Here is a 57,671-nt window from a genome sequence, read left to right as displayed (position 1 = left end):
CCTGAAGGGCATGCTGCTCACCGAGCGGGCCGAACAGCTGCTGCCGGACTGGGCGTTCTTCGTGCGCTGCGTGCTGGACACCGACAGCCTGCGGCCGACCGCCTCGCGCGAGTCGCTGTACGAGGACGAGACCCTCGCCGCCGTGCGGGACGCGCTCGGCGAGCGGATCCGGTCCTGGCTGACCGGGCTCGCGGCGGGTGATCCGGAGCGGCTCGCGGCCTTCCTCGCCGTGCACCACCTGGGGGTGAAGTCCCTCGCCCGGCACGACACCGACATGCTGCGCACGATGCTGCCGTGGCTGCCGTTCGAGACGACCGACGGACAGCTGTCCCTGGAGGAGTTCGCGCAACGGCACCCGGTGGTGCACTTCACGCGGACCGTCGAGGAGTACCGGCAGGTCGCGCCGATCGCCTCCGCGCAGGGCGTCGGGGTCGTCAACGGCGGCTACACCTACGACAGCGATCTGGTCGAGGCGCTGCCGCGGGTGCGTCCGGGGACGGTCGTCGCCGAGCTGGACGCGGACACCGTGACCGCGCACCTGGACGCCGTGGACCCGGCCGCGGAACTGGCCCTGTCGGGTTTCCTGGCCGCCGCGCGCGCGAAGCTCGATCCGCTGGGCTGCGACGTCGTCCTGCGCGCCTTCCACCCGCTGTCCGTGCCCGCGCTGCACCTGGACGACCGGACGGCGCGGCACGAGCAGGCGCGGGCGGAGGCCGAGGAGCGGGCCGACGACCTGTGGGCCGGCATCCTGGGCTCGCTGCGCGGCGGCGCCCCGCGCGCGCGTCTGGTGCTGAACCACCTCAACCCGCTGGTCCGGCGGATCAGTTCGATCAAGGACCCGGAGCTGATCGGCACCGCCACCGAGTCGCTGTACGGGCAGGCGCTGCTGATGGCGCAGCGTCCGCTGCGGCCGGCCGACTCGGCGCTGCTCAACCGGGCGTTCATCGGCCTGCTGGAGTGGGCCACGCACGGGGAGAGCGACCGCTGATGGGTGAGATCGCGGACTTCGACGCACTGCGCCGGGCACTGGCGGAGAACTCCGAGCAGCCGGAGGGCCCGGCCCGCAACGCGCGCGCGGAGCTGCTGCTGGCGGAGGCGGAGCGGCTGGAGGTGCCGCTCGCCGTGATCGAGGCGCTCGGACACCAGCTGAAGGTCTACAACTACAGCTCCGAGAAGGACAAGATGTTCGTCCCGTTCGCGCGGCTGCTGCGGATGTGGGACGAACGGCCGGAGGACTTCGACGCGTACGAGGCGCACTCGCTGCACTGGGTGTTCAAGTGGATGTCGGCGGGCATGCTGGACCAGCCGCACGTCCCGCTCGCGTCGGTCGAGAAGTGGCTCGGCGAGATGGAGCACCGCTACCGGCTCGCCGGGCACTCCGAACGGGCCGTGCGCAGCGCCGAGTTCAGTGTGGCCGCGCACGTCGGGGACCTGGCTCGGGCGGAGCGGGCGTACACCGCGTGGCTGGCCGCGGACCGCGACGCGATGGCCGACTGCCACGCGTGCGAGCTGCACGGACAGGGTGTCTGGCAGGCGGAGTCCGGCCGGGACGCGGAGGCCCTCGGCCTGTGGCGGCCGGTGCTGGAGGGCGAGTACAGCTGCGCGCACGAGCCGCACACGGTCCTGGCCTCGTCGCTGAAGCCCCTGCTGCGGCTCGGCCGGGTGGAGGAGGCCCGGGCGAACCATCTGCGGGGCTTCCGGCTGGTGCGCCCGATGGAGAGCATGCGCGGCGCCTACGCGGACCACGTGGAGTTCTGCGCGCTGACCGGCAACGAGGCACGCGGTCTCGAACTGCTCGCCGAGCGCCCGGCGTACTTCACGGACACCGGTCATCCGCGCAGCCGGCTGGACTTCATGGCCGTGGTGGCGCTGCTCGCGGACCGGCTGGCCGAGCTGGGGCTGGGCGCGCAGCGGGTGCCGGGGCCCGCCGGACGGACCTGGACGGCGCGGGAGCTGGCCGTGCACGCGCGCGCGGAGGCGACGGAGCTGGCCGAGCGGTTCGACCGCAGGAACGGCACCTCGTACGTCGGCGACCGGGCACGCGCGCGCATGGCGCAGCGCCCGCTGGTGGAGCGGCTCCCGCTGGGTGTGCGTACGGTGCGCCCGGCGCCGGCGCCGGAGGCGGCGGCCCCGGCGCCCGGGAACGCGGATAGTCCGGCCGGGCTGAGCGTGCTGCTCGCCGAGGCGCGGCGGATGTCGGACACCCTGCGGCCGCACGCGCTGAGGGCCTGGGCCGCGGTGGCGGAAGCGGCGCGGGACGCGGAGCTGGAGCCGCGGGACCGCGCGGAGATCGCCGACCACGAGGCGATGGCGGGCGGGCCCGAGGCCGTCGAGCTGTTCGAGCGGGCGGCCGCGCTGTACGCGGAGGCGGGCGATCCCGGCGAGGCGCTGGCGGCACGCGCGCGCGGGGCGTACGTCCGGGCGCTGCACGGCGAGGTCGACGCGGCCCTGGCGGTCGTGGCGGGCCTGTACGACGAGGTGCTCGCGCTGTACGCCGACGGGGCCACCGGGGTGCGGCAGACGGCCGCGGTGGTGATGAGCCGGGCCCGGATCCTGATGCGCCGGATGCACGAGGACCCCGCGGGTCCGGCCGCCGGGACGGCGCTCGCGGCCGCCGAGCGGGCGGTGCGCGAGGTGCTGGCGCTGGTCGACGGGCGGGACGGGGACGAGGTGCGGCTCGCGGCGCGGGCCGCCGAGGCCCGGGCGATGCTCGCCGAGCTGGCCGGGCACGCCGGAGACGCCGGCCGGGCGGCCGAGCTGTTCCGACGGGCCGTCGACGCGTACGTGGCCGCGGGGCTGCCCTGGTTCGCGGTCGAGTACGAGGTGCAGGTCGCCGCCCTGGCCCACCAGGCCGGTGACATGGCCGGGGCCGAGCGGGCCCTGCGCGGCGCCCTGGAGCACGGCGGGCCGTACGTGGAGCCGGTCGGGCGGGCGCAGCTGCACCTGCAGCTCGCGGAGGTGATCGGCGGCGGGGGTGAGGCCGTGGAGGCCGCGGAGCACGCCTTGGAGGCCGCGCACTGGGCCGACGAGGCGGGCGAGAGCGGCACGCTCGGCGCCTGGGCGCGGCAGCAGCTGGGCGGCTTCCTGCTGCGCCAGGGGCGGTACGCGGAGGCCGCCGAGGTGCTGGAGTCCGCGCTGGTCGACCTGGACCCGGGGACGCACGGGGACGGGGTGGTCGTGCAGGCCCGCTGGTGGCTCGGGGACTGCCTGGGCGAGCTGGGCGAGCACCGGGAGGCCGCCGAGCACCGGCTGCGGGCCGCCGACATCGCCCGGCACTGGCCCGAGCAGCAGGACCACGCCACCCTCGCGCACCTGGCCGCCGAGTCCCTGGGCAGCGCCGGACTGCTGGACGAGGCGGACGAGGCCTACACGCGCGCGGGCGAGCTGTGGCGCGCTCTGGACAACCCGTACTTCCTGGTGCGGTCGCTGCGCGCCCGCGGCTGGCTGGCGCTGCGCGGTGCGTCCGGCGCCGAGGGCGCGCGGGAGCTGATGGCGGAGGCGGTACGCGAGTGCGAGGAGGCGCTGGCGGCCGCCGCCGACCCGGTGGCCCGGGAGCAGCTGACGGACGAACTCGGTCACACCCACCGTCAGTTCGGTGACCTGCTGGCCCGCTGGGCGGCCGAGCGGGCCGAGGGCGAGGCGGCCGAGGGCGAGGCGGCCGAGGGCGAGGTGGGGGACGACGAGGTGGGGGACGACGAGGTCCGGGCCGCGCTGGAGGCGGCGCTGGCACGGACGGAGGAGGCGGTCGTGGTGTTCGGCACGCTCGGCGCGGGCGGGCTGCACGGCCGTACCGGGGCGGAACTCGCCGCGGGGCGGCTGGAGGCCGACCTGGGCCGGCCCGATGCGGCGGCGGCACGCGCGCGTGGTGTGCTCGCGGCCTACGAGGGCGCCGGTGACGAGGACGGGACGGTCCTGGCCCGGCGGGCGGAGGCGGACCGGATACTCCGGGCGGCGCGGGCCGGGGCGTGAGCGGGGCGCGGCCGGAGCGGGCCGCTCACTCCACGCCGATGAGCAGCAGCGCGCCCTGCCGGCCGCCCGGATACACGACGGTGTCCACGGCTAGGTAGGACTCGCGCACCCGTGTCTCCAGGCGGCCCGCGACGGTCGCCGGGGCCTCGTCGCCGACGACGAGGGTGACGAGTTCGCCGCCGGCCTGGAGCATGCGGTCCAGGAGGGTCTCGGCGGTGGCGGTGACGTCCGGTCCGATCACCGCCACGTCGCCGTCGATCAGGCCGAGGACGTCTCCGGCCTGGCAGATCCCGGCCGTCGTCCAGGACTGGCGTTCGGCGACGACGACCTCGGCGTAGCGGGTGGCGCCCGCCGCCGAGGTCATCTGGACGACGTCCTCGTCGAACCGGCGCTCGGGCTCGTGCACGGCGAGCGCGGCGATGCCCTGGACCGCGGACCGGGTGGGGATCAGGGCCACCCGGATGCCCTCGGTGCGGGCCTGCTCGGCCGCGGCGGCGGCCGTGTGGCGCAGTTCGGCGTCGTTGGGCAGCAGCACCACCTCGCGCGCGTGGGCGCGCCGCAGTGCCTGCACCAGCTCCCCGCTGGCGGGCGGTTCCCCGGGGCGGGCGAGGACCGTGGTCGCGCCGGCCTCGGCGTACAGCCCGGCCAGGCCCTCGCCCGGTACGACGGCGACGACGGCCCGCTGGACGCGCTCGCGCGGCGGCCGTTCCCCGCCGGTGTGGACGTCGCCGAGCCCGAAGTGCGTGATCCGGATCCGGTACGGCCGCCCGGCCTCGACGCCCGCCTCCACCGCGGCGCCGGCGTCGTCGACGTGCACATGCACGTTCCACAGTCCGTCGCCGCCGACGACGACCAGGGAGTCGCCGAGGGCGTCGAGCCGCGCGCGCAGCCGGGCCACGGCCGCGTCGTCGGCCTCCAGCAGGTAGATCACCTCGAAGGCGGGACCGCCCGGCTCGGCGCCGTCGGCGCAGGCCACGGGTCCGGCGACGGCCGCGCGGGCCCGCGTGCCCTCCCCCGGCACCTCGCAGGCGGCGCGGGCGGTGTCGGAGGCGGCCGCCTCCGCACGCGTCCACGGTCCGGCCGCGGCGCCCCCGGGCACACCCGTCACGCGCGCGTGCGCGTCCGAGGCGGCCTGGGCGGCGTGCAGGGTCTCGCGGACCGCCTCCCCGGTGAACGCCTCCACCAGCGCCCCCAGCACGGTCACCAGACCGCGTCCGCCCGCGTCGACGACCCCGGCCCGGCGCAGCACGGCCAGCTGGCCGGGGGTGGCGGCCAGGGCCGCCCGCGCGCCCTCGTACGCGGCCCGCGCGACGGTTCCGCAGTCGCCCTCGGTGCCCTCGGCGGCGTCGGCCGCGGCGGCGGCGACCGTCAGCACGGTGCCCTCGACCGGATGGGCCACGGCCTCCCGGGCGGAGTCGGCGGCCCGCCGCAGGGCCAGCCGGAGCCCCGTGCCGTCGGGGCGGGCGGATTCGGGCCGGGCGTCGTCGGCGAGCACCTGGGCCATGCCCCGCAGCAGCTGCGCGAGGATCGTCCCGGAGTTGCCGCGGGCCCCGATGAGCGCCCCGTGGGCCATCGCGCGCACCGCGTCCGCGAGGGACGGCTCCCCGGCGCCCGTCCCGTGACCGGCGAACACGGCCTCCACGGCGGTCGTCGCGGACTCCAGGGTCAGATAGAGGTTGGTCCCGGTGTCGCCGTCCGCCACGGGATAGACGTTGATCGCGTCGATCTCCTCGCGGGCCCGCCCGAGTGCCCGGAGCGCCAGACCGCACCAGGTGCGCACCGCGAGAGCATCGAAGAATGTCTGCGGCACCTGCGCCACCTGCGCCTCCCTGAGCCGGCCTTACGTGGGACGCAGCGTAGACCCCGGGCCGGTCCTCACCGGAAGAGGGCCGGGGGCGGGGCCCTGAGCTGCCATGGTAGTTTCGTTGTACGGACGCAGTCGTTGTATGCTGCTCCGGTTGCCCGATCCGATCGGGCCATTCCCCCTGGCAACGCCATTCAAGGTCTCAAGTCTGATGATCTCGATCCCGGCATGCCGGGATCAACCGTAAGTGCATCTGAAGTCTTTGGAGTGACCCGTGGCTGCCAACTGCGACGTCTGCGGCAAGGGGCCGGGCTTCGGCAACAACATCTCGCACTCGCACCGCCGTACGCCTCGCCGCTGGAACCCGAACATCCAGCGTGTGCGTACCGTGGTCGGCGGGACGCCGAAGCGCGTGAACGCTTGCACCTCGTGCATCAAGGCCGGCAAGGTCTCGCGCTGACGCTACAGCTGAGCGCGCGGCCACTGCTTGGTTCGCTGCACGAAGCCGGTCCACCTGCGGGTGGGCCGGCTTTTTGCCGTTCTCTTTGATGCCACCGGGAGGCTCTCGCCTCCATGGACCGGTTCCCGGCCGCCGGTAGGGGCCGGGAACGCCTCACGCGCGAAAGCGCCAGCCGTGGTCCACCGGTCCGATGCCCGCCCCGAGGGCGAACCCCGCGGCGATCGCCCCGGTGACGTACGCCTTGGCCGCGTGGGCGGCCTCCGGGACCGGCAGTCCCTTCGCCAGGCCGGACGCGATCGCGGAGGCGAGCGTGCAGCCCGTGCCGTGCGTGTGCCGGTTGTCGTGGCGCGGGGACCGCAGCCAGTGCTCCGCCGAGCCGTCCGTCAGGAGGTCCACGGCGTCCCCGGACAGGTGCCCGCCCTTGATCAGCACCCAGCGCGGCCCGTACTCCAGGACGGCCGCCGCGGCCCGGCGCAGACCGTCCTCCGACTCGACCCGGACCCCGGTGAGTTGGATCACCTCGTCCAGGTTCGGGGTCGCCACGGTCGCCACCGGCAGCAGCTTGGTGCGCACCGAGTCCAGCGCGGAGGCGGCCAGCAGCGAATCGCCGTGCTTGGAGACGCCCACCGGGTCGACCACGGCCGGCGCGTCCGTGCCGGAGATCAACTCGGCGACCGCCTCCACCAGTTCGGCGGAGGCCAGCATGCCGGTCTTCACGGCCTGGACGCCGATGTCGTCGACCACGCTGCGGTACTGGGCCCGTACGGCGGCCACGGGCAGCTCCCAGGCGCCCTGCACGCCCACGGAGTTCTGCGCGGTCACCGCGGTGATCACGCTCATCCCGTGCACGCCGAGCGCCAGCATGGTCTTCAGGTCGGCCTGGATCCCGGCGCCGCCGCCGGAGTCCGAGCCGGCCACCGTGAGAACCCTGGGGATGCTCATGACTCCATGTCTCCGAAGTGGTCCCAGCCGCCCTTGCTGGTCCAGGGCGCCCCGTCGACCGTCACCTGGGGCAGCGCCGAGGGGTTGAGGACCTCGCCGATGACCTTCCAGCGCGCGGGCAGCTTGGCGTCCGAGGGGAAGGTCGCGACGATCGCGTGGTCCTCTCCCCCGGTCAGCACCCACTGCAGCGGGTCCACGCCGACGGCCTGCCCGATGTCGTTCATCTGCGTCGGGATGTCGATCGCGCCGGACCGGACGTCGATACGGACCTTGCTGGCCTCGGCGATGTGCCCGAGGTCGGCGATGAGACCGTCGCTCACGTCGCACATCGCGGTCGCGCCGAGCGCGGCGGCGGCCGGGCCCGCGTGGTACGGCGGTTCGGGGCGCCGGTGGGCCTCCACGAAGGCGCGCGGCGAGCGGAAGCCCCGGGAGAGCACCGCGTAGCCGGCCGCGGACCAGCCCAGCCAGCCCGTGACGGCCACTAGGTCGCCGGGCTGGGCACCGGCGCGGGTCACCGGCTCCTGGTTGCGCAGATCACCGAGCGCGGTGATCGACACCGTGATCGTGTCGCCGCGCACCACGTCCCCGCCCACCACGGAGGCGCCCGCGACCTGGCACTCGTCGCGCAGCCCGTCCATCAGCTCGCTCGGCCAGGTGACCGGCAGTTCGGCCGGGACGACCAGGCCGAGCAGCAGCGCGGTCGGCACGGCGCCCATCGCGGCGATGTCCGCGAGGTTCTGCGCGGCCGCCTTGCGGCCGACGTCGTAGGCCGTGGACCAGTCGCGGCGGAAGTGCCGCCCCTCCAGCAGGATGTCGGTGCTCGCCACGACCCGGCGGTCGGGCGCGGCGACCACCGCGGCGTCGTCGCCGGGGCCGACCCGAACCGCCGGGGTGGTGGTGAGACGGGAGGTGAGCTCCCTGATGAGCCCGAACTCCCCGAGCTCACCAACAGTGCCCTTCATTTCCCTTGGCTCCCCTTCTCTGCCGTGCCGTGCCCGGTCGCGCGTCATCAGTGTCCCCGATACGGTCGAGGTGACCGTCGGCGCGGTCGGAATGGCCGTCGCCGCGGTCGAGGTGACCGTCAACTTCCGTCGTGCCTGCACCCTGGCGCGCAAGCCCGGTTCCCGCAGGTCTCCCCGCGGGGAGCGGCAACGCGATACCGTGGCGTTCCTCTTCCCCACATGATCCTCGTGGCCGCCCTGGAGGTTCCGTGGTACAGGCGTACATCCTGATCCAGACGGAGGTCGGCAAGGCGTCGACCGTCGCCGAGACGATCAGCAAGATCCCTGGAGTGATCCAGGCCGAGGACGTCACCGGGCCCTACGACGTCATCGTGCGCGCGCAGGCCGACACAGTCGACGACCTGGGTCGCATGGTGGTCGCGAAGGTCCAGCAAGTGGACGGCATCACCCGCACCCTGACCTGTCCGGTCGTGCATCTGTAGCCCCCGTCTACCCTTGGCCGGTGAACTTCTTCCGTCACCGGCCTCTCGGCCTGCTCGCGCCGGCTCTGCTGATCGCGGCAGCGGGCTGTTCCACAACGGACGACAGCGCCGCGGTGGCGGTTCCCCGTCCCGACGCGAAGACGGCCGGGGTGTGCCGGGATCTGCACCGCGTGCTGCCGCAGAAGCTCGACGGACGCGGCCGCAACGACCCCGAGCCCCGGTCCGCCTACACGGCGGGCTGGGGAAACCCGGCGATCATACTGCGCTGCGGGGTGGTACGGCCGCCGAAGATGGTCGATCCCAAGGTGGCCGAGGGGGGCGACCCGGACGCGGTCGCCGGCGGGGTGAACGGCGTCGACTGGCTGATGGAGAAGCAAAAAGACGGCACCTGGCGGTTCACCACGGCCGGCCGGACGGCGTATGTGCAGGTGAGCCTGGTCGACGGGATGTCCGCGCAGGACGAGGGGACGTCGGTCCTCACGGAGCTCGCCGCCCCCGTCAGGAAGGCGATCCCCGAGGGGATCGCCTCCATGCGGTGAGGGCGCGGGTCAGCGCAGTCCGGTCGGGCGGTTCAGCGCCGCCTGCACCAGCCGGTCGATCAGCTCGGGGTAGCTCACGCCGGTGGCCTGCCACATCTGCGGGTACATCGAGATCGGCGTGAAGCCGGGCATGGTGTTGATCTCGTTGATGACGAACTCGCCGTCCTCGGTGAGGAAGAAGTCCGCGCGGACCAGACCCTCGCAGGAGGCGGCGTCGAACGCCTCGACCGCGAGCCTGCGCACCTCGGCGGTCTCCTCGTCGGTGAGCGGCGCCGGGACGATGCCGGGCGTGGAGTCGATGTACTTCGCCTCGAAGTCGTAGTACGCGTGCGTGTCCGGCGCCGGGATCTCGGCCGGCACGGAGGCGCGGGGGCCGTCCTCGAACTCCAGGACGCCGCACTCGATCTCGCGGCCGCGTACGGCCGCCTCGATCAGGATCTTCGGGTCGTGCGACTGGGCCTCGGCGATCGCCTCGTCCAGGCCGGACAGGTCGTCGACCTTGGTGATGCCGATCGAGGAACCCGCTCGCGCGGGCTTCACGAACAGCGGCCAGCCGTGCTCCCCGGCGAAGTCGACGATCTTCCTGCGGGCGGCGGACTCGTCCTGGGCCCACTCGCGGGGGCGGATCACCACGTACGGGCCGACCTTGAGCCCGAAGGAGGTGAACACCCGCTTCATGTACTCCTTGTCCTGGCCGACGGCCGAGGCGAGCACACCGGCGCCCACGTAGGGCACCCCGGACAGCTCCAGGAGGCCCTGCAGGGTGCCGTCCTCGCCGTAGGGGCCGTGCAGCACCGGGAAGACCACGTCGACCTCGCCGAGCGCCTTGGGCACGGAGCCGGGCTCGCTGTAGACGACCTCGCGGTTGCCGGGGTCGACGGGCAGCACCACGCCGCCCTCGTGCGACTCCGCCAGGTCCGCGACCTCGGGGGTGCGGCGGTCGGCGATGGCCATGCGTTCCGGCTCGTCGGCCGTCAGCACCCAGCGGCCTTCCCGGGTGATGCCGATCGGCAGGACGTCGTACTTCGACCGGTCGATGGCGCTCAGGACGGCGCCCGCGGTGACCGCGGAGATCCCGTGTTCGGAGCTGCGACCGCCGAACACGACGGCCACGCGCGGCTTGCGCGACGGCTGCTCAGGGCTCTGGGGGAGGTTCTCGGTGCTCATATCGCGTTGAGAGTACCCGTTGGTATCCCCCGAGTCAGCGCCCGCCGTGCCCCCGTGGCCCCGCGTCCCCCGGGCGGTCGCTCAGCGTCGCTCGGGCTTCGCGCTGCGCGACATCAGCTCCTTGAGGGCGACCACCGGAGGCTTGCCCTCGTGCACGATGTCCACGACCGTCTCCGTGATGGGCATCTCCACCCCGTGCCGGCGGGCCAGATCCGCCACCGACTCGCAGGACTTGACGCCCTCGGCGGTCTGCTTGGTGACGGCGATGGTCTCCTGCAGGGTCATGCCCTTGCCGAGGTTGGTGCCGAAGGTGTGGTTGCGGGACAGCGGCGAGGAGCAGGTGGCCACCAGGTCGCCGAGGCCCGCGAGCCCGGAGAAGGTCAGCGGGTCGGCGCCGAGGGCCATGCCGAGCCGGGTGGTCTCGGCGAGCCCGCGGGTGATCAGCGAGCCCTTGGCGTTGTCGCCGAGTCCCATGCCGTCGGCGATGCCGACCGCGAGGCCGATGACGTTCTTCACCGCGCCGCCGAGTTCGCAGCCCACCACGTCGGTGTTGGTGTAGGGCCGGAAGTACGGCGTGTGGCAGGCGGCCTGGAGGCGCCGGGCGACCGTCTCGTCGGTGCAGGCGACCACGGCGGCGGCCGGCATGCGGGCCGCGATCTCCCGGGCCAGGTTGGGTCCGGTGACCACCGCGATGCGGTCGGCGCCGACCTTGGCGACGTCGTCGATCACCTCGCTCATCCGCATGGTGGAACCGAGTTCGACGCCCTTCATCAGGGAGACGAGGACGGTGCCGGGCGCGAGCAGCGGGACCCACTCGGCGAGGTTGGCGCGCAGGGTCTGGGACGGCACGGCGAGAACGGTGAAGTCCGCGCCGCCGAGGGCCTCGGCCGCGTCCGAGGTGGCGCGCAGGTTCCGCGGGAGTTCGACACCGGGCAGGTAGTCGGGGTTGGTCCGCGTGGAGTTGACCGCCTCGGCCAGCTCGGGGCGGCGGGCCCACAGGGTGACCTCGCAGCCCGCGTCGGCCAGGACCATGCCGAAGGCGGTGCCCCATGAGCCGGTGCCCATGACGGCCGCTCGGACAGGCTTGCTCACGAACCGGTCTCCTGTTCCTCGCCGCTCTGCACCTCGGTGCGCTGCCTGCCGGCCTGCGCCTGGGTCCGGCGCCGCTGCTCGATCCGTTCCCGGCGCGGGTCGTAGGGCGTCTCGGGGGCCTTCTCGCCGCGGATCTCCTCCAGCAGGCGGGTGACGGCCGCCATGAGGACCTCGGTCGCCTCCTTCAGCACCTCCGGGGTCATCTCCCGGTCGTAGAAGCGCGACAGGTCGACCGGCGGGCCCGCCAGCACGCGGTGCGTCTTGCGCGGGAAGAGATGCGGCTTCCTGGCGTACGGCGGCAGCAGTTCGTTGGCGCCCCACTGGGCGACGGGAACGACCGGGCACTTGGTCTGCAGCGCCACGCGGGCCGCGCCGGTCTTGCCCGTCATGGGCCAGCCGTTCGGGTCGCGGGTGAGGGTGCCCTCGGGGTAGAAGGCGACGCACTCGCCGCGCTCCACGGCGTCGATCGCGGCCCGGAACGCGCTCAGCGCGTCCGTGCTCTCGCGGTAGACGGGGATCTGCCCGGTGCCCCGCATGGCGGCACCGACGAATCCCTTCTTGAAAAGGCCGCTCTTCGCGAGGAATCGCGGAACCCGTCCGGTGTTGTACTGATAGTGCGCGTACGCGAAGGGGTCCACGTGGGAATTGTGGTTCACCACGGTGATAAATCCGCCCTCGGCCGGAATGTGCTCCATTCCGCGCCAGTCCCGCTTGATCAGAACCACCAGCGGCGGTTTGCAGAGCACCGCGGCGAAGCGGTACCAGAAGCCGATTCTGCGGCGGGGCACAAGGACACCTTCCTCTAGGGCTGCCACCCCGGCTGGGGGCCGCACAAGTGTGGCCCCGGGGCGCCGGTCTGTCGAGAACACCGTACGCCCGACACGCTGGGCGTCCGCTGCCGCGGGTGACAATGAGCGCGACAAGAGAGGGACGGTACGCCGGTGCAGTGGACCTTGGTCATCCCCCTGAAGCCCCTGACGCGGGCCAAGAGCAGGCTCGCGGACACCGCGGCGGACGGGGTTCGCCCGGGACTGGCCCTCGCGTTCGCCCAGGACACCGTGGCCGCGGCGCTGGCCTGCGACGCGGTGGCGGATGTGGCGGTCGTCACGGACGACGAGGTGGCCGGGCGCGCGCTGGCGGCGCTGGGGGCGCGGATCGTCCCGGACGCCCCCGCGGACGGCCTGAACGCCGCTCTGGCGCACGGTGCGGCCGTCGTACGGGACACGCGTCCCCGCACGCCGGTCGCGACCCTCAACGCGGATCTGCCGGCGCTGCGGCCGCCGGAACTGGCGCGGGTGCTCCGGGCCGCGGGGGAATTCCCGCGCGCTTTTCTCGCAGATGCCGCGGCACTCGGCACGACGTTGCTCGCCGCGGCGCCGGGTCTGGAATTGCGGCCGTCGTTCGGCGCGGATTCCCGTGCCCGGCACCGGGCCTCGGGAGCGACGGAAATCGGCCTCGCGGATGTCGACTCGGTACGGCAGGACGTGGACACCGGGGACGACCTGCGAGCGGCACTGGCACTCGGGGTGGGCCCGCACACGGCGGCAATCTCGGCGGGACTCCTCATCCCGCGCACCTGACAGCGCCCCAAAGCGGCGCGGGGAACCACGCGACCAACCACAGCGCACACCGGGCCGGCACGCCCCCAAGGGGCGCGGGGAACCGCGCGAGCAACCACGACGCACCCGCGCCGGACGACCCACAAGCCGGGACGAACGAACCCCCGGCACCCGGCAACTCACAACGGACCGGCGACGGACACGGACCCGGGCGGCGAACCGCAGGAGGCACTACGCTGCTGCCATGCAGGCCACCGCGTACACGTACGACGCCGAGACCCGCAGCGGACAGGTGCTGCTCGACGACGGGACCCCCGTACCCTTCGACGCCCCGGCGTTCGACGCGGGCGGTCTGCGGCTGTTGCGGCCCGGCCAGCGCGTGCGGATCGAGACCGAGGGCGCCGGGGAAGCCCTGCGGATCACCCTCGTGACCCTGCAGACCCTGTAACTGCCCTTGCACACGCCGCGGGCCGGGCTCCCGAGGGGAGCCCGGCCCGGCGCGTGCATGCCCGGTCGGCCCTATGACGTCGCCTTGCGGGCGGAGGCCTTCTTCGCGGTGGTCTTGCGGGCCGTCGACTTCTTGGCCGGGGCCTTCTTCGCGGTGACCTTCTTCGCCGGAGCCTTCTTCGCCGCGGTTTTCTTGGCGGTGGTCTTCGACGCGGTGGTCTTGGCGGTCGCCGTGGTCTTCTTGGCGGGCGCCTTCTTCGCCGTGGTCTTCTTCGCGGTGGCCGTGGTCTTCTTGGCCGTCGTCTTCTTCGCCGTCGCCTTCTTCGCCGCGGCGGCCGTGGTCTTCTTGGCGGCGGCCTTCTTGCCGGCGGCCTTGGCGATGGTGGGGGGCGGGCCGGACAGGCTGCCCTTGGGCGCCTTCTTCACCGAGACCTCGCCACCGCGCGGCAGCTTCTTCGAGCCGCTGACCAGGTCCTTGAAGCCCTGACCGGCGCGGAAGCGCGGCACGGACGTCTTCTTGACCCGAACACGCTCGCCGGTCTGGGGGTTACGGGCGTAGCGGGCGGGACGGTCCACCTTCTCGAAGGACCCGAAGCCGGTGACCGAGACCCGCTCGCCCGCGACGACCGCGCGGACGATGGCGTCCAGGACATGATCGACAGCCTCGGCGGCCTGCTGGCGGCCACCCACCTTGTCGGCAATCGCTTCTACGAGCTGCGCCTTGTTCACGTCTTCCCCTTCGGAGACATCGCCAGAACGAAAGTGTTCAAGCTTTTTCGCACGTTAGGCAGATATATACCGCAAATCAAACACGAAACGGGCTTATCACCCTTGTGCCGCAACGGATTCGGTTGTCTCGAACCGCTCAGACGTCCTCGTCGGGGATCCGTCCCGCGTCGAGGTCCGCGGTGAACCGCTCGAGTCGCCTTGCCGCACCGGCGAGATCGTGCTTGGCCGCGGCCGTAATGACCAGCAGCTTCCGGGTCAGCGCCATCCGTACGCCCTCCGGGACTTGCAGTGCGCGCACTCTTGCGTGCGCTTCCTTGAGTTGGTTCGCGACCGCCGTGTAGAGCTGGAGTTGGCCGTCGTGTTCCATGCACAGATTGTGCCATCTGGGGCGAGTTGTCGCCTGCGCAGGGGGCAACTGCCGCCTCAAATGGCCTTCCAGGCACTTGCGGAGGACGTGAACACAGCACTCACGTACCCGGGCAACAGGCTTCGTAACGTGGGTAGTTGGGCTGACCGGCGCGGACGCGCAGGGCCGTTCGGGTGCAGACATGGCTGTACCCCCAATCGTGGCGATCGGGGGTACAGACGGGGTGTTGCGGTGGCCGAAACCGGCCCGTCGGGGCCGTGTGGATCAGGCCTGCAGCGTCCGCGGCTTGTAGGCGGGCCGCTTGCCCTCGTAGGAGGCGATGTCGCCCTCGTTCCGGAGGGTGATGGAGATGTCGTCCAGGCCGTTCAGCAGCCGCCAGCGGGAGTTCTCGTCCAGCTCGAAGGAGGCGGTGATGCCCTCGGCGCGCACCTCACGCGCCTCCAGGTCCACCGTGACCTCGGCGGTGGGGTCCTGCTCGGTCAGCTCCCACAGCGCGTCGACGACCTTCTGGTCGAGGACCACCGTGAGCAGGCCGTTCTTCAGCGAGTTGCCACGGAAGATGTCCGCGAAGCGGGAGGAGATCACGGCCTTGAAGCCGTAGTTCTGCAGCGCCCAGACGGCGTGCTCGCGGGAGGAGCCGGTGCCGAAGTCGGGGCCGGCGACGAGGACCGTGCCGCCCTGCCGCTCGGGGCGGTTGAGGATGAACTCCGGGTCCTTGCGCCAGGCCTCGAACAGCCCGTCCTCGAAGCCGTCCCGGGTCACCTTCTTGAGCCAGTGAGCAGGGATGATCTGGTCGGTGTCGACGTTGCTGCGGCGCAGCGGGACGGCCCGGCCGGTGTGGGTGGTGAAGGCTTCCATGGCTGATCAGACTCCAGCGGGGACGTCGGACAGGTCGGCGGGCGAGGCGAGGTGGCCCAGGACGGCGGTGGCCGCCGCGACCTGCGGCGACACCAGGTGGGTGCGGCCGCCCTTGCCCTGCCGGCCCTCGAAGTTGCGGTTGGAGGTGGAGGCGGAGCGCTCGCCCGGGGCCAGCTGGTCGGGGTTCATGCCGAGGCACATCGAGCAACCCGCGTGCCGCCATTCGGCGCCGGCCTCCTTGAAGACCACGTCCAGACCCTCGGAGACGGCCTGCAGACCGACCCGCGCGGAGCCCGGGACGACCAGCATCCGTACGCCGTCGGCGACTTTGCGGCCCCGCAGCAGATCCGCGGCGGCCCGCAGGTCCTCGATGCGGCCGTTGGTGCACGAGCCTACGAAGACGGTGTCCACGTCGATGGAGCGCAGCGGCTGGCCGGCCGCCAACCCCATGTACTCCAGGGCCTTTTCGGCGGCCAGGCGCTCCGAAGCGTCTTCGTACGAAGCGGGATCGGGGACGGACGCCGAAAGCGGCGCGCCCTGCCCGGGGTTGGTACCCCAGGTGACGAACGGCGACAGTGCGGCGGCGTCGATGACGACCTCGGCGTCGAAGACCGCGTCCTCGTCCGTGCGCAGGGTCTTCCAGTACGCGACGGCCGCGTCCCAGTCCTCGCCCTCGGGGGCGTGCGGGCGGCCCTGCAGATAGGCGAAGGTCGTCTCGTCCGGGGCGATCATGCCCGCGCGGGCACCGGCCTCGATCGACATGTTGCAGATGGTCATCCGGGCCTCCATCGAGAGCTTCTCGATGGCGGAACCGCGGTACTCCAGGATGTAGCCCTGGCCGCCGCCGGTGCCGATCTTCGCGATGATCGCCAGGATCAGGTCCTTGGCGGTGACGCCGTCGGGCAGCTCGCCGTCGACGGTGATCGCCATGGTCTTCGGGCGGGCCAGCGGCAGCGTCTGGGTGGCCAGCACGTGCTCGACCTGGGAGGTGCCGATGCCGAACGCCAGCGCGCCGAAGGCACCGTGCGTGGAGGTGTGCGAGTCGCCGCAGACGACGGTGGTGCCGGGCTGGGTCAGGCCCAGCTGGGGGCCGACGACGTGCACGACGCCCTGCTCGACGTCGCCCAGCGGGTGCAGGCGCACCCCGAACTCGGCGCAGTTCTTGCGCAGCGTCTCCAGCTGCGCGCGGGAGACCGGGTCGGCGATGGGCTTGTCGATGTCGAGGGTCGGGGTGTTGTGGTCCTCGGTCGCGATGGTGAGGTCGAGGCGACGCACCTGGCGGCCGTTCTTGCGCAGTCCGTCGAAGGCCTGCGGGCTGGTCACCTCGTGCAGCAGGTGCAGATCGATGTAGAGGAGGTCGGGCTCGCCCTCGGCGCGCCGGACGACGTGGTCGTCCCAGACCTTCTCCGCGAGTGTCCTACCCATCGCTTTCCCTCCGGCCGGCGAACGTCCACCGGCCCAACTAGAGATCTTGAGGATGCGACGGCTGCCCCTCCCGGGGCCCCTGAAAGTCGTGATTCCGGGCGTCCGCCGCACGGCCCTCGTGGTTCTTGGGCCGGGTGTGTGATTCCAGGGTGGCGCGTTCCATGGAAAATTGAACTTGCGTTTCACAGAGTGAGACGCGAGTATCGTTGCATGGACAACAGTAGCGGCGTCGGCGTTCTGGACAAGGCGGCCCTCGTCCTGAGCGCTCTGGAGTCCGGTCCGGCCACCCTCGCGGGTCTGGTCGGAGCCACCGGACTGGCACGACCCACGGCCCACCGCCTGGCCGTGGCCCTGGAACACCACCGCATGGTGGCACGCGACATGCAGGGGCGGTTCATCCTCGGACCGCGCCTCGCCGAGCTCGCGGCGGCGGCCGGTGAGGACCGCCTGCTCGCGACGGCAGGCCCCGTGCTCACGCATCTGCGCGATGTCACCGGCGAGAGCGCGCAGCTCTACCGTCGCCAGGGTGACATGCGTATCTGCGTGGCCGCGGCGGAGCGGCTGTCCGGTCTGCGGGACACGGTCCCGGTCGGCTCGACGCTGACCATGAAGGCCGGCTCCTCGGCGCAGATCCTCATGGCCTGGGAGGAGCCGGAGCGGCTGCACCGCGGCCTCCAGGGCGCCCGCTTCACGGCGACGGCGCTGTCGGGTGTGCGCCGGCGCGGCTGGGCCCAGTCCATCGGCGAACGTGAGCCGGGGGTCGCCTCCGTCTCGGCGCCCGTGCGCGGCCCGTCGAACCGTGTGGTGGCGGCCGTGTCCGTCTCCGGCCCCATCGAGCGGCTGACCCGCCACCCGGGCCGCATGCACGCGCAGGCGGTCATCGACGCCGCCGCCCGCCTCTCCGAGGCCTTGCGCCGTTCGGGCTGAGGGCGGCCGACGGGAACAGAGAGCGAGGGCCTGCCTCAACGCCGCGGCAGGCCCTTCTCGCTGCCCCCACCCCCGCGCCCGAGACCGTGCGGGAGCGCCTTTCGGACCCCAGTACGGCCCGAGGTAGTACGTCCGCGGCGAAGCGGTCCGGCGGAGCCCGGCCATGCAGCACCCGCGGGCCTTCGCGGCGGCTGGTGCGACGATCCCCGGGAGACGGAACTGCTCGCGCCGTACGCCGAGTTGATCGTCACGGTACGGCTTCCCGCGGCCGGCGCCGGGCACGACGAAGGCCCTCCGCCGAAGCGAAGGGCCCTCTTCCTGTACCCCCGACCGGATTCGAACCGGCGCTACCGCCTTGAGAGGGCGGCGTGCTAGGCCGCTACACAACGGGGGCCTGGACACTGCGTTTCCGCAGGTCCGAGCTGGTCTACCTGGACTCGAACCAAGACTAACTGAACCAGAATCAGTCGTGCTGCCAATTACACCATAGACCAATGATGGTTTAGACCAGTCAGTACCCCCGACCGGATTCGAACCGGCGCTACCGCCTTGAGAGGGCGGCGTGCTAGGCCGCTACACAACGGGGGCCCTAGCGATCCCGACAAGATCAGGATCAGTACCCCCGACCGGATTCGAACCGGCGCTACTGCCTTGAGAGGGCAGCGTGCTAGGCCGCTACACAACGGGGGCTTTGCAGATGAGCTCTGCGAGCTGGCCTACCTGGACTCGAACCAAGACTAACTGAACCAGAATCAGTCGTGCTGCCAATTACACCATAGGCCACTGGAACTCAAGCCCCTGCGGGGTTCTCGTTCTAGTTTGCTCCTCGGGGCTCCGGCCTTTCGACCTGCTCCCCTCGGCGCAGGAAGAACATTACCCGAAGGTGGACGGGGCTCCAAAACGAGTATCCGAGCGGACCAGCGCGGGGAGTTCGGAGAGGGTCGAGATCCGGTGCGCCACGACCTCCCCGGCGGCCTGCGCGTACGCCGCCCCGCGGTCGATCCACACGGACAGCAACCCGGCCTGGGCCGCCCCGCGTCCGTCGATCTCCGGGTGGTCGCCGACGTACGCCACCTCGTGCGGCGGCAGGTCCAGCGCCTCGCACGCCGCCAGGAAGGCGCCGGCCTCCGGCTTGGAGACGCCGAGCTCCGCGGCGCACAGCACGGTTTCGAAGCGGTCCAGGACACCGAGGGTGCGCAGCTTGTGCTCCTGGACGGTGAGGCTCGAGTTGGACAGCACCGCCTGGCGGTGGCTGGTGGCGAGGGCCTCCAGGACGGGCAGGACGTCCGGGAAGAGACTCCAGGCGGACTCGTAGTGGCCGAGGTAGCGCTGGAACCAGGCGTCGGCCTCGGCGTCGGTCAGCGTGGTGTCGAGGAACACACGGACCCGGTCCCGGCGCTGCCCCTCGAAGGTGTTCCCCCCGGCCGCGTAGAGGGCCCACTGCTGGGCGGTGACCCGCCGCCACCGGGCCACGGCCTCCTCCGCACCGCCGTACCGGGCGAGCAGCCCCTCGGCCGCGAGGTGCGCCCGCATGCCGCGCCGGTCCGCGGCGGTGTAGTCGAACAGGGTGTCGTCCACGTCCCAGACCACGGCTCTGATGCTCATGACCCGACGGTAACCCCGGTGGCCGGGGGCCGTCCGGGGAACGGGGAACGACGGTGCCCGTCGCGGTGCGTGAGGGTCGTCACACGGACCGTGGCCGCGCGGGGGACGGCGAAGGGGCGGCATCCGGCTCCTGGATGCCGCCCCGGCCGTGCCCGGATCAGGCGGCGAGCTTCGCCAGCGCCGCGTCGATCCTGGCCAGCGTCTTCTCCTTGCCCAGGACCTCGAGGGACTCGAAGAGGGGCAGGCCGACCGTGCGGCCGGTGACGGCGACCCGGACGGGGGCCTGGGCCTTGCCGAGCTTGAGGCCGTGGGCCTCGCCGGCGGCCAGGACGGCCTCCTTGAGCGACTCGGCGGAGGTCCAGTCGGCGGCGTCGAGCTTCTCGCGGGCCGTGCGCAGGAGGGCGTCGCTGCCCTCCTTCATGGCCTTGGCCCAGGAGGCCTCGTCGAAGACCGGCTCCGGCAGGAACAGGAAGTCGACGTTCTCGGTGATCTCGGAGAGGACCTTCACACGGGTCTGGGCGTGCGGGGCGATCGCCTGCCACTTGGCCTCGTCGAAGTCCTCCGGCGCCCAGGGGGCGAAGGGGGCCTTCAGCCACGTCCGGCAGCGCTCGGTGAACTCCTTCACCTCCAGCATGCGGATGTGGTCGCCGTTGATCGCCTCGCACTTCTTCAGGTCGAAGCGCGCCGGGTTGGGGTTCACGTCGGCGATGTCGAAGGCGGCGACCATCTCGTCGATCGAGAAGATGTCCTGGTCGGCCGAGAGCGACCAGCCGAGCAGCGAGAGGTAGTTGAGCAGGCCCTCGGGGAGGAAGCCACGCTCCCGATAGAGGTTGAGGGAGGCCTGCGGGTCGCGCTTGGACAGCTTCTTGTTGCCCTCGCCCATCACGTACGGCAGGTGGCCGAAGGCCGGGGTCCGCTTGGCGATGCCCAGCTCGGTGAGCGCCTTGTAGAGGGCGATCTGGCGCGGGGTGGAGGAGAGCAGGTCCTCGCCGCGCAGGACGTGGGTGATGTCCATCAGGGCGTCGTCGACCGGGTTGACCAGCGTGTACAGCGGGGCGCCGTTGGCGCGGACGATGCCGTAGTCCGGCACGTTCTCCGGCGTGAAGGTCAGCTCGCCGCGGACCAGGTCGTCGAACGTGATCGCCTCGTCCGGCATGCGGAAGCGGACGATCGGGGCGCGGCCCTGGGCCTTGTACTCCTCGACCTGCCCGGCGGTCAGGTCGCGGCAGTGACCGTCGTAGCCGGAGGGCTTGCCGGCGGCGCGGGCGGCCTCGCGGCGGCTGTCCAGCTCCTCCTGGGAGCAGTAGCAGTGGTAGGCGTACCCGCCGTCGAGCAGCTTCCGGGCGACGTCGGCGTAGAGGTCCATGCGCTGCGACTGGCGGTACGGCGCGTGCGGGCCGCCGACCTCGGGGCCCTCGTCCCAGTCGAAGCCGAGCCAGCGCATCGCGTCGAGCAGCTGGTTGTACGACTCCTCGGAGTCGCGGGCCGCGTCGGTGTCCTCGATGCGGAAGACCAGGGTGCCCTGGTGGTGCCGGGCGAACGCCCAGTTGAACAGGGCGGTGCGGACCAGGCCCACGTGGGGGTTACCGGTGGGCGAGGGGCAGAAACGGACGCGTACGGGTGAGCCGGGTGCGCTAGCCACGCTTGACAACCTTGTTGGTGAGAGTGCCGATGCCTTCGATGGTGACGGCGACCTCGTCGCCGACGTTGAGGGGGCCGACCCCCGCGGGGGTGCCGGTGAGGATGACGTCGCCCGGAAGCAGGGTCATGGCCTCGGAGATGTTGACGACCAGGTCCTCGATGGAATGGATCATCTGGCTCGTGCGGCCCAGCTGGCGCTGTTCGCCGTTGACCGTGAGCTGGACGGTGAGGTCGTTCGCGCGGTCGAGGTCCAGGTCCGTCTCCACCCAGGGGCCGAGCGGGCAGGAGGTGTCGAAGCCCTTCGCCCGGGCCCACTGCTTCTCGCGCTTCTGCACGTCGCGGGCGGTGACGTCGTTGGCGCAGGTGTAGCCGAGGATCACGTCCTTGACGCGCTCGCGCGGCACCTCGCGGCACATGCGGCCGATGACGACGGCCAGCTCGGCCTCGTGGTGCAGTTCCTCGGAGAACGGCGGGTACTGGATGTCGTCGCCGGGGCCGATCACCGAGGTGGAGGGCTTGAAGAAGGCGAACGGCGCGTCGGGCACCTCGTTGCCAAGCTCGCGCGCGTGCTCGGCGTAGTTCCGGCCGAACGCCACGACCTTGTTGGGGAGGACCGGCGGAAGCAGCCTGACCTTGCTCAGCGGCACCTTCGTGCCGGACAGCTCGTAGTCCGCGAACGGGATGCCCTTGATGATGTCGAGGACGAGTTCGTCCTCCTTGTCGCCCTCGACCGCGCCGAAGGCGACGTTCCCGTCGATGGAGAACCTGGCGATGCGCACGGGATCCTTGCGCCCCTCAACTAGAACCGGCGTACTGACGCCCCAGGTTAACCGGTCGGGCGACCCGGTGTTCGGCCGGTACGGCCGCCGGTCAGGTGTTTTCCGGGTTCTCGGAGCGGTGCGGGGGAATTCCGAATTCCTGAGCCTTCCCCATGATCTCCGGCCGGAATGCCTGGCGCCCCGGCCGTAATCCGGCTTTGCGATCACCCTCCCGAGAGCTTCCGCTCCCCTCCACGGTTCGATCACCGCGATCCGGGCGGCGGCGCCGCGGGCAGGCCCGGGCCGCACAGGAGAGCTTCGGCGCCTCGTGCCGGCCGACGCGGCCGGTCCTGGATTCATGGTGCGGCCGGTGCGGGAGGCCACGGAATTCGGCTGCCGCCGGAGTCGTACGGGGAACACCCGCAAGCCGGCCGGGCGAGCCCGCGGCGGGCTTCGGGAAAAGCGCCGGGAAACGGCGCGGAAAAGCACGGAAAGCCGCAGTTCCGGGCCGGGGTGGCGCCCGGTAGGAGTGCGCCGCACCCGGGGCGGCGCTGGGCCCAGGGCGTGGCGTGCCACTGAACGGCCGCGGCCCGGAGGATCGTCGCGTGTGCGTGATCCTCCGGGCCGCGGTCGGCGGGCCGGTGCCCGTCAGCCGAATGGCGTACCCTCCGGTCGGCTACTCGCCGGCCGCGACCCCCGCGCCGACCGGCACGTCCATCAGGACGGTGCGCCGGGGGTTGGCCGTCTGCGTGGGCAGGTCGACGGAGTGTTCCGGCAGCTCGGGCGTCTGCATGGCGCCGGCGTCGTCGAGGTGCGCCAGGGTCGTGCGTCGCGGGTTGGCTATGTTGCGGAACATCGTCGTCGTCCTCACCGTTGTGGTCCTGTGCCCTCTGATCGAGTCGGTTGTCAGAGTCGTCCCTCTTGTAAAGCGTCAGGCTAAACATCGAATTCCCCGCCCAGGCGAGCAACTGCCCATGATCCGCGTGTGAGTTTGCTCACGACGTCGCGGGCAAATCGGTCAATTCCGACCGGCAACTCGGGCTTGCGAAACGGACATTGGGCACCTGAAGCCATCATTCCGCTCCTGATCATGTCGACTGGGACACGTGACACCGAGCGACGACTCGCAGGGGTACGTCCGGTTCGTACCGAATCACCCTCCACGGCTCGTAGTGCGTCACTCACACGCCGTCACGGAGGTCACAGCTCGGGACACGGCCCTTGTTGGAGATCCTGCACTGTGCTGGAATTCCACGGACCGCCGCGGGATCGAGCCGGCGCACGAGGCGCGACGCAGCGCCGGGTGGCGGTGGGACAGGGGGGAACCAGCGCCGGTCACTCAAGACCACCCGGAGGGCGTATTCAGGGCGCTCTCCACACGCCGACACCGTGTCCCTCCGTTCGCGCGGAGGGGCGCCTGGTCCAGAGGTTGCGACGCTAGTGCAGGGACGTTTCAAGAGGGATGGCAGCGCTTCGGCGGAGCCGGAGCCGCGCGACGGGACTGGCCCCATGAAGGGCAGCGCCTCGCCCCAGCACGCCCAGAACCCGGGTCCGGGTCCGTCCGGAGACGGCGGTGAGCGCTCCGGGCGTCCCGGCGCGTCGTCCGCGTCGGCCTCGGCCAAGCCGGCGGGCCCCGGGAACAACACGCCGAAGGCGAAGCCCGCCCAGGGTCCGACCGGCCCCGGCTCGCGGGTGGCGCTGCGCAACTGGCGCATCTCGACGCGTCTGGTGTCGCTGCTCGCGCTGCCCGTGGTCGCGGCGACCTCGCTGGGCGCGCTGCGCATCAACCAGTCCATGGACGACATCCAGCAGCTCGACAACATGAAGCTGCTGACGGAGATGACCAAGCAGGCCACCGAGCTGGCCATGCAGCTCCAGGACGAGCGCGACCAGTCGGCCGGTCCCCTGGCCCACGGCGGCGCGAACGACTTCACGGTCAAGGGCCTCCAGGAGAAGACCGACCGCGCCCGCGAGAACTTCCTCAACGCGTCCGAGGAGATCGACGCGGCGAGCAAGGACGGCAACCTCCAGGGCGTCCGCGACGCGCTCGTCGGTCTCGCCAACCAGCTGGACGACCTGTCCAAGATCCGCCAGCACGCCTACCAGTCGAAGGACAACGCGACCCAGACGGTCGAGTCCTACCACCGGCTCATCACCCAGCTGATCGGCCTGTCCCAGGACATGGCCGAGGCGTCCAGCAACCCCGAGATGATCTCGCGCACCCGCGCCCTGGCGGCCTTCTCGACCGCCAAGGAGTACGCCTCGATCCAGCGCGCCACGATCGCCGCCGCACTGCCCGCGACGACCGACAGCAAGGGTCACCTCTCCGAGAACGACCGCCTCTACGGCCAGTCGGCCTACGAGAGCGAGGGCTCCGAGCTCCAGATCTTCCGCAAGATCTACTCGGACGAGAACGCCGAGGAACTCCTCAAGCCGATCGACGAGGGCAACCCGACGATCAAGACGGCCGACACCTACGCCAAGCGCTCCTTCGAGTCGCGCGACGGCCTGGAGTCGCTGCCCGCCCGTTCGTACCGCGACTGGGTGGACACCAGCTCGACCAAGATCGAGCAGATGAAGAAGATCGAGCACACCCTGCTCGAGGACATGGAGCAGAAGGCCCGCGAGCTGCGCAACGCCTCCGAGCGCGAGGCGATCATCTCCGGTGCGCTGATCCTCATCGTCCTCGGCGTGTCGCTCGTCGGCGCGTTCGTCGTGGCCCGCTCCATGATCCGCTCGCTGCGCCGTCTGCAGGAGACCGCCACCAAGGTCGCCCAGGACCGTCTGCCCGAGCTGGTCAAGCAGCTCTCCGAGTCCGACCCGCAGGACGTCGACACGTCCGTGGAGTCGGTCGGTGTGCACTCCCGGGACGAGATCGGCCAGGTGGCCGCGGCCTTCGACGACGTGCACCGCGAGGCGGTCCGGCTCGCCGCCGAGCAGGCCCTGCTGCGAGGCAACGTCAACGCGATGTTCACCAACCTCTCGCGCCGCTCCCAGGGCCTCATCCAGCGCCAGCTGTCGCTGATCTCCGAGCTCGAGTCCCGCGAGGCCGACCCGGACCAGCTGTCCTCGCTGTTCAAGCTCGACCACCTCGCGACCCGCATGCGCCGTAACGGTGAGAACCTCCTCGTCCTCGCGGGTGAGGAGCCCGGCCGACGCTGGACCCGCCCGGTCCCGCTGGTCGACGTCCTGCGCGCCGCGGCGTCCGAGGTGGAGCAGTACGAGCGCATCGAACTGGCCGCCGTGCCGACGACCGAGGTCGCCGGCCGCGTGGTCAACGACCTCGTGCACCTGCTCGCCGAGCTGCTGGAGAACGCCACCTCGTTCTCCTCCCCGCAGACCAAGGTCAAGGTCACCGGTCACGCGCTGCCCGACGGCCGCGTGCTGATCGAGATCCACGACACCGGTATCGGCCTCTCCCCCGAGGACCTCGCGGCGATCAACGAGCGGCTCGCCTCGCCGCCCACCGTGGACGTCTCGGTCTCCCGCCGCATGGGTCTGTTCGTGGTCGGCCGTCTGTCGCAGCGCCACGGCATCCGCATCCAGCTGCGTCCGTCGGACTCCGGTGGTACGACCGCGCTGGTCATGCTCCCCGTCGACGTCGCGCAGGGCGGCAAGAAGCCCGCGGGCGGCAAGCCCGGCGCCCCCATCGGCTCCGGTGGCCCCGCCGCGGCGCAGGCCGCCGCCGGTGCGGCCGCGGCCCGACGGCAGAACGGCGGCAACGGCGGTGCCCTCGGCGGCGCCCCGGCCGGTGGCGGTCTGCTCGGTGCCGGCTCCGGTCCGCGCGGCCAGGTCGGCGCGGGCCAGGGTCCCCGGGCCGCGCTGCCCGGCACGGGCCAGGGCGGGCGTCCCGGTGCGCCGGGCGGAGCCCGTGGTCCGCAGGGCGGTCCCGGCGGCCAGCAGCAGGGCGGCCGGCCGGTGCCGGCGGGTTCCGGTGCGGGCGGCTTCGGCGGCCAGGCGCCCGGTGCCCCGCAGGGCCTGCAGTCCACCAACCCCGGCGGATCGCAGCAGGACCTCTTCGGCGGCCGTGGCCAGCAGCGGCCCGGTGCCTCCGACCAGGGCCGCCAGCCCCAGCTGCCGCCGCGCGGCGGCCCGCGGGCCGAACTGCCCGGCGGCGACGCGCAGTCACGCACCCCGGACTGGGGCGGTACCCAGGCCCCGCGGTCCCGCACCCCGCTGGACGCCCCGCGCGGCCACGACGAGCAGGACCCGGCGCAGACCTCGCGCATGCCGCGCGTGGACGACCGGCAGGGCCCGGGCTCGACCTCGGAGCTGCCGCGCATCGACGCGGGTCCGGCCGCCACGGGCGAGTTCCCGCGCCCCGAGCTGAACGGCATGAGCGGCCCCCAGAGCACGGGGCAGTACGCCCGGCCGGAGGACCCGCAGAACACGGGCCGGTACACGCGTCCCGACGCCGACCGGCAGGACCCGTTCGCACCGCGGGCCGCCGACAATCAGGGCTCCGGTTCGTTCGTCCGCCCCGACGTGTTCGGCACGCCGGCGCCCGGACAGCAGCACCACGGCGCCCAGAACAACGGCACGCAGAACACGGGCCAGTACCCGGCCCCGCAGGCCTACGACGGCGGTTACGACAACGGCTCCACCGGGCAGCACGCCCTGCCGGACCGTCAGAACCCGGCGCACACAGGCCAGTTCGAGCGTCCGCAGCCGACCGGCCGGGGCGACTACGCCGCCCCGCGTCCGCCGGCCCAGCAGCGTCCGGTCCGCCACGAGCCGGAGGCCCTGCCCCCGGCCAGCGGTCCGGGTGACGGCCGTACCCCGCTGTACGACACGCTGGAGACCAACTGGTTCCACGGTCAGCAGCAGGGCGGCGCGCCGGCACCGGCGCCGCAGCAGCCGCAGGCACCCGCCCCGGCTCCGCAGCGCCCGGCTCCCAGCACCGGTTCCTGGCGCACCTCGCCGAACGACGAACTCGTCCGGCAGGCAGAGCGCGTCCGGCAGCCCGCCGCGGGCGGGATCACCACCTCCGGTCTGCCGCGCCGGGTCCCCCGGGCCAACCTGGTCCCGGGTACGGCCCAGCAGCAGCAGACCCAAACCGGTCCGCAGGTCTCGCGTGCGCCTGACGACGTGCGCGGACGGCTGACCAATCTTCGTCGGGGCATCGCTCAGGGCCGTCAGGCCGGCAGCGGCCAGACCGGCAGCTTCCCGAGCCCCACTCACCAGCAGGAGCGTTAGTTGAGTCCGATGAGCCAGGCGGCACAGAACCTGAACTGGTTGATCACCAACTTCGTGGACAACACCCCTGGGGTGTCCCACACCGTGGTGGTCTCCGCCGATGGCCTTCTGCTGGCGATGTCCGAAGGTTTCCCGCGGGACCGCGCCGACCAGCTGGCGGCCGTCGCGTCCGGGTTGACCTCCCTGACGGCCGGGGCTTCCCGGATCTTCGAGGGCGGCGACGTGGCACAGACGGTCGTCGAGATGGAACGCGGCTTCCTCTTCCTGATGTCCATCTCGGACGGGTCGTCCCTCGCGGTCCTGGCCCATCCCGAGGCGGACATCGGCCTCGTCGGCTACGAGATGGCACTGCTCGTCGACCGCGCGGGTGCGGTACTCACTCCGGATCTGCGCGCCGAACTCCAGGGAAGTCTGCTTCACTGACCTCCCCCGGCACCACCCACCTCACGAAAACACCGTCCGGCCGCCACAATCCCCCCACCGGCCCCGCTCAGACGGCTTGACTGACCGACTTGCTGTCCCGCCCGGAGGATTCATGACCCCGCCCACCGCCCATCATGATCCGTACGCGGAGTCGTACGGTGACGAGGGCGACCAGCCGCTGGTGAGGCCGTACGCGATGACGGGCGGCCGGACCCGGCCGCGCTACCAGCTCGCGATCGAGGCCCTGATCAGCACCACGGCCGACCCGGCCGCGCTCATGGGCCTGCTCCCGGAGCACCAGCGCATCTGCCACCTGTGCCGGGAGGTCAAGTCGGTCGCGGAGGTCTCCGCGCTGCTGGCGATGCCGCTCGGCGTGGCCCGGATCCTGGTGGCCGACCTCGCCGAGGCCGGCCTGGTCGCCATCCACCAGCCTGGTGGCGACGAGAACAACGGCGGCGCTCCGGATGTGACGCTGCTCGAAAGGGTGCTCAGTGGACTTCGCAAGCTCTGACGCGGGCCGGGCCACCACCTCGGCGAAGATCGTGGTGGCGGGCGGCTTCGGCGTGGGCAAGACCACGTTCGTCGGCGCCGTCTCGGAGATCAACCCGCTGCGCACAGAGGCCGTCATGACGTCCGCGTCCGCCGGTATCGACGACCTCACCCACACCGGGGACAAGACCACCACCACGGTGGCCATGGACTTCGGCCGTATCACCCTCGACCAGGACCTGATCCTGTACCTCTTCGGTACCCCGGGCCAGGACCGCTTCTGGTTCATGTGGGACGACCTGGTCCGCGGCGCCATCGGCGCGGTGGTGCTCGTGGACACCCGGCGCCTGGCCGACTGCTTCCCCGCGGTCGACTACTTCGAGAACAGCGGGCTCCCGTTCGTCGTCGCCCTCAACGGCTTCGACGGCCAGCAGCCCTACCAGCCGGAGGAGGTGCGCGAGGCGCTGCAGATCGGTCCCGACACCCCGATCATCACGACGGACGCCCGCCACCGCTCGGATGCGAAGAGCGCGCTGATCACGCTGGTGGAGCACGCCCTGATGGCGCGCCTGCGCTAGCACTCAAGTACGACGCGCGCTACGGCAGTTGTCGTAATCGATCCGGAGCCGGCTGTGGCCTTTGACACGGTCGGCTCCGGTGTTCATAACAGTTCGGCAGAGGAATCGCCGGGTATCACCACGCGACGCGGTCGACCGGTGCCGCTGTGCTCACAAACGCCCCGCCTTTTGCCGGGGCTCGCTCTTTATGACCGTTTTATCTAGGGCTTACAACCGCGTGCTCCACAGGTTTCCACTGTTTGGAAGTGCGCTGGTCCACGTGCTGGAATGCCTGAACTGCCCAATGGTCAACGACGTACTGCGTGGTCGATGACGAAACGGGCTCTGAGAGACTGCGGCACGACGAAGGTGCCGACCGCCGAGAGGTTGTTGGTCGAGTGAGGCGAAGCAAGAACGGTCCCGAGCCGTCGGCGCGGGGCAACTTCACCCCGCCGCCGCGCGCTGCGGCGCCCACCCCTGGGCCCGGTACGGAGCCGGCGGCCACTCCCGCGTCGAGCGGCGGCCGTCTCTCCCCGCGCAACTGGCGGGTGCCGACCCGTCTGAACGCGATCCTGCTCATACCCGTGGCGGTCGGCCTCGTCATGGGCGGCTTCCAGGTGAAGGCCTCCATCGACACCTGGCAGCAGGCCCGCGACGCCGAGAGCACCGCCCGTCTGGTGCGTGCCTCGCTCGCCTACGCCGACGCCCTCGAGAACGAGCGTGACGTCACCGCGGCTCCCCTGCTGAAGGCCAAGAAGACCGGCACCGACAAGGCGACCATCGACGCGGCCCGCAAGGCCACGGACCAGGCCGCCGACGGTTTCGACCAGGCCGCGCAGAGCATGCCCGACGACTCGGGTCTGCAGCGCAGGCTGAAGCTGTTCCGCGAGGTCGAGCCGAAACTGGCGCAGCTGCGGGCCGCCGCGTACACCTCGAAGATGATCGGTGTCGACACCGAAGAGGGTTACGTCGGGATCAGCCACCCGCTGATGGAGTTCGCCAACGAGCTCGGTCTGGGCACCGGCAACATCACCTCCTACGGCCGTACCGTCTACGCCATCTCGCTGACCAAGGCCGCCCTGTCGCTGGAGCGGTCGATCGGTACGCACCTGCTGGTCAAGCCCGGCCCGGACGCCGGCAACCTGGCCACGCAGCGGACCTCCCTGGCCTCGTACGCCTACCTGGAGCGCATCGCCCGGGAGGAGTACCTCGGCGGTGGTACCGAGGCCGACGCGCAGAAGCTGAGCGACGCCGAGAACAAGGTCAAGTCCGACGCCGCCGACCTGGCCAAGAGGGCCGCGGCGGGCAACGACAGGTACGTTCCGCCGCCGGCCGGCGCGACCGGCATGGTCACCCGTCTCGCCTCGATGCCGGACACCACCACGCTCACCCGTGAGGCGCTGGCGGCCAAGGGCATCACCCTGGACAACTGGTGGGCGGTCAACACGCTCAAGTACAAGGCGTACCGCCAGATCGAGTCGGACATGGCCGACACCGCGGTGAACGAGGCCTCGTCCATCGCCGACGACGCCAAGACCTCGGCGTTCATCACCGGTGCCGTCGTCGTGATCGCCCTGCTGTTCGCCTTCATCCTGGCCGGTCTGGTGGCCCGCCAGATGAGCCGCTCGATGCGCCAGCTGCGCAACGCCGCCTTCGGCATCGCCGAGCAGCGCCTGCCGATGCTGGTCGACCAGCTCTCCCGTACCGACCCCGGCCGGGTCGACACCCGGGTCGCCCCGATCCCGATCCACACCAAGGACGAGATCGGCGAGGTCGCCCGCGCCTTCGACCAGGTCCACCGCGAGGCGGTCCGGCTCGCCTCCGAGCAGGCCCTGCTGCGGGGCAACATCAACGCGATCTTCACCAACCTGTCGCGCCGCAACCAGTCGCTGATCGAGGGCCAGCTGACCCTCATCACCGACCTGGAGAACAACGAGGCCGACCCGGACCAGCTGGAGAACCTCTTCAAGCTGGACCACCTGGCCACCCGTATGCGCCGCAACGGCGAGAACCTCCTGGTCCTCGCCGGCGAGGAGCCCGGCCGCCGCTGGGACCAGCCGGTCCCGCTGGTCGACGTCCTGCGCGCCGCCTCCTCCGAGGTGGAGCAGTACGAGCGCATCGAGCTGTCCGGCGTGCCGGAGGCCGAGATCCACGGCCGCGCGGTCACCGACCTCGTGCACCTGCTCGCCGAGCTGCTGGAGAACGCCACCACGTTCTCCTCCCCGCAGACCAAGGTCCGCGTGACGGCGACCCGTCTCCCCGACGGCCGCGTCATGATCGAGATCCACGACAAGGGCATCGGCCTGACGGCCGAGGACTTCGCGGACATCAACCACAAGCTGGCCAACCCGCCGACCGTGGACGCCGCGATCTCCCAGCGCATGGGCCTGTTCGTGGTCGGCCGGCTGTCCGACCGGCACGGCATCCGGGTGCAGCTGCGCCCCTCGGGCGAGCAGGCCGGCACCACCTCCCTGGTCATGCTGCCGGACGCGATCACGCACGGCGGTGGCGGCGAGACCCTGGAGCGCGAGGAGTTCACGGTCTCGCAGATCATCCCGGAGCAGCAGTTCCAGGCCGAGAACTTCAGCCAGGTGCAGCCGATGCGCACCGCCGCCGAACTCGGCTTCGACGACACGCAGTACACGGACGTCCCCGACGACCTCCGCGATCTGAACCCCGTCGGCCGCTCGCTGATGCGTGAGGAGCGCCGCGCGGCGCTGGAGGCGCAGACGCACGGCATGCCGGGCCAGCCGCAGCAGGAGGCCGGGGAGTCCCGCGCCGAGTACCGCGACGGGTTCCCGGCGCAGCAGCCCTACGACGGCAGCAGCACCGGCTACACGGAGCAGCCGTACCAGGAGCAGCAGCAGGCTTCGTACGAGGAGCAGCAGCACACCGCGTACCAGGAGTCCTACGAGCAGCCGTACGACGAGCAGTACTACGCGCCGAACGGCGGTCTGCCGCAGAACAACGGCTACTCCGCGAACGGCGGTTACCCGGACCCGGCGTACGCCGAGCCCGCTCAGGAGGAGCAGCAGCCCGCGCGCGGCCAGGAGGCCGACGGCTTCGGCTCCTACGAGACCCCGTCCTACCAGGACGACTGGCCCCAGCAGGACGGCTACCGCAACGGCCGGCCGGACCAGTACGCTCCGGAGCCGGAGGCCCCGCGGGCCGGTGACGCCAGTGAGCGGAACCGCGTAGGCTTCGACCGTCCGGGAACGGGCTCTCCCGCCTCCCACGAGCTGACCGACGCCGGGCTGCCGCGCCGCGGTTCCACGGCGAGCGGCTCCAGCGGTTCGGCCGGTGCGAACGGCCAGGCGCGCGTGCGGCAGGAGACGCCGGCTCCCGCGTCGGGCAACGTCCCGGCGACGAACGGCGACAGCGGCTGGCGTTCGGCGAACGACGAGCGGTGGCAGCAGGCTTCGCAGCTCCGCAAGCCCAAGGCGGGCGGGGTCACCGCCTCCGGTCTGCCGCGCCGAGTGCCCAAGGCCAACCTGGTCGAGGGCGCCGCCGAGACCACCCCCCAGGGAGGCCCCCAGGTCTCCCGCGCCCCGGAGGACGTCCGGGGCAGGCTGAGCAACCTGCGCAGGGGCGTCCAGCGCGGACGCAGCGCAGGCAGTGATACGAACGGCCAGGGCTTCGGTCCTGACAGCACCTACAACCAGGAGCGTTAGTGTGAGCCCGATGAGCCAGGCGGCACAGAACCTGAACTGGTTGATCACCAACTTCGTGGACAACACCCCGGGGGTGTCCCACACGGTGGTGGTCTCCGCCGACGGACTCCTTCTGGCGATGTCCGAAGGCTTCCCCCGCGACCGTGCCGACCAGCTCGCGGCCGTCGCCTCCGGTCTGACCTCGCTGACCGCCGGTGCCTCGCGCATCTTCGAGGGCGGCAGCGTGAACCAGACGGTTGTGGAGATGGAGCGGGGATTCCTCTTCATCATGTCCGTTTCCGACGGGTCGTCCCTCGCCGTTCTGGCCCATCCGGAGGCGGACATCGGTCTCATCGGGTACGAGATGGCACTTCTGGTGGACCGCGCGGGCACGGTTCTCACCCCGGATCTCCGCGCGGAGCTCCAGGGAAGCCTTCTCAACTAGTAATCGGACGGTGCGTATTCGTGTCCCGGGGCCGTAAGGTTTCGGGACGCGGCTCCACAGGTTTGGGCGCCCGGCGCAGTCGGAGGAGGAGAAAGTGGCAACACCCCCAGGCGGTTCGTCTTCGGGCAATTGGTCGTACGGCCCTGCCCAGGGCCAGGGCGACGGTTCGGCGAACCGGTACAACTTCCCCTCCGCACCCAGCCACCGGCAGCCGTACGCCCCGCAGGGCCCCGGTCCGTCGCCGTACGACCAGCCGCCGGCGCCGCGGATCCAGCCGGTGCAGCCGCAGCGTCGTCCCGAGCCGGCGCCGGCATCGGCGTCCAACAATCCCCTGGTGCGTCCGTACGCCATGACCGGCGGCCGGACCCGCCCGCGCTACCAGCTCGCCATCGAGGCACTGGTGCACACCACCGCCGCTCCGCACCAGATGCAGGGCCAGCTGCCCGAGCATCAGCGGATCTGCAACCTGTGCCGGGAGATCAAGTCGGTGGCCGAGGTCTCGGCCCTCCTCACGATCCCCCTCGGCGTGGCCAGGATCCTCGTCGCCGACTTGGCGGAAGCGGGCCTGGTCGCCATCCATCAGCCCGGCGGCGACGAGAACGCCGGTGGCCAGCCAGACGTGACACTGCTCGAAAGGGTGCTCAGTGGACTTCGCAAGCTCTAGCGGCGGTCCTTCCCGCTCCACCACCTCCGCGAAGATCGTGGTGGCGGGCGGCTTCGGCGTGGGCAAGACCACGTTCGTCGGCGCCGTCTCGGAGATCAACCCGCTGCGCACAGAGGCCGTCATGACGTCCGCGTCCGCCGGTATCGACGACCTCACCCACACCGGGGACAAGACCACCACCACGGTGGCCATGGACTTCGGCCGTATCACCCTCGACCAGGACCTGATCCTGTACCTCTTCGGTACCCCGGGCCAGGACCGCTTCTGGTTCATGTGGGACGACCTGGTCCGCGGCGCCATCGGCGCGATCGTCCTGGTCGACACCCGGCGCCTGGCCGACTGCTTCCCCGCGGTCGACTACTTCGAGAACTCGGGCCTGCCCTTCGTCATCGCCCTCAACGGCTTCGACGGCAACCAGCCCTACCAGCCGGACGAGGTGCGCGAGGCGCTGCAGATCGGCCCCGACACCCCGATCATCACGACCGACGCCCGCCACCGCGCGGACGCCAAGTCGGCGCTGATCACGCTGGTCGAGCACGCCCTGATGGCCCGCCTGCGCTAGTCCGCCGCGCTTGCCGAAGGGGCCCTTCCCGCTGGGAGGGGCCCCTTTGTCGTACCCCGCTGCCACACTGGACCCAGTCGTGACCAAGGGGGCGGACGATGAGCGCGGAAGCGGCGGCATTACGACTGGGGACGACCGTGGCGCGGGCCGCGGCAGTGACGTGGCTCGGGGGCCGGCGGCGGGAGCAGGAACGCCGGATGGACATGTCCGAGCTGATCCGGCTGCGGATATCGGGGCTCCGGTACCAGCGCGGCGTGCAACGGCAGTTCGAGGAGATCGCGGACGCGGTCTACGACCGGCTGGCGCCCTTCCTGGAGAGGGAGTTCCCCGGGCTCGCGGACAGCAGCCGGCAGGCCGTGGTCGACGGGGTGTGCGACACGTTCGCGGCGGCGGACCTGTCCGACGGCGCGGTCCTCGCCGCGGACGCGAAGCCGGCGGAGATCGTACGGCGGGTCACCGCCGCGGTGCGGCCGCCGGTGGGCCTCGGCGAGGCGGAGAGCCGGCTGTACGACGTGCTGTTCGCGGAGTGCGTCGAGTACTACGTGCGCGTCGTCCAGGGACTGCCCGTCTTCGAGGAACGGGCGCTGAGCGAGTTGCTGGCGCGTACGACGTCGCTGGGCGCGGGGATCGCCCGGGTGCTCGAACGGCTCCCCGACCGTTCGCTGTTCGCGCCCGAGGGGACGGACCGGGACGGCGACTTCCGCCGCCGCTACCTGGAACTCGTGAGCACGAACCTGGACGAGGTGGAGCTGTTCCGGCGCGCCTCCGACCGGGCGGGCGCGCAAGTCCGCCTCTCCGTGGCGTACGTGGGCCTGCGCGCCACGGGCGACGACGGCGGGCGCCGCCCGGCTCGTTCCCTGCCCGTGCCGCGTCCCGACATGAGCGACTGGGAGGAACCCGGCGAGAGCGCCGGGATGCGGGTGGAGGCGGCCCTCGGCGGAGCCGGCCGGGTACTGCTGCGGGGCGAGGCGGGTTCGGGGAAGACCACGCTGCTGCGCTGGCTGGCGATCACGGCGGCCCGGGGCGCCTTCACCGGCGAGCTCGCCGGGTGGAACGGCCTGACACCGGTGTTCGTGAAGCTGCGCGGGTACAGCGGCCGGGAGCTGCCGAGGCCCGAGGCGATGCTGGACTCGGTGGCCGGAAGCATTTCCGGGATCATGCCGAAGGGCTGGGTGGAGCGGCAACTCGCCGACGGCAGGGCCCTGTTGCTGATCGACGGGGTGGACGAGCTGCTGGACGGCGAGCGCCGCGGGGTACGGGAGTGGCTGCGCGGACTGCTGGCCGCCTACCCGGAGGTACGGGTGGTCGTCACCTCGCGTCCTGCCGCTGCCCGTTCCGACTGGCTGCAGCGCGAGGAGTTCTCGGCGCTCCAGCTGGACCGCATGACCCCCGCCGATCTGGCGGCCTTCGTCCGGCAGTGGCACCAGGCGGTGCGGGAGCTCGGCGACGACCTGCCGTGCGCCCTCGGGGAACTGCCCCAATACGAGCAGTCGTTGCTGGCGAGCCTCAAGGGCCGGCCGCACCTGCGCTCCCTCGCCGGTACGCCCCTGCTCGCGGCGATGCTCTGCGCGATGCACCTGAACGGGCGCGGCAGGCTGCCCCGGGACCGGATGGAGCTGTACCGCAACGCCCTGCACACACTGGTCCATGACCGGGACGCGGACCGCCGCGTACCGAGCGCGGTGGACGGCCGGCTGGGCCTCGACGACAAGCTGGTGCTGCTCCGGGACCTGGCGTGGCGGCTGTCCGACAACAACCGCAGCGAGATCACGCTGGAGCAGGCGGCGGTGCACGTCGGCAGGAAGCTCGCCGGGATGCGCCACCTGGAGGAGCCGGACGGCGCGGCGGTCCTGGAGCGGCTGCGGGACCGGTCGGGGATCCTCCGCTCCCCCGCGGAAGGCCGCCTGGACTTCGTCCACCGGACCTTCCAGGAGTATCTGGCCGCCGCGGAGGCCGCGCAGGAGGACCGCATCGGCAACCTGGTCGAGCGGGCCCATCTGGATCTGTGGCGCGAGACCGTCGTCATGGCGGCGGGCCATGCGAACCGCCCGCAGCGGGAGGAGCTGCTCGGCGGCATCCTGGACCGCGCGCGGAGGGAACCGCGGCACGGCCGGAAGCTGCGGCTGCTGGCGGCTGCCTGCCAGGAGACCGTGCCGGAGGTCTCCGACGCGCTGGCCGGCCGGCTGGAGGAGGCCGTGTCGGCGCTGCTGCCGCCGCGCCGCAGGACGGACCCGCCCGCCCTGGCGGCGGTCGGCCCGAGTCTCCTGCGAAGACTGCCCGGGTCCCTGGAGGGCCTGTCGTCGAACGAGGCGACGCAGACCGTGCGGACCGTGGCGCTGATCGGCGGGGAGGAGGCCCTCGGCCTGCTGGAGGGGTACGCGGAGGACGGGCGCCGCGACGTGGTCGGCGCGCTCATCGACGCGTGGGCGTACTTCGACGCGGACGCGTACGCCGACCGGGTGATGGGCCGGCTTCCGCTGGACCGGCACTCGGTGGTGCTGACGCACGCGGGGCAGCTGCGGGCGGCGGCGCGGCTGCGGTCCCTCAACACGCTGCGGATCAGGTTCGGGCTGCCCGGCACGGCCGCGCTGAGCGAGCTGCCTCCGCTGCGGGTGCTGACGTGCCGCGTGCGGGGGACGGCCGACCTGTCCGTGCTGCGGGGCCATCCCGGACTCGAGTTCTTCATGCTGTTCGGCGAGGCGTCCGTCCGGCACTCGGAGGTCCTCGGCGATCTGCCCGGCCTGCGGGTCCTGCAGCTGCCCCTCGACGGCCCGGCCGGCATCGCGGGCCTTCCGCTCGCGGCGGGTCTGTCCTCGCTGGGGCTCTCCGAGGTGACGGAGGAGACCAGGCTGGGCTTTCTGGGCCCGCACACCGGTCTCCAGCACCTGCACCTGCTCGGAGCGGCGCGCGGCCGCCTGCCCGTGCTCGCCCCCCTGTCCGCGCTGACCGGCCTCAGGGGTCTGACGCTGTACGACTTCGACCTCGACGACCTGCCCGGCCGGCTCGCGGCGGCCTGCCCCGACCTCACCGGTCTCAGTCTGTACAACTGCCGGGTGCCCGGCGGCCTCGGTGATCTGAGCGCGCTCGCCCGGCTCAAGCGGGTGGAGCTGACGGGCTGCGAGTCGGACGGGGGCCCGGTCACCGCACCGGACCTGCCCGGTGTCGCCGTCACCGTCACCGGTCGGTGAGCACACCACGGCCCCGCCCTCCCGGAGGAGTGGCGGGGCCGGGTCACGCGGGAGGGGTCAGCGCCAGCTGTGCGGGGCGCGGAAGCCGGGCTCGCGCTCCAGGCGGCGCCAGCCGGCCTTGGGCCGGCCGCGGTGGGTCTGGGCCGAGGGCTCGGTGCGGGCGGCGGCGCGGGCCAGGAGGACGGCCGTGATGGCGGCGACTTCCTCGGGCTCGGCGTGGCCCTTCTCGACGCGGATGTCAGCAGTGCTCATGGGTGTCAGTCTCCGTGAGAGAGAGGTCCGCGGGGTTGCCGCGGCGGGTCCGCTCGGTTACTGCGGGGGGTTGCCGTGCTTGCGGGAGGGCAGGTCGGCGTGCTTGGTCTGGAGCATGGCCAGGGATTTGGCCAGGACCTCACGCGTCTCGGCGGGGTCGATGACGTCGTCGACCAGGCCGCGCTCGGCCGCGTAGTAGGGGTGCATCAGCTCGGCCTTGTACTCCTTGACCATCTTCTGACGCATGGCCTCGGGGTCCTCGGCGTCGGCGATCTGCCGCCGGAAGATGACGTTCGCGGCGCCTTCCGCGCCCATCACGGCGATCTCGTTCGTCGGCCAGGCGTAGGTCAGGTCGGCGCCGATCGACTGGGAGTCCATGACGATGTAGGCACCTCCGTACGCCTTCCGCAGGATCAGCGAGATCCTCGGCACGGTCGCGTTGCAGTAGGCGTACAGCAGCTTCGCGCCGTGACGGATGATTCCGCCGTGCTCCTGGTCGACGCCGGGGAGGAACCCCGGCACGTCCAGGAAGGTGACGATCGGGATATTGAAAGCGTCACACATCTGGACAAAGCGCGCAGCTTTTTCACTCGCCTCGATGTCCAGGACGCCGGCGAGGACCTGCGGCTGGTTGGCGATGATGCCCACCACCTGACCGTCCAGCCGGGCGAGGGCGCAGATGATGTTGCGCGCCCAGCGCTCGTGGACCTCCAGGTACTCGCCGTCGTCGACGATCTCCTCGATGACCTTGGCCATGTCGTACGGCCGGTTGCCGTCGGCCGGGACCAGGTCGAGCAGGACGTCGCCGCGGCGGTCGACAGCGTCGGACGTCTCCGCCCGCGGCGGGTTCTCGCGGTTGTTCTGCGGGAGCAGCGAGAGGAGGTAGCGCACCTCCGCGATGCAGGTCTCCTCGTCGTCGTACGCGAAGTGGCAGACGCCGGAGGTCTCCGCGTGGACGTCGGCGCCGCCCAGGCCGTTCTGGGTGATCTCCTCGCCGGTGACCGCCTTGACCACGTCCGGACCCGTGATGAACATCTGGGACGTCTCGCGGACCATGAAGACGAAGTCGGTCAGGGCGGGGCTGTAGGCCGCGCCGCCCGCGCACGGACCCAGCATCACGGAGATCTGCGGGATGACGCCCGAGGCCCTGGTGTTGCGCTGGAAGATGCCGCCGTAGCCGGCGAGCGCGCTGACGCCCTCCTGGATGCGGGCGCCCGCACCGTCGTTGAGGGAGACCAGGGGCGCGCCGGCCGCGATGGCCATGTCCATGATCTTGTGGATCTTGGTGGCGTGGGCCTCGCCCAGCGCGCCGCCGAAGATCCGGAAGTCGTGGGCGTAGACGAAGACCGTGCGGCCCTCGACCGTGCCCCAGCCGGTGATGACACCGTCGCTGTAGGGCTTCTTCGCCTCCAGGCCGAATCCGGTCGCCCGGTGCCGGCGCAGCTGCTCGACCTCCTGGAAGGACCCCGCGTCGAGGAGCAGCTCGATCCGCTCCCGCGCCGTCAGCTTGCCCTTGGCGTGCTGCGCCTCGGTCGCCTTCTCGCTGGGGCCCGCCACTGCCTGGGCACGAATCTCGTGCAGCTCGGCGACCCGTCCGCGCGCGTCCGTCGGCTCGCCGGTCGGCTCACCCGTCGTCTCTTCCAAAACGGTCATGTAGCGACCTTACGAAGGACACCAAGGAAAGCGAGCCGTCGACTCCGTACAGTCTCCAGCCCGTTTTCCTGGTGCCAGTGAACAGAACCACAGCGCCGTGCAGCCGTTCCGACTGCTCAGGGGGCACCGGCGTTGTAGAGGTGCCACAAAGTCGTCACCTGAGAGCCACCTCACATTCGTGGGTGGAACATGCCATCCCCGGAGTGACACGGACCCTCAGACGGCGGTCCGCCGACAGCACCACCACGCTGTCGTCGGCCCGGACGACCGCACGCACCGAACGGTCCCAGACGAGCTCCAGCGGTTCGCCCGTCCGGGGCGGTTCGCTCACGTGCAGGGTGGCCGTCCGGCCCCGGCGCACGACGAGCACGCTCGCCCCCGCCGAGACGGTCAGCCGCCCCACGGTACCCGCCCGCCAGAAGGTGGCCGCGGTCAGGCCGTGGCGGGGTACGGCGACGGCCTGGCAGGTGTCGTCGTCGGCGAGGACGGACAGCCAGTACGGGTCGGCGGCCCGGGCGGCGGTAGCGGCCAGGGAGGCGCCGGGCAGCAGGACGTAGAGGTATCCGGCGGCGGCCGGGTCGGTGCCGTGGTCGAGCCAGAGGGTCTGCCAGCGCCGGGTCCGCCGTTCGTCCGTGGCGGCGGTGTTGATGTCGCCCCACGCGCCGGTGCGGTCCTCGCGCAGGGTGCGCAGGTCTCCCCCGCGCGGCAGGATCCAGCCGCCGTGCTCCTCCAGATGGGCCCAGTTCCGGCGGCGTACGAAGGTCTGGGTGCCGTCCTCGCCGAGGTTGCGGTTGTCCACGACCGTCTCCACCGGGACACCGTCGGCGCAGCTGATCCCGGCGCCGAGGCAGACCACCGCGTCGGGGAGGAAGAACCAGGACTTGCGGGCCTCCAGGGTGGAGCCGAGCCCCTTCAGGTGCTGCCCGACGGCCGCGTACCGGCCGTCCGTGGTCCCGCCGACCCAGCGGACGTCCGGCCGGGGCGCTCCCCACTCGCCGCCGGCGCGGTCGGGGAGCCGCTTGGTGGACACCGTGGTGCCGGGCAGCCGGTACCAGTCGACGGTCGGCCAGTACCAGTCGGTGTACTGGTCGCCGCGCCCCCGCGGCCACCAGGAGAGCATGCCGGAGCCGGTGTGCCAGCCGCGCGGGTTCTCGCCGTTGCCGCACTCGTAGTGGGCGATGCGGTCGCTGGCCATGGAGAGGGCGGCGGTGAACCGGTGCCCGCGGTGGACGGCGCGGTCCATCGCCGGGAAGAGCCGGTGCCCGAGCGGCTCCGGGGCCGCCGGGACGGGTGACCGGGCGACCGCGTCCAGACGGGCGAGGTCGGCGACCGTGAGCTGCCGGGCGGCGGCGATCGGGGTCACCGTGTCCCGCTCCGTCCATCCCTTGATCAGGCCATGCCACCTGGTGCGTGCCGGCTCCTCCGTGACGCCCGCGAGCAGGGCGACGGAGGCGATCAGGTTCTGCCCGTGGAAGTGGTCGCCGCGCATGACCCGCAGGTCGTCGTCGCGCAGCCGTCCCCGGCTGATGGCACGGCCGTTGACGCAGTCCATGACCAGTCCGTCGTGGATCAGGGGCGCGTAGGCGTGCTCGACGCTCTCCAGCACGTTCCGCCGCAGCGGGTCGGTGATCCGCCAGGGCGATCCGGCGAGCAGCACGAACAGCCGGGCCAGGCCGTCGAGCAGGACCTGGCCGTACGTACCCGAGTAGGCGACCCGGGTGTGCTGGACGAACGAGCCGTCGGCGTACAGGCCGTCGCCGCCGGTGACATGGCGGAAGACCGGCGAAAGGGCGTCCCGCGCCAGGGAGATGCGGCCGGCGTCCCGCCCGAGGACGCCGTGCAGGGCCGCGCAGCGGCAGAGGTCGACGCGGTTGGCTCCGGTGGAGACGCCCGTGTAGTCGGTGAGCAGCGCGTCCGGGACGAAGTGGCCGACGGCGGCGCAGGCCGCCACGACCCGCGCCGCGCCGAGCTGTTCGTACAGGGCGGCCGTGATGTCCATGAGCAGGCGCGGGCTGCCGATCCGCCACTCCCACCAGTTGCCGTAGGGGACGGTCCCGGGGTGGTAGACGGTGGCCAGCAGGTGGTCGAGGCCGCGCAGCACGGCGTCGAGGAGGCCGGGGTCGCCGGTGCTGCCGGTGCCGGGCTGGACGTGGGCCTGGGCCATGGTCCACAGCCGGCCGAGGGCGAAGGTGATGCCGGCCGGCGGGTCGAAGGGGTGACCGGGCCACAGCGAGGCGGGTGCCGGGGTCATGGTGGCGCCGAAGTCCCGTGCCAGGGAGCCGAGTCGGGCCAGCTGGGAGGCGTACGGCTCGGCGGCCGGGTCGTATCCCGTCCCCAGGGTGAGGTCCAGCCAGCGGCGGCGCAGCAGGTCGTGGGGATCGCCGGCCGCGCGGGCGGGTGCGGCGACCGGGAGCAGGGCGGCGGCCAGCAGCGCACGACGGGTCATGCCCATGGACCGGCCACCGCCCTCTCGTACGGCTCAGCAGCCGCCGCAGTTGTAGTAGAGGACGTCCCAGTGGTTGCCCTCGTCGGCGTAGATGTTGCCGGAACCGGACTGGTACTGCGGGGCGCCGTCGCCGCGCAGGCCGATGTAGGTGAAGTTGTTCTTGATGTACGAGGTCACGCAGGTGTTCTTGCCGTAGTCGAGCTTGTAGCCGTTCCAGTGGGAGTACGTGCCGGAGGCGTGGCCGGTCTCCGTGCCGCCGGTGATGTTCAGGGCGCAGCCGCTCGCCCGCTTAAGGGTCTGGGCGCCCTGCGCGGTGGCGAGATTGAGCTGGTCGAAGGACGTGCAGGTGGAGTTGTTCCGGTTGGTGCAGTTGCCGGAGGACGACCAGGTGATGCCGACCTGCCGGAACATCGACTCGGCGGTGGCCTGGCTGATCTTGGTGACGGCGAAGGCGTCGGTGGCGGTGCCGACGACGGCGACGCCCGGGGCGACGACGAGGGCGAGCGCGGTCAGGAGGGAGCGGACCTTCAAGGGCTTCATGGGGACCTTCCTGCGATGGGCCGTGCTTCCGGTGGGGTCGGCTGTGCAGGTGGTGCATGCAGATGGTGCCCGAGTTCTACGCGCGTCCGAAAGAGGGCGGACATCATCACTCGGTGCGACCATGAAGACACACTCCGGATGATGTTGAAAACTGAACAGGATGGGTCTATCGTCGGAGAAGCAAGTTAGTTGAACGTTAAACAGGACTAGCGAGGAGCACCATCATGGGCATCTTCAGCCGCAAGGACAGCACCCCCGAGACGACCGCGGCCCCGGCCGCCGCGGGTCCCGACCTGACCGCGCTCACCGGCGACTACACGATCGACCCGGCGCACACCACGATCGGTTTCGTGGCACGCCACGCCATGGTCACCAACGTCAAGGGCGCGTTCCACGACTTCACCGGCACGCTGCACCTGGACGGCGCCGACCCCACCCGGTCCACCGCCACGCTGGACATCAAGATGGACAGCATCGACACCGGCAACGCCGACCGTGACGGTCACCTGAAGTCCTCCGACTTCTTCAAGATCGACGAGTACCCGGCGATGACCTTCCGCTCCACCAAGGCCGAGTCCCTGGGCGGCGACGACTACCGCATCACCGGCGACCTCTCCCTGCTCGGCGTGACCAAGTCGATCAGCATCGACCTGGAGTTCAACGGCGCCGCGACCGACCCCTTCGGCAACCAGCGCGTCGGCTTCGAGGGCAAGACCGAGATCCTGCGCTCCGAGTGGGGCCTGACCTGGAACGCGGCCCTCGAGACCGGCGGCGTCCTCGTCTCCGACAAGATCAAGCTGAACTTCGACATCTCCGCGATCAAGAACGCGTGACCCCTCCGGCGCCCCGCCGGACGCACCACGAGCGCGCCCGCCCCCGGAACCGGGGAGGCGGGCGCTCGGCTTGCGGCCCTCCGCTCAGAAGCCGCCGCCGAAGTCGCCGCCGCCTCCGCCGCCCCCGAAGTCGCCGCCTCCCCCGCCGTCGCCGAAGCCGCCGCCGAAGTCACCGGGGTCGAAGTCGGTGCCGGACACGTCACCGCCCTCGTAGCCGCCGCCGAAGTCCCCGCCGTAGTCGCCGCCGCCGAAGTCCCCGTACCCGGTGCCGTAACCGGCCGCGTAGGACGGGGTGGCCATGACGCTGCCGAGCAGGGTGCCGACGAGGAGGCCGGGAAGGATGCCGCCGCCGAAGTAGCCGCCCGCCCAGGGCCCGTAGGCCGGACCGGCGTCCCAGTAGGGCCGGCGGCCGTGCTCGGTGTCGACCTCGCGGATCACCGGGTCGCGGCCGCCGGCCAGCCGGGTCGCGTCGGCCGCGCAGACCGGGACCCGCCGCTCGGCCCCGCCGGGCGGGGTCCAGGTGGCGTCCGCGACCGAGGGACCGTGCCGGGGGTCGAAGAAGCAGGGCGGCCGGCGTTCCGGAAGCTCGCGGCCCGCACGGCGGGCGGCCAGCCGGGCCAGCGAGAAGCGGCCGTCCTCCAGCGCCTCGGTGACCGTGCGCACGTCCTCCGGCCTGCGCGCCTCTGCCATGCGCCGCTTCGCCGTCTCGTAGGCGTCCAGGGCCTGCTCGTAGTCGGCACGCATCGCGTCGTCCGCGCCCGGCTCCGACGGGCTGAAGTCCAGCCGGTCGAGCTCCTCGCCGAAGGCGGTGATGTCCTCGTCCACCACGACCCGCAGGCGGTCGAGGGCGGCCCGCTGCTCCGCCTCCCGCCGCCGGCGGTTGCGGCGGACCAGCGCGTACGCGCCCGCACCGCCCGCCACCAGCACCGCGCCCGCCGTGATCAGCGCGGCACCGGACGCACCGCCGCCGTCCGAGCCGGACGAGCTGCCCCAGCTCTTCGGGGCGTGGCCGCCCATGGTGGCCAGGGCGCGGTCGGTGAAGTCGGCCAGCTGGGCCCTGGCGTCCTCGCCCTGGACACTGGCCACCAGGTTCCGCCGGGCCGTCGCCGACATCACGGAGGAGTCGGCGCGGGCGTCGAAGCGGTCGCCGAGGCGGATGCCGTAGAGACCGGTGACACCGGTCGCGGCCCGCAGGTCGGTGAAGAGGTCCGCGGTGGGGTAGCCGGCCGGCAGGACGGCGATGAAGAGGGGTCTGTCGGCGTCCTTGATCTGCTTGGCCAGCGCGTCGGCGTCCGCCTTCGGCAACCGGGCGGAGGCCGCCGGATCCACGTAGACGGGACTCTGGCGCAGCGACCGGGCGATCGCCGAGACGCTGGTCTCCGCGCTCGCGCGGGGCGCGAACGTGCTCGCCATCAGCAGGACGAGGGCGGCGAGGAGCAGGGCCGGGAGGCTTCGGGTCCGCGGGACGGCCTTCATGCTTCGAAACTACCCGAAGCCTCCCATAACCAGTCATACAAGCGGAACGGCCGAGCGGGCTACGCGGCCCGGTAGGCCTCCGCCAGCTTCTCCACCGCCTTTCCGTACCGGCCGGTCAGCAGCAGGTGGTCGGCGTCGGCGAACGGCTTCGCCACCGCCTCGGTCAGATGGCCGTCCGCCTTCTCCTGGACGAGCAGCCGTGCCCTGGTCACCAGCTCGCGTCCGGTCCGGCCGGCGTGCGCCCGCTCGGCCGTCGCCGCTGCGACGGCGAGCGCCCGGAGCGTCGCCGCACCGCCCTTCGGGACCGCTGTGCGGGTGGTCAGACCCCAGCCGTAGGGGAACTGCGGGTCGTACGAGGCGTCGCCGACGTTGATCGGGAGCTGTGCCCCGGACCGGGGCCACGTGACGGGGAGCTGTCCGGTGAAGGGACGCGCGCCGTAGAGGACGTCGGCGACGCCGTCGCCCTCGGTGCCGGGCAGCCAGGAGGCCACCAGCGCGTCGATCCCGGGCAGCCGGTCGCCGATGAGCTGCGGCCGCCCGGAGACGATGAGCACCGCGCACTTCATGGCCGCGCACACCCTGTCCACGGCGGCCTTGTCGGCCGCGGACAGCTCCAGGTCGTGGCCGTTGCCGACGTCGCCGACACCCTCGGCGTACGGGGTCTCGCCGACGACGACCACGCCGACGTCGTAGCCGCCGGTCGGGGCCGAGGCGTCCTTGGAGTACGTGACGTCGCCACCGGCCCGGCGCAGCCCCTGGAGGATGGTCGTGCCGGAGGTGACGTTCCCGGAGGAGCCCTGCCAGGTGAGCGTCCAGCCGCCGGTCTGGTTGCCGAGGTCGTCGGCGTTCGAGCCGGCGACGTAGACCTTCTGGCTCTTCCTCAGCGGCAGGACGTTCCCGCTGTTCTTCAGCAGCACCTGCGACTCGGCGGCGGCCTTGCGGGCGACCGCCCGGTGGGCCGGGGAGCCGATGGCGGCGGCGCCGGAGGTGTCGGCGTAGGGGTGCTCGAAGAGGCCCAGCGCGAACTTCTCGGTGAGGACGCGGGAGACGGCGTCGTCGATCCGCCGCTCGCTCACCCGGCCCGCCTCCACCTCGTCGACGAGCGCGCCGGCGAAGTCCTTGTAGCCGTACGGCACCATCATCATGTCGACGCCCGCGTTCACGGCCGTGCGCACGTGAGCGGCGTAGTCGCCGGGGAGCTGGTCGATGGCGTTCCAGTCGCTGACGACGAAGCCGTCGAAGCCCATCCGGCCCTTCAGCTCGCCGTTGATCATGTCGCCCCGGGCGTGCATCTTCACCGCGCCCCTGCCGTCGCCGGTGATGTCGAGGGAGGAGTACGACGGCATGACCGTGCCGATCCCGCGCCGGACGGCGGTCCGGTAGGGCGCCAGGTGGATGTCCGCCAGCTGCTGCCGGGTGACCGTGGTGACACCCTGGTCGATGGTGTAGGTGCCGGTGGTGGAGGAGCCGTAGGCGGTGCCGCCGTCGCCGACGAAGTGCTTGGCGGTGGCGAGCACCTTGTCGTCGCGCTTCAGGTCCCGGCCGTCGGCCCGGCCCTGGAGGCCCTGGATCATGGTCTCCATGGACTCCACGAGGGCGGGGTCCTCACCGAAGGACTCGTAGGAGCGGCCCCAGCGTTCGTCGCGGGTGACGCACAGACAGGGGGCGAAGTCCCAGGGGATGCCGGTGGCGCGGACCTCGGCGGCCGTCACCGACCCGGTGTCCTCGGCGAGTTGCGGGTCGCGGCTCGCGCCGATGCCGATGTTGTGCGGCATGATCGTGGCGCCGGCCAGGTTGTTGTGCCCGTGGACCGCGTCGACGCCGTAGACCAGCGGGATCTGGAAGCGGGTAGCCCGGGCGCGGAGCTGGAAGCCGTCGATCATCCTCGCCCAGGCCTCGGGGGTGTTGGGCGTGGGCACGGAGCCGCCACCGGAGAGCAGCGAGCCAAGTCCGTAGGCGGCGATGTCGCCCCCGGCGCCCACGGCACCCCGCTCGGCCTGGGTCATCTGACCGGCCTTCTCCGCCAGGTCCATCCGGGACAGCAGGTCAGCGACGCGCTTGCGCACCGGCAACTTCGGGTCCAGGTAGGGCAGTCCGTGCGCGTCGATGACGACCTGCGGGGTCTCGGCGGGGGCCTTGGCGCCGGTCACCGTCAGTTTCAGCGGTACCGTCTCGGCGGGTTCGGCGGCCTTGTCCCGGCGGGTGGGCACCGCGACCGTCCGCGCGGTACCGGAGGCCGAGCCGGCCGGGAAGGTCAGGGTGCCGGAGACGGGGGTGTAGTCCCGGCCGGGCTCGGCGGTGCCGCCGCTCGTCTCGTAGTGCACGCTCACGGGCTCCTCGACGGGTGCGGAGCCGGTGGTGGACAGGACGACCTTCACGCGTGCCGTGGCACCCTCGCGGACCGGGTGAACGACGGCGTCGGTGGTGACGGAGGCGCGCAGCGACTGGTCGGCCCGGCCGTACAGCTCCACGCCGTCCATGGCGAAGTCGCCCTTGACGCCGACCGGGAGCGTGACGGCGTAACCCCACATCTCCTTGAGGCCGAGGACGTGGTCGATGCCGCCGACGGGCTGGTAGTCGGTGCGGTAGGCGAAGTCGGTGAACGGGATCCGGATCTGCTTCCAGCCGGTGAAGTCGTCGGTGAAGGAGGCCGTCCAGAGTTCGGAGGCCTCGCCGTTCGCACCGCCGTCCTTGATCTCGAAGGCGATCTTCCTGCCGCTGTCGTCGCCGTCCCACCAGAGGCGGACGCCCTCGTGGGCCGACCAGTCGTGGGCGGGTTCGCCGGCGGCGAAGTCGTGGGTGAAGCCGCCGTAGCCGCTGATGTCGTAGCTGCCGCCGAGGACCTTGCCGCCCTCGGGGGCGTCGGCGCGGGCGGCGAGCCGCAGGGCGGGCGGGTCGTCGGCGTCGCTCCCCCAGGTGAAGATGCCCTCCGCGGGCTGGGAGGCGAAGGGGACCTCGCCCTCGAAGCGGTCGACGGGTGTGGGCGGGGGGTCGTCCGCGGCTCGCGCGGTCGCCCAGGGGAGCAGACCGGTGAGGAGTGCGGCGGAGGCGAGCAGGGCGGTTCTTCGCATGGACCTTCCCTCGGCTCTCGTGGTTCACTCATGACTTAGCTCATGACATGAGTTAACTGGGGGCCCATAGGCCCGTCAAGACGGCACATCAGGACGGCCGGGGCGCGAACTCTCCCCCACACCAGGCACGTTGGCTCTCCCCAGAAGGGCGACGCACCATGAGAAGACGCTTGCGCACGGCCCGGCTGCTCCTCGCCGGCCTGCTGACCACCGCCGGGCTCACGACCCTCGGCACCGGCTCCGCGCACGCCGCCGGCGAGCAGGTCACGGCCTGGCTCACCACGACCGACGACTCCGCGGGCCGGCACGTGGTCCGCGGGCTCCAGGCACAGACCCCGTTCGCCTTCCAGTCCGGGACGGGGGGCGGCGGCGAGAACATCACCGTGGACGAGAACACCCGCTACCAGACCTTCACCGGCGGCGGCGCCTCCTTCACGGACACCGCGGCCTGGCTGATGAACAGCAGCGGGGCGCTGTCCCCGGCGACGCGGGACGCGACCATGCGCAAGCTGTTCTCGCCGGCGGACGGGATCGGGCTGTCGTTCCTGCGCAACCCGATGGGCGCCTCGGACCTGGCCCGGTACGGCTACACCTACGACGACGTGCCGGCCGGGCAGACGGACCCGAACCTGGCCAGGTTCTCGATCGCCCACGACCTGGCGGACGTCGTGCCGCTGACCCGGCAGGCGCTCCAGCTGAACCCGTCCCTCACGGTGATGGCCTCGCCGTGGACGGCACCCGCCTGGATGAAGGACAGCGGCTCGCTCGACGGCGGCTGGCTGAAGGCGGAGGACTACGGGGCGTACGCCGCCTACTTCGTGAAGTACCTCCAGGCCTACAAGGACCAGGGGATCGGCGTCTCGTACGTGACCGCGCAGAACGAGCCGACCTGTTGTTCCGGCTACCCGTCGATGAGCTGGAACGCGAGCGGGCTGGCGTACTTCACCAAGAGCGAGCTGCTGCCGAGGCTCCAGGCGGCCGGACTGACGACCAAGGTGCTCGCGCACGACTGGAACTGGGACGTCTACGACTCCTACGCGGCCCGGACCGTGGACGACGCGGCCGTGCGCGACCACCCGAACTTCGGCGGGATCGCCTGGCACGGGTACGGCGGCGACATCGGCAAGCAGACCTCGGTGCACGACCAGTACCCCACGCTGGACGCCTTCGGTACCGAGCACTCCGGCGGCACCTGGATCGCCGACCAGCAACGCGAGGACATGTCGAACATCATCGACTACACCCGCAACTGGGCGAAGTCGGTGACCAAGTGGTCGCTGGCGGTGGACCAGAACAAGGGCCCGCACAACGGGGGCTGCGGCACCTGCACCGGCCTGATCACCGTGCACAACGGGGACGGGGCGAGCGGGACGGTCGACTACACGATCGAGTACTACACCATGGGCCACCTGACGAAGTTCGTCCGGCCGGGCGCGCAGCGGATCGCCTCGACGGCGTCCACGGCGGTGCCGAACGTGGCGTGGCGCAACCCCGACGGCAGCAAGGCGCTGATCGCCTACAACGGCGCCTCGACGGCGCGGACGGTCACCCTCGACTGGGGCGGCCGGCACGCCACCTACGCGCTGCCGGGCAGGACCTCGGCCACGTTCACCTGGTCCGGCACGCAGTCCGGCGGGGGCGGCAGCAGCGGCTCCTTCACCGGACTCGCGGGCAAGTGCCTGGACGTGGCGGGCGGTTCGGACGCCAACGGCACGGCCGTGCAGCTCTACGACTGCAACGGGAGCGCGGCCCAGAAGTGGACGGTACAGGCGGACGGTTCGGTCCAGGCGCTCGGCAAGTGCCTGGACGTGGCGTCCGGTTCGACGGCGAACGGGGCCAGGACGCAGTTGTACGACTGCAACGGAACCGGTGCGCAACGGTGGTCGTACGACCCCGCCACGGGTGATGTGGTGAACACGGCGGCCGGCAAGTGCCTCGACGTCACGGACAACTCGCCGGCGAACGGTGCCCGGGCACAGATCTGGTCCTGCACCGGGGCGGCCAACCAGAAGTGGCATCTGCAGTAGGGCGGGCACGTCCCGCCCTCCGGAGGGGGCGGGACGTGATCGGTCGTCAGGGCGCCGCCGCGCGGCGGCGGGCGGCGGGGCTGCTCGGTGGCGGGTGCGGGCTGCTGCTGCTCAGCGGCTGCGCGGCCGTCGACCTGCCGCTCGCCGCGGTCGGACTCGGCCCGGACGGGGTGCCGTACGCCCTGGTCCGGCCCTGCGGCGACGACGGATACCAGGGGCCGCACCTCGACGGGCGGGCGCGCGGGGCCGGTGACGGACCCGCCACCACCGGCTGGGACGCAAGGGCCGAGGGACTGCACGGGGACGCCCGCTTCCCGCTCTTCACCCCGCCCGGCGACTGGCACGCCCGGCATCGGGGGAAGCAGGAGCTGCAGCCCCGGCACACGTACGTCCTCGGGTTCGGGCACTACGTCACCGGCGACTCCTACAACGGCGTCGTGGAGTTCACGTCCGAACAGATCGGGCGGCTGCGGCCGGGCCAGGTCCGGGCGGACGGCCGGCCGATGAGCCGCCACGCGTTCGAGAGGCTCGCCGAGGACTCCTGCTGAGCGGCGTCCGCCCGGGCACTGGGGGACGATTGGGGGAGACCGGCGGCCCTGCCGGACGTCTCACCGAGGGAGCGGGACCATGCGCGAGTTCCTGGTCGAGATCACCACATCGGTACCCGAGGGCACCAGTGAGGAAGAGGTCGCCCAGCGGCGTGCCGCCGAAGCCGTCCGGGCCCGGGAACTGGCCGCCGCCGGTCATCTTGCGCGGCTGTGGCGCCCGGTCGGCGAGGCGCGCAGCATCGGCATCTGGCGCGCAGAGGACGGCGAGGAACTCGACTCGAAGGTCCTGGGTACCCTTCCGCTGCACCCCTGGATGACGTTCCGGGTCACCCCGCTGGAGCCCCACCCGAACGACCCCGGCCCGTCCTGACCCGTCCGTGCGCCCGTCCGTCCTGGAGTCTTGTATGACCACACCGCAGGATCTGTTCCTCGTCAGCCTGGACGTCCCCGGCGAGCGTCCCGTCGAGCAGGGCGACCTGTCGCTGGCGCTCGCGGGCGCCGAACTGATCGACCTGCTCGGCGCCCGGGCACTGACCCTGGACGGCGAGCGCATCGTGCCCGGCGCGCCGCTGGCCACCGGCGAGCGGCTGCTGGACGAGGCGCAGTCGGCGCTCGTCCGGCAGGAACCCTACGAGAAGGTCGAGGACTGGCTGTGGCGGCGCGGTGAGGGTCTGGCCGTGGCCTACGGCGACGCCCTGGAGTCCGCGGGGCAGCTGTCCGGGAAGCGCCGGCACTGGCTGTCCTTCCGGAGCGCGGACGAGCTGCACGCCGACACCCCGGCCCGGCGGCACGCCGCCGACCGCTGGTGGTCCCACGAGCCCGTCCTGACCGGCCTCGCCGCCACCCTGCGCATCCAGACCGACCGGCCCGCCGAGGAGGAGCCGGACGACGAGTCGGTCGTCACCGTGCTGCTGGCGGTCGGCGACGCGGTGACCGAGCTGGAGGCCGTGCGCGAGCGGCGGCGCATCGAGAACGTGGCCTTCGACAACATCTGGCGGGCGCCCTGATCACCGCGTGGGCCGGCCGATGCCCAGCAGATTGCCCTCGCTGTCTCGGAACCAGGCCGCCCGCTCCCCGTGCGCGCCCTTGCTCGGGTAGTTGCCCTCGATCTCGGCGATGCCGTCCCGGGTGCTGAACCCGGGCACGTCCACGTCCTCGAACACCACGCCGCGCCGCCGGAGCTCCGCGACGGCCGTCTCGATGTCCTCGTCGATCTCGAACCCCATCTGGGTGAACGTGCCGGGCGAGGCCCCGGTGGAGCGGAACACCACGAAGTCCGTCCCGCCGCAGCGGTACAGCAGTCCGCCGGGGCGCTCGTCCACGGGATGCAGGCCCAGTTTCTCCGCGTAGAAGCGCCGGGCCCGCTCCAGGTCCCCGGCCGGCAGCCGGGTCGCCACGCGGGCCCGGGACAGCACTCCACCGTCGTCTGTGGTCATGACTCCACTGTGCGGCGGGAGGCGGGTGCGGCGCCTCGTCCGGTTACTCCGCCGGCTCCACGCCGGCCCGCAGCAGACCGTAGGTGTACGCGTCCTCCAGGGCCTGCCAGGAGGCGGCGATGACGTTCTCCGCCACGCCGACCGTGGACCACTCGCCCGTGCCGTCGGAGGTGGAGATCAGGACCCGGGTGGTGGAGGAGGTGCCGTGCACGCCCTCCAGGATGCGGACCTTGTAGTCCACCAGGTCGAGCTTGGCGAGCTGCGGGTAGATCTTCTCCAGCGCCACGCGCAGGGCCCGGTCCAGGGCGTTGACCGGGCCGTTGCCCTCGGCGGTGGCGACGATGCGCTCGCTCTTGGCCCACAGCTTGACCGTGGCCTCGTTGGCGTGGCTGCCGTCGGGGCGGTCCTCGACGATGGCCCGCCAGGACTCGACCTCGAAGTACTTCAGGGGCCTGCCCTCGACCTCGGCGCGCAGCAGCAGCTCGAAGGAGGCGTCGGCCGCCTCGTACGTGTAGCCCTTGAGCTCCCGTTCCTTCACCCGCTCGACGACCCGGCCGACCAGTTCGCGGTCGCCGCCCAGGTCGACGCCGAGTTCCTTGCCCTTGAGCTCCACCGAGGCGCGGCCGGCCATGTCGGAGACCAGCATGCGCATGGTGTTGCCGACCTGCTCGGGGTCGATGTGCTGGTACAGGTCCGGGTCCACCTTGATCGCGGAGGCGTGCAGGCCGGCCTTGTGCGCGAAGGCGGAGACCCCGACGTAGGGCTGGTGGGTGGAGGGGGTGAGGTTCACGACCTCGGCGATGGCGTGCGAGATGCGGGTCATCTCCCGCAGCCGGCCCTCGGGCAGGACCTGCTTGCCGTACTTCAGTTCCAGGGCGGCGACGACCGGGAAGAGGTTGGCGTTGCCGACGCGCTCGCCGTAGCCGTTGGCCGTGCACTGGACGTGGGTGGCGCCCGCGTCGACGGCCGCGAGACTGTTGGCGACCGCGCAGCCGGTGTCGTCCTGCGCGTGGATGCCGAGCCGGGCCCCGGTGTCGGCGAGGACGGTGGAGACGACCGCGTGGACCTGGGCGGGCAGCATGCCGCCGTTGGTGTCGCAGAGGATGACGACGTCCGCGCCCGCCTCCGAGGCGGTGCGCACGACGTTCTTCGCGTATTCGGGGTTGGCCCGGTAGCCGTCGAAGAAGTGCTCGCAGTCGACGAACACCCGGCGGCCCTGCTCGCGCAGGTAGGAGACGGTGTCGCGGACCATCTCCAGGTTCTCGTCGAGCGTGGTGCGCAGTGCCAGTTCGACGTGCCGGTCGTGCGACTTCGCGACCAGGGTGATCACCGGGGCGCCGGACGCCAGCAGGGCCTTGACCTGCGGGTCGTCGGCGGCCCTGGCGCCCGCGCGGCGGGTGGCGCCGAAGGCGACCAGCTGCGCGTGCTTGAACGCGATCTCCTGCTGGGCGCGGGCGAAGAACTCGGTGTCCCGCGGGTTCGCGCCGGGCCAGCCGCCCTCGATGAAGCCGACGCCGAAGTCGTCCAGGTGCCGGGCGATGGCGAGCTTGTCAGCGACGGTGAGGTTGATGCCCTCGCGCTGCGCGCCGTCGCGGAGCGTGGTGTCGAAGACGTGGAACGAGTCGTCGAGCTCGCTGGTTGCCGTCTCGGTCATGGTCTCAAGGCTCCTGATTGTGAATCTTCGGTCGTACCGGAATGACCGGCTCCACCGTCCCCGCAATACTCCCTCGCGCTCCGTTCCCGGCCGTGGGTGGGCCGGAAAACGAAAAAACCCCTCGCGGGTGCGAGAGGTCTGCGCGCGGGTCGAGAACGACGGTGGCCACCCGCACCTGGTCGTACGAGGTGGTCACTGCGGACCGGCGCGCCTGCTGCCAATAATCACGGCGAACGAGAGCACGGGGGAAGTCTGGCACAGCACCGCCCCCGGCTCACCGGTCGTCTCAGGATGCGGGCGTCACCGTGGACTCCGCCGAGCTCTCGGCGGCCCGCATTCTGGCCAGATCCAGATCCTTGGTCTCCCGCATGGTGACGTACACCACGAGGGACACGGCGGCGCAGCCCGCCACGTACCAGGAGAAGCCGGTCTCGATGCCGGCGTTCTTGAACCAGAGGGCGACGTATTCCGCCGTGCCGCCGAACAGGGCGTTGGCCACGGCGTACGGCAGGGCCACGCCCAGCGCGCGGACGCCGGTCGGGAACAGCTCGGCCTTCACACAGGCGTTGATCGAGGTGTAGCCGGTGACCACGGTGAGCGCGAGCAGGGCGAGGCCGAGGGCGGGCCAGTAGCCGTCGGCGTGCCGGAGCAGCGTCATGATCGGGACCGTGAGGACGGTGGAGCCGACGGCGAAGGTGATCAGCAGCGGACGCCGGCCGACGCGGTCGGAGAGGCGCCCGGCGAGCGGCTGGAGACACGCGAAGACGATCAGCGCGGTGAAGGAGACGAGGGTCGCGGTCTCCTTGGACAGGCCCGCCGAGTTGGACAGGTACTTCGTCAGGTAGGTGGTGTACGTGTAGTAGGCCACCGTGCCGCCCATGGTGAGGGCGACGACCAGCAGCGCCTCCCGCCTGTGCCGCCACAGGGCGCGCAGGGTGCCGCGCTCCTCGGTGTGCGAGGTGTCCTCCGCGTAGACCTCGGTCTCCAGCATGCTGCGGCGCAGGTAGAAGACGACGGCCGCGCCGGCCGCGCCGACCACGAAGGGGATGCGCCAGCCGTAGCTGTGCAGGGCTTCGTCGGACAGCGTGCGCTGCAGGACGATCTGGAGGCCGAGGCCGGCGATCTGGCCGGCGGTCATGGACACGTACTGGAAGCTGGAGGCGAAACCGCGGCTGCCCGGGTCGGAGGCCTCCGTCAGATAGGTGGCGCTGGCCGCGTACTCGCCGCCGACCGACAGTCCCTGCAGCAGCCGGGCGACCAGCAGGACGAGCGCGCCGCCGTAGCCGGCGGCCGTGTAGGTCGGCGCGACCGCGATGAGGACCGCCGACGCCGACATGAGGCTGACGGTGAGGGTCAGTGCCGCCTTGCGGCCTCTGCGGTCGCCGACCCGGCCCAGCAGCCAGCCGCCGACGGGGCGCATGAAGAAACCGACGGCGAAGATGCCGGCGGTGTTCATCAGCTGGGCCGTCGGGTTGCCGCTCGGGAAGAACGCGCCCGCGAAGTAGGTGGCGAAGCTGGCGTACACGAACCAGTCGAACCACTCGACCATGTTGCCCGCCGAGCCGACCCAGATCCGCTTCCAGTGTTGTCGTCCCATGCGCCGTTACCTGCCCGGCGGCGGAGCGAAGGATTCCTCTACCGGGGCCGGGTGTCCGAGTCGTGCCCCCCGGCATCCGCCAGGAGCGCGTCGGTGATGAACTCCCGCACGTGCGCGAGCACTTGTGCCCGGTCGGTGCCGCGCAGCCCGATGGCGACGTGGATGGAGAACCCGTCGAGCAGCGCGCGCAGCCGCGACGCGAAGCGGTCCGCGTCCACCGGCCGGAACTCCCCGCGCGAGATGCCCTCGGCGAGCAGTGCCACCAGGTCGCGGTGCCAGGCGCCCTCGATGGCCGCCTGCCGGACGCGGGCCTCGTCGTCGGCGTTCTGCGACCGGTTCCAGACCTCCAGCCAGAGCGTCCAGTGCGGGTCGCGGTGGCCGTCGGGCACGTACAGGTCGACGTAGGCGGCCAGCCGCTCGCGGGCGGTTCCGCCGCCGGTGAGCAGCCGGCCCCGCTCCGCGCCGAGGCGGCCCTCGCTCCACTCCAGGGCCTGCAGCAGCAGTTCGTCCTTGGAGCGGAAGTAGTACAGCAGATGGCCGCTGCTCATCCCGACCTCGCGGCCGAGCCCCGCCATGGTCAGCTTCTCCAGACCGCGCTCGGCGATCATGTCCATGGCCGCGGCGAGGACGGTCTCGCGGGGCGGCGCGTTCCTCCGCGCCCGGGGCTCACCGGCCATCCCGACTCCTACCCGCTCATGCCTTCGGCTGCTGCTGGGTGATGCAGTGGATGCCGCCCCCACCCGCGAAGATCGTACGTGCATCCACCAGGGTCACCGTCCGCTCCGGGAAGAGCCTGCGGAAGATGCCCGCGGCGATCTCGTCGCGGGGGTCGTCGAAGCCGCACAGGACGACGCCGCCGTTGCAGAGGTAGTGGTTGATGTAGGAGTAGTCGGCCCAGTGGCCGTCGGCCTCCAGCACGGTCGGGGCGGGCACCTCGACGACCTCCAGGGCCCGCCCGCGCGCGTCGGTCGCCGACCGGAGGATGCCGATGACCTCCTTGCCGACCTCGTGGTCGGGGTGGGCCGGGTCCGGCTGGTGGTGCGCGACCACGACGCCGGGACGGGCGAAGGCGGCGACGATGTCGACGTGGCCGAGGGTGCCGAAGCCGTAGGGCGGGTAGTCGCCGGTCAGGCCGCGCGGCAGCCAGATCGCCTTGCTGGTGCCGAGGTGGGCGTGGATCTCCGCCTCGACCTCCTCCCGGGACCAGTGCGGGTTGCGCTCGGGGCCGAGCTGCACGGTCTCGGTGAGCAGGACCGTGCCCTCGCCGTCGACGTGGATCGCGCCGCCCTCGTTGACCAGCTTCGAGGCGTACGTCTTCGCGCCCGCGAGGTCGGAGACGTACGCGGCGACCTTGGAGTCGTGTTCCCAGCGGGCCCAGTCCTGGGCGCCCCAGCCGTTGAACGTCCAGTCCACGGCGGCGAGGGAGCCCTTGCCGTCGGTGAGGAAGGTCGGGCCTATGTCGCGCATCCAGGCGTCGTCGAGGTCCCGCTCGACGGTGTCGATGCCCGGGCCGAGCAGCGTCCGGGCGTGCGCCGACTGGCCCGGTCCGCACACGACGGTCACCGGCTCGAAGCGCAGGACGGCACGCGCCACCGACGCCCAGGCCATCCGGGAGAGGCGGAGGTCGTCCGGGTCGTCGAAGGTGGGGTTGGGGCCCGGCCACGCCATCCAGGTGCGCTCGTGCGGGGTCCACTCGGCGGGCATGCGGAAGCCGTCGGCGGCGGGAGTCGTCATGTGTCGGGTTCCTTGCGTCCGGTGCATCAGAGGAAGTAGAGGCGGTTGAGGGAGACGGAGTCGGCGGGCGCGGAGCGCAGCGGGTCGCCGTCGAGGCTGACGAGACCCGTGCGCTGGTCGACGTCGACCGCTCCGACCCGGGCGTTCAGCCGCAGGTCGGCGGGTCCGATGCCGCGGGTGCCCCGTACGGCGACCCGCCGGCGCCGGGTCGGCATCGTGTCGTTGCCCTGGTCGAGGGCGGCCCGGGCGACGAAGGCGACGGAGATGTCCGCGGCCGTGGCCCCGTAGGAGCCGAACTGCGGCCCGAGCACCAGGGGTTCACAGGTGTCGGTGGCCGCGTTGGGGTCGCCGACCACGCCGTACGCCGGGAAGCCGGCCTTGAGGACGAGCTGCGGCTTGGCGCCGAAGTACTCCGGGCGCCACAGCACGATGTCGGCGAGCTTGCCGGCCTCGATCGAGCCGACCTCGTGGGAGAGGCCGTGCGCGATGGCCGGGTTGATGGTCAGCTTGGCCATGTAGCGCAGGACGCGGGCGTTGTCGTCCCCCTCGCCGTCGCCCTCCATCGGGCCCAGCTCGGCCTTCATCTTGCCGGCCATGGCGAAGGTGCGGCGGACGGTCTCCCCGGCGCGGCCCATGCCCTGGGCGTCGGAGGAGGTGATGCCGATCGCGCCCAGGTCGTGCAGCACGTCCTCGGCGCCCATCGTGCCGGCGCGGATCCGGTCGCGGGCCATGGCCGCGTCGCCGGGCAGGTCGGGCTTGAGGTCGTGGACGGAGACGATCATGCCGTAGTGCTCGGCGACCGCGTCCCGGCCGAAGGGCAGGGTGGGGTTGGTGGAGGATCCGATGACGTTCGGCACGCCGGCCATCTTCAGCACGTTGGGCACGTGCCCGCCGCCGCAGCCCTCGATGTGGAAGGCATGGATGGTGCGGCCCTCCAGCACCTTCAGGGTGTCCTCCACGGACAGGCACTCGTTCAGCCCGTCGCTGTGCAGGGCGACCTGGACGTCGTGCTCCTCGGCCACCCGCAGCGCCGTGTCCAGCGCACGGGTGTGCGCGCCCATGTCCTCGTGCACCTTGAAGCCGGACGCACCGCCCTCGGCCAGCGCCTCGATCAGCGGCGCGTCGTCAGAGGACGAACCCCGGCCCAGGAAGCCGATGTTGACCGGCCAGGCGTCGAAGGCGTTGAAGGCGTGCCGCAGCGCCCACGGCGAGTTGACGCCGACGCCCCACACCGGGCCGAACTCCTGCCCGATGATGGTGGTCACGCCGGAGGCGAGGGAGGCCTCCATGATGCGCGGCGACAGCAGGTGGACGTGGGTGTCGACGGCACCGGCGGTGGCGATCAGCCCCTCGCCGGAGACGATCGAGGTGCCGGTGCCGACCACGACGTCGACCCCGTCGAGGGTGTCGGGGTTGCCGGCCCGGCCGACGGCGCAGATGCGGCCCTCCCGGATGCCGATGGAGACCTTCCGGATGCCCTGCACCGCGTCGATCACG

Annotated in this window: 48 protein-coding genes and 5 tRNA genes (2 of these 53 cut by a window edge); 22 read left to right on the top strand and 31 right to left on the bottom strand. The window is 71.9% G+C overall.

The window, feature by feature from the left end; genetic code table 11:
- Positions 1–988: the 3' portion of an HSP90 family protein gene (locus N8I86_RS26965; protein ID WP_263278903.1), read on the top strand. The gene continues 848 nt to the left of window position 1, outside the view; the window shows 988 of its 1,836 coding nt (coding positions 849–1,836); its start codon lies beyond the left edge, outside the window; its stop codon occupies positions 986–988.
- Positions 988–3,969, top strand: coding sequence for a tetratricopeptide repeat protein (locus N8I86_RS26960; RefSeq protein ID WP_263278902.1), 2,982 nt, complete (start codon positions 988–990; stop codon positions 3,967–3,969). The genes N8I86_RS26965 and N8I86_RS26960 overlap by 1 nt, the downstream gene beginning before the upstream one ends.
- 25 nt (positions 3,970–3,994) lie before the next feature.
- On the opposite strand, the gene N8I86_RS26955 is transcribed toward N8I86_RS26960, so the two are convergent.
- On the bottom strand, positions 3,995–5,788 hold the full coding sequence (locus N8I86_RS26955; RefSeq protein ID WP_263278901.1) for a DAK2 domain-containing protein: 1,794 nt from the start codon (positions 5,786–5,788) through the stop codon (positions 3,995–3,997).
- 259 nt (positions 5,789–6,047) lie between these two features.
- On the opposite strand from N8I86_RS26955, the gene rpmB reads away from it, so the two are divergent.
- Complete coding sequence (gene rpmB / locus N8I86_RS26950) at positions 6,048–6,233, top strand: 50S ribosomal protein L28 (RefSeq protein WP_004924906.1); 186 nt, start codon at positions 6,048–6,050, stop codon at positions 6,231–6,233.
- Between the two features lie 153 nt (positions 6,234–6,386).
- Here the strand turns inward: rpmB and thiD are convergent, their stop codons facing one another.
- Both thiD and N8I86_RS26940 read right to left on the bottom strand, forming a co-directional pair.
- Entirely contained in the window at positions 6,387–7,175 is a 789-nt protein-coding gene (gene thiD / locus N8I86_RS26945) for a bifunctional hydroxymethylpyrimidine kinase/phosphomethylpyrimidine kinase (protein ID WP_263278900.1), read from the bottom strand.
- Entirely contained in the window at positions 7,172–8,137 is a 966-nt protein-coding gene (locus N8I86_RS26940; protein WP_073889890.1) for a thiamine-phosphate kinase, read from the bottom strand. Before N8I86_RS26940 ends, thiD begins: the two co-directional genes overlap by 4 nt.
- 248 nt (positions 8,138–8,385) lie before the next feature.
- On the opposite strand from N8I86_RS26940, the gene N8I86_RS26935 reads away from it, so the two are divergent.
- Positions 8,386–8,619, top strand: a complete 234-nt coding sequence (locus tag N8I86_RS26935) for an Lrp/AsnC family transcriptional regulator (protein ID WP_003997603.1) — start codon at positions 8,386–8,388, stop codon at positions 8,617–8,619.
- A 20-nt stretch (positions 8,620–8,639) separates the two neighbouring features.
- A complete protein-coding gene (locus N8I86_RS26930) occupies positions 8,640–9,158 on the top strand; it encodes a DUF3515 domain-containing protein (protein WP_073889888.1) in 519 nt (172 codons plus the stop codon).
- A gap of 9 nt (positions 9,159–9,167) precedes the next feature.
- On the opposite strand, the gene N8I86_RS26925 is transcribed toward N8I86_RS26930, so the two are convergent.
- The 3 genes from N8I86_RS26925 to N8I86_RS26915 all read right to left on the bottom strand — a co-directional run bounded on the left by N8I86_RS26925 (position 9,168) and on the right by N8I86_RS26915 (position 12,205).
- A complete protein-coding gene (locus tag N8I86_RS26925; RefSeq protein ID WP_073889887.1) occupies positions 9,168–10,325 on the bottom strand; it encodes a D-alanine--D-alanine ligase family protein in 1,158 nt (385 codons plus the stop codon).
- A gap of 81 nt (positions 10,326–10,406) precedes the next feature.
- Entirely contained in the window at positions 10,407–11,417 is a 1,011-nt protein-coding gene (locus N8I86_RS26920) for an NAD(P)H-dependent glycerol-3-phosphate dehydrogenase (protein WP_073889885.1), read from the bottom strand.
- Positions 11,414–12,205: a lysophospholipid acyltransferase family protein gene (locus N8I86_RS26915; RefSeq protein ID WP_073889884.1), complete on the bottom strand. Its 792-nt coding sequence runs from the start codon at positions 12,203–12,205 to the stop codon at positions 11,414–11,416. The genes N8I86_RS26920 and N8I86_RS26915 overlap by 4 nt, the downstream gene beginning before the upstream one ends.
- 153 nt (positions 12,206–12,358) lie before the next feature.
- Here N8I86_RS26915 and cofC point away from each other — a divergent pair, with 153 nt between their 5' ends.
- The gene (cofC, locus tag N8I86_RS26910; RefSeq protein WP_263278899.1) at positions 12,359–12,997 is read left to right on the top strand and encodes a 2-phospho-L-lactate guanylyltransferase; all 639 of its coding nucleotides are present in this window, start codon (positions 12,359–12,361) and stop codon (positions 12,995–12,997) included.
- A gap of 223 nt (positions 12,998–13,220) precedes the next feature.
- Complete coding sequence (locus tag N8I86_RS26905) at positions 13,221–13,424, top strand: hypothetical protein (protein ID WP_073889880.1); 204 nt, start codon at positions 13,221–13,223, stop codon at positions 13,422–13,424.
- Between the two features lie 71 nt (positions 13,425–13,495).
- On the opposite strand, the gene N8I86_RS26900 is transcribed toward N8I86_RS26905, so the two are convergent.
- The 4 genes from N8I86_RS26900 to leuC all read right to left on the bottom strand — a co-directional run bounded on the left by N8I86_RS26900 (position 13,496) and on the right by leuC (position 16,802).
- Positions 13,496–14,152, bottom strand: a complete 657-nt coding sequence (locus N8I86_RS26900; RefSeq protein ID WP_073889878.1) for an HU family DNA-binding protein — start codon at positions 14,150–14,152, stop codon at positions 13,496–13,498.
- A gap of 136 nt (positions 14,153–14,288) precedes the next feature.
- Positions 14,289–14,519 (bottom strand): SCO5555 family protein, encoded by a 231-nt coding sequence (locus N8I86_RS26895; RefSeq protein ID WP_073889877.1) that lies wholly within the window; start codon positions 14,517–14,519, stop codon positions 14,289–14,291.
- A 264-nt stretch (positions 14,520–14,783) separates the two neighbouring features.
- Positions 14,784–15,377 carry a 3-isopropylmalate dehydratase small subunit gene (leuD, locus tag N8I86_RS26890; RefSeq protein WP_073889875.1) on the bottom strand — a complete coding sequence of 198 codons (594 nt, stop codon included), beginning with the start codon at positions 15,375–15,377 and terminating at the stop codon, positions 14,784–14,786.
- 6 nt (positions 15,378–15,383) lie between these two features.
- Positions 15,384–16,802, bottom strand: coding sequence for a 3-isopropylmalate dehydratase large subunit (gene leuC / locus N8I86_RS26885; protein ID WP_123436556.1), 1,419 nt, complete (start codon positions 16,800–16,802; stop codon positions 15,384–15,386).
- Positions 16,803–17,012: 210 nt separating this feature from the next.
- Here leuC and ndgR point away from each other — a divergent pair, with 210 nt between their 5' ends.
- Positions 17,013–17,729, top strand: coding sequence for an IclR family transcriptional regulator NdgR (gene ndgR / locus N8I86_RS26880; protein WP_009320373.1), 717 nt, complete (start codon positions 17,013–17,015; stop codon positions 17,727–17,729).
- A 321-nt stretch (positions 17,730–18,050) separates the two neighbouring features.
- On the opposite strand, the gene N8I86_RS26875 is transcribed toward ndgR, so the two are convergent.
- The 9 genes from N8I86_RS26875 to N8I86_RS26835 form a co-directional block, all read right to left on the bottom strand.
- Positions 18,051–18,123, bottom strand: a tRNA-Glu gene (locus N8I86_RS26875).
- Between the two features lie 28 nt (positions 18,124–18,151).
- Positions 18,152–18,223 (bottom strand) — tRNA-Gln (locus tag N8I86_RS26870).
- A 21-nt stretch (positions 18,224–18,244) separates the two neighbouring features.
- Positions 18,245–18,317, bottom strand: a tRNA-Glu gene (locus N8I86_RS26865).
- 29 nt (positions 18,318–18,346) lie between these two features.
- Positions 18,347–18,419 (bottom strand) — tRNA-Glu (locus N8I86_RS26860).
- 21 nt (positions 18,420–18,440) lie between these two features.
- Positions 18,441–18,512 (bottom strand) — tRNA-Gln (locus N8I86_RS26855).
- Positions 18,513–18,602: 90 nt separating this feature from the next.
- Positions 18,603–19,334 (bottom strand): HAD family hydrolase, encoded by a 732-nt coding sequence (locus N8I86_RS26850; RefSeq protein ID WP_107423617.1) that lies wholly within the window; start codon positions 19,332–19,334, stop codon positions 18,603–18,605.
- Positions 19,335–19,491: 157 nt separating this feature from the next.
- A complete protein-coding gene (gene gltX / locus N8I86_RS26845; protein ID WP_263278898.1) occupies positions 19,492–20,976 on the bottom strand; it encodes a glutamate--tRNA ligase in 1,485 nt (494 codons plus the stop codon).
- The gene (locus tag N8I86_RS26840; protein ID WP_263278897.1) at positions 20,969–21,754 is read right to left on the bottom strand and encodes a fumarylacetoacetate hydrolase family protein; all 786 of its coding nucleotides are present in this window, start codon (positions 21,752–21,754) and stop codon (positions 20,969–20,971) included. The genes gltX and N8I86_RS26840 overlap by 8 nt, the downstream gene beginning before the upstream one ends.
- A gap of 655 nt (positions 21,755–22,409) precedes the next feature.
- Positions 22,410–22,604, bottom strand: a complete 195-nt coding sequence (locus N8I86_RS26835) for a hypothetical protein (RefSeq protein ID WP_073889868.1) — start codon at positions 22,602–22,604, stop codon at positions 22,410–22,412.
- Positions 22,605–23,173: 569 nt separating this feature from the next.
- Between N8I86_RS26835 and N8I86_RS26830 the strand changes: the two genes are divergently transcribed.
- The 9 genes from N8I86_RS26830 to N8I86_RS26790 all read left to right on the top strand — a co-directional run bounded on the left by N8I86_RS26830 (position 23,174) and on the right by N8I86_RS26790 (position 36,907).
- The gene (locus N8I86_RS26830; RefSeq protein WP_263278896.1) at positions 23,174–26,929 is read left to right on the top strand and encodes a sensor histidine kinase; all 3,756 of its coding nucleotides are present in this window, start codon (positions 23,174–23,176) and stop codon (positions 26,927–26,929) included.
- Between the two features lie 9 nt (positions 26,930–26,938).
- Complete coding sequence (locus tag N8I86_RS26825; protein ID WP_055624380.1) at positions 26,939–27,352, top strand: roadblock/LC7 domain-containing protein; 414 nt, start codon at positions 26,939–26,941, stop codon at positions 27,350–27,352.
- A gap of 112 nt (positions 27,353–27,464) precedes the next feature.
- A complete protein-coding gene (locus N8I86_RS26820; protein WP_073889866.1) occupies positions 27,465–27,863 on the top strand; it encodes a DUF742 domain-containing protein in 399 nt (132 codons plus the stop codon).
- Positions 27,844–28,419, top strand: a complete 576-nt coding sequence (locus N8I86_RS26815; RefSeq protein WP_073889865.1) for a GTP-binding protein — start codon at positions 27,844–27,846, stop codon at positions 28,417–28,419. Before N8I86_RS26820 ends, N8I86_RS26815 begins: the two co-directional genes overlap by 20 nt.
- A 377-nt stretch (positions 28,420–28,796) precedes the next feature.
- A complete protein-coding gene (locus N8I86_RS26810) occupies positions 28,797–32,069 on the top strand; it encodes a sensor histidine kinase (RefSeq protein WP_263278895.1) in 3,273 nt (1,090 codons plus the stop codon).
- 10 nt (positions 32,070–32,079) lie between these two features.
- Positions 32,080–32,493: a roadblock/LC7 domain-containing protein gene (locus tag N8I86_RS26805; RefSeq protein ID WP_005479603.1), complete on the top strand. Its 414-nt coding sequence runs from the start codon at positions 32,080–32,082 to the stop codon at positions 32,491–32,493.
- A 94-nt stretch (positions 32,494–32,587) separates the two neighbouring features.
- Positions 32,588–33,157 (top strand): DUF742 domain-containing protein, encoded by a 570-nt coding sequence (locus N8I86_RS26800; protein ID WP_073889862.1) that lies wholly within the window; start codon positions 32,588–32,590, stop codon positions 33,155–33,157.
- Positions 33,138–33,719 carry a GTP-binding protein gene (locus tag N8I86_RS26795; RefSeq protein WP_071369867.1) on the top strand — a complete coding sequence of 194 codons (582 nt, stop codon included), beginning with the start codon at positions 33,138–33,140 and terminating at the stop codon, positions 33,717–33,719. Before N8I86_RS26800 ends, N8I86_RS26795 begins: the two co-directional genes overlap by 20 nt.
- Positions 33,720–33,817: 98 nt before the next feature.
- Complete coding sequence (locus N8I86_RS26790; RefSeq protein WP_263278894.1) at positions 33,818–36,907, top strand: NACHT domain-containing protein; 3,090 nt, start codon at positions 33,818–33,820, stop codon at positions 36,905–36,907.
- A 57-nt stretch (positions 36,908–36,964) separates the two neighbouring features.
- Here the strand turns inward: N8I86_RS26790 and N8I86_RS26785 are convergent, their stop codons facing one another.
- The 4 genes from N8I86_RS26785 to N8I86_RS26770 all read right to left on the bottom strand — a co-directional run bounded on the left by N8I86_RS26785 (position 36,965) and on the right by N8I86_RS26770 (position 41,798).
- Positions 36,965–37,159 carry an acyl-CoA carboxylase subunit epsilon gene (locus tag N8I86_RS26785; RefSeq protein ID WP_073889858.1) on the bottom strand — a complete coding sequence of 65 codons (195 nt, stop codon included), beginning with the start codon at positions 37,157–37,159 and terminating at the stop codon, positions 36,965–36,967.
- A gap of 57 nt (positions 37,160–37,216) precedes the next feature.
- A complete protein-coding gene (locus N8I86_RS26780; RefSeq protein ID WP_073889856.1) occupies positions 37,217–38,812 on the bottom strand; it encodes an acyl-CoA carboxylase subunit beta in 1,596 nt (531 codons plus the stop codon).
- 154 nt (positions 38,813–38,966) lie between these two features.
- Complete coding sequence (locus N8I86_RS26775) at positions 38,967–41,264, bottom strand: polysaccharide lyase 8 family protein (RefSeq protein ID WP_263278893.1); 2,298 nt, start codon at positions 41,262–41,264, stop codon at positions 38,967–38,969.
- A 27-nt stretch (positions 41,265–41,291) separates the two neighbouring features.
- Entirely contained in the window at positions 41,292–41,798 is a 507-nt protein-coding gene (locus N8I86_RS26770; RefSeq protein ID WP_073889853.1) for a hypothetical protein, read from the bottom strand.
- 224 nt (positions 41,799–42,022) lie between these two features.
- On the opposite strand from N8I86_RS26770, the gene N8I86_RS26765 reads away from it, so the two are divergent.
- Entirely contained in the window at positions 42,023–42,631 is a 609-nt protein-coding gene (locus N8I86_RS26765; protein WP_073889852.1) for a YceI family protein, read from the top strand.
- Between the two features lie 84 nt (positions 42,632–42,715).
- Here N8I86_RS26765 and N8I86_RS26760 read toward each other — a convergent pair whose 3' ends face one another.
- Both N8I86_RS26760 and N8I86_RS26755 read right to left on the bottom strand, forming a co-directional pair.
- Complete coding sequence (locus N8I86_RS26760) at positions 42,716–44,107, bottom strand: hypothetical protein (RefSeq protein WP_263278892.1); 1,392 nt, start codon at positions 44,105–44,107, stop codon at positions 42,716–42,718.
- A 59-nt stretch (positions 44,108–44,166) separates the two neighbouring features.
- Positions 44,167–47,178 (bottom strand): glycoside hydrolase family 3 protein, encoded by a 3,012-nt coding sequence (locus N8I86_RS26755; RefSeq protein ID WP_263278891.1) that lies wholly within the window; start codon positions 47,176–47,178, stop codon positions 44,167–44,169.
- Between the two features lie 158 nt (positions 47,179–47,336).
- On the opposite strand from N8I86_RS26755, the gene N8I86_RS26750 reads away from it, so the two are divergent.
- The 4 genes from N8I86_RS26750 (at position 47,337) to N8I86_RS26735 (ending at position 50,760) form a co-directional block, all read left to right on the top strand.
- Positions 47,337–49,205, top strand: coding sequence for a ricin-type beta-trefoil lectin domain protein (locus N8I86_RS26750; protein ID WP_263278890.1), 1,869 nt, complete (start codon positions 47,337–47,339; stop codon positions 49,203–49,205).
- Positions 49,206–49,240: 35 nt separating this feature from the next.
- Positions 49,241–49,753, top strand: coding sequence for a hypothetical protein (locus N8I86_RS26745; protein WP_263278889.1), 513 nt, complete (start codon positions 49,241–49,243; stop codon positions 49,751–49,753).
- Positions 49,754–49,832: 79 nt separating this feature from the next.
- Positions 49,833–50,123 (top strand): muconolactone Delta-isomerase family protein, encoded by a 291-nt coding sequence (locus tag N8I86_RS26740; protein ID WP_073889846.1) that lies wholly within the window; start codon positions 49,833–49,835, stop codon positions 50,121–50,123.
- Positions 50,124–50,157: 34 nt separating this feature from the next.
- Positions 50,158–50,760, top strand: a complete 603-nt coding sequence (locus N8I86_RS26735) for a GOLPH3/VPS74 family protein (protein WP_073889844.1) — start codon at positions 50,158–50,160, stop codon at positions 50,758–50,760.
- Here N8I86_RS26735 and N8I86_RS26730 read toward each other — a convergent pair whose 3' ends face one another.
- The 6 genes from N8I86_RS26730 to N8I86_RS26705 all read right to left on the bottom strand — a co-directional run.
- The gene (locus N8I86_RS26730; protein WP_123436567.1) at positions 50,761–51,189 is read right to left on the bottom strand and encodes a VOC family protein; all 429 of its coding nucleotides are present in this window, start codon (positions 51,187–51,189) and stop codon (positions 50,761–50,763) included. It lies immediately after the preceding gene.
- 43 nt (positions 51,190–51,232) lie between these two features.
- Positions 51,233–52,843, bottom strand: coding sequence for a citramalate synthase (gene cimA / locus N8I86_RS26725; protein WP_123436568.1), 1,611 nt, complete (start codon positions 52,841–52,843; stop codon positions 51,233–51,235).
- 286 nt (positions 52,844–53,129) lie between these two features.
- A complete protein-coding gene (locus tag N8I86_RS26720; RefSeq protein WP_263278888.1) occupies positions 53,130–54,440 on the bottom strand; it encodes an MFS transporter in 1,311 nt (436 codons plus the stop codon).
- Positions 54,441–54,478: 38 nt separating this feature from the next.
- On the bottom strand, positions 54,479–55,117 hold the full coding sequence (locus tag N8I86_RS26715) for a TetR/AcrR family transcriptional regulator (protein WP_263278887.1): 639 nt from the start codon (positions 55,115–55,117) through the stop codon (positions 54,479–54,481).
- Positions 55,118–55,133: 16 nt separating this feature from the next.
- Positions 55,134–56,174, bottom strand: a complete 1,041-nt coding sequence (locus N8I86_RS26710) for an agmatine deiminase family protein (RefSeq protein WP_073889835.1) — start codon at positions 56,172–56,174, stop codon at positions 55,134–55,136.
- Positions 56,175–56,200: 26 nt separating this feature from the next.
- Positions 56,201–57,671, bottom strand: partial view of an urease subunit alpha gene (locus N8I86_RS26705; RefSeq protein ID WP_123436572.1) — the 3' portion only. 254 nt of this gene lie beyond the right edge of the window; only the last 1,471 of its 1,725 coding nucleotides appear in the window; the start codon falls outside the window, past its right edge; it ends in the stop codon at positions 56,201–56,203.

Source organism: Streptomyces albidicamelliae (assembly GCF_025642175.1).
Lineage (GTDB): Bacteria > Actinomycetota > Actinomycetes > Streptomycetales > Streptomycetaceae > Streptomyces > Streptomyces albidocamelliae.
Note: the sequence above shows the minus strand (reverse complement) of the source record. Positions and strands in the feature narration are given on the sequence as shown.

Coding starts and splice junctions, on each gene's coding strand:
- N8I86_RS26925 (WP_073889887.1), bottom strand. CDS start 10,325: ATGAGCACCGAGAACCTCCCCCAGAGCCCTGAGCAGCCGTCGCGCAAG.
- N8I86_RS26820 (WP_073889866.1), top strand. CDS start 27,465: ATGACCCCGCCCACCGCCCATCATGATCCGTACGCGGAGTCGTACGGT.
- N8I86_RS26735 (WP_073889844.1), top strand. CDS start 50,158: ATGACCACACCGCAGGATCTGTTCCTCGTCAGCCTGGACGTCCCCGGC.
- N8I86_RS26805 (WP_005479603.1), top strand. CDS start 32,080: ATGAGCCAGGCGGCACAGAACCTGAACTGGTTGATCACCAACTTCGTG.
- N8I86_RS26730 (WP_123436567.1), bottom strand. CDS start 51,189: ATGACCACAGACGACGGTGGAGTGCTGTCCCGGGCCCGCGTGGCGACC.
- N8I86_RS26940 (WP_073889890.1), bottom strand. CDS start 8,137: ATGAAGGGCACTGTTGGTGAGCTCGGGGAGTTCGGGCTCATCAGGGAG.
- N8I86_RS26715 (WP_263278887.1), bottom strand. CDS start 55,117: ATGGCCGGTGAGCCCCGGGCGCGGAGGAACGCGCCGCCCCGCGAGACC.
- N8I86_RS26785 (WP_073889858.1), bottom strand. CDS start 37,159: ATGAGCACTGCTGACATCCGCGTCGAGAAGGGCCACGCCGAGCCCGAG.
- thiD (WP_263278900.1), bottom strand. CDS start 7,175: ATGAGCATCCCCAGGGTTCTCACGGTGGCCGGCTCGGACTCCGGCGGC.
- N8I86_RS26750 (WP_263278890.1), top strand. CDS start 47,337: ATGAGAAGACGCTTGCGCACGGCCCGGCTGCTCCTCGCCGGCCTGCTG.
- N8I86_RS26765 (WP_073889852.1), top strand. CDS start 42,023: ATGGGCATCTTCAGCCGCAAGGACAGCACCCCCGAGACGACCGCGGCC.
- N8I86_RS26790 (WP_263278894.1), top strand. CDS start 33,818: ATGAGCGCGGAAGCGGCGGCATTACGACTGGGGACGACCGTGGCGCGG.
- N8I86_RS26710 (WP_073889835.1), bottom strand. CDS start 56,174: ATGACGACTCCCGCCGCCGACGGCTTCCGCATGCCCGCCGAGTGGACC.
- N8I86_RS26905 (WP_073889880.1), top strand. CDS start 13,221: ATGCAGGCCACCGCGTACACGTACGACGCCGAGACCCGCAGCGGACAG.
- ndgR (WP_009320373.1), top strand. CDS start 17,013: ATGGACAACAGTAGCGGCGTCGGCGTTCTGGACAAGGCGGCCCTCGTC.
- leuC (WP_123436556.1), bottom strand. CDS start 16,802: ATGGGTAGGACACTCGCGGAGAAGGTCTGGGACGACCACGTCGTCCGG.
- leuD (WP_073889875.1), bottom strand. CDS start 15,377: ATGGAAGCCTTCACCACCCACACCGGCCGGGCCGTCCCGCTGCGCCGC.
- N8I86_RS26960 (WP_263278902.1), top strand. CDS start 988: ATGGGTGAGATCGCGGACTTCGACGCACTGCGCCGGGCACTGGCGGAG.
- N8I86_RS26755 (WP_263278891.1), bottom strand. CDS start 47,178: ATGCGAAGAACCGCCCTGCTCGCCTCCGCCGCACTCCTCACCGGTCTG.
- N8I86_RS26895 (WP_073889877.1), bottom strand. CDS start 14,519: ATGGAACACGACGGCCAACTCCAGCTCTACACGGCGGTCGCGAACCAA.
- N8I86_RS26780 (WP_073889856.1), bottom strand. CDS start 38,812: ATGACCGTTTTGGAAGAGACGACGGGTGAGCCGACCGGCGAGCCGACG.
- N8I86_RS26825 (WP_055624380.1), top strand. CDS start 26,939: ATGAGCCAGGCGGCACAGAACCTGAACTGGTTGATCACCAACTTCGTG.
- N8I86_RS26850 (WP_107423617.1), bottom strand. CDS start 19,334: ATGAGCATCAGAGCCGTGGTCTGGGACGTGGACGACACCCTGTTCGAC.
- N8I86_RS26770 (WP_073889853.1), bottom strand. CDS start 41,798: ATGAAGCCCTTGAAGGTCCGCTCCCTCCTGACCGCGCTCGCCCTCGTC.
- N8I86_RS26740 (WP_073889846.1), top strand. CDS start 49,833: ATGCGCGAGTTCCTGGTCGAGATCACCACATCGGTACCCGAGGGCACC.
- N8I86_RS26775 (WP_263278893.1), bottom strand. CDS start 41,264: ATGGGCATGACCCGTCGTGCGCTGCTGGCCGCCGCCCTGCTCCCGGTC.
- cimA (WP_123436568.1), bottom strand. CDS start 52,843: ATGACCGAGACGGCAACCAGCGAGCTCGACGACTCGTTCCACGTCTTC.
- N8I86_RS26760 (WP_263278892.1), bottom strand. CDS start 44,107: ATGAAGGCCGTCCCGCGGACCCGAAGCCTCCCGGCCCTGCTCCTCGCC.
- N8I86_RS26720 (WP_263278888.1), bottom strand. CDS start 54,440: ATGGGACGACAACACTGGAAGCGGATCTGGGTCGGCTCGGCGGGCAAC.